The following is a 57,350-nucleotide window of genomic DNA, read 5'->3' as shown; positions in this document are numbered from 1 at the left end:
ACTCCGCGAACGCCATCAAGAAGCACGGCGTCGGCGTCAAGTGCGCGACGATCACGCCGGACGAGGCGCGCGTCGAGGAGTTCGGCCTGAAGCGGATGTACCGCTCGCCCAACGGGACGATCCGCAACATCCTCGGCGGCGTCATCTTCCGCGAGCCGATCATCATGGAGAACGTGCCGCGGCTGGTGCCGGGCTGGACCAAGCCGATCGTCGTCGGCCGTCACGCGTTCGGCGACCAGTACCGCGCCACCGACTTCAAGTTCCCCGGCGAGGGCACGCTGACGATCAGCTTCCAGCCGGCCGACGGCTCCGCGCCGATCGAGCACGAGGTCTTCCAGTCGCCCGGCGGCGGCGTCGCGATGGCGATGTACAACCTCGACGACTCGATCCGCGACTTCGCGCGGGCCTCGATGAACTACGGCCTGCAGCGCGGCTACCCGGTCTACCTCTCGACCAAGAACACGATCCTCAAGGCCTACGACGGCCGGTTCAAGGACCTGTTCGAGGAGGTCTTCCAGGCCGAGTTCAAGGACAAGTTCGACGCCGCCGGCATCACCTACGAGCACCGGCTGATCGACGACATGGTCGCCGCGTCCCTCAAGTGGGAGGGCGGCTACGTCTGGGCCTGCAAGAACTACGACGGCGACGTGCAGTCCGACACCGTGGCCCAGGGCTTCGGCTCGCTCGGCCTCATGACCTCGGTGCTCATGAGCCCCGACGGCCGCACCGTCGAGGCCGAGGCCGCCCACGGCACGGTGACCCGGCACTTCCGCCAGCACCAGCAGGGCAAGGAGACGTCGACCAACCCGATCGCGTCGATCTTCGCCTGGACCCGGGGCCTGGCCCACCGCGGCAAGCTCGACGGCACGCCCGAGGTGACCCGCTTCGCGGAGACCCTGGAGAAGGTCTGCATCGACACCGTCGAGGGCGGTCAGATGACCAAGGACCTCGCGCTGCTGATCAGCAAGGACCAGCCGTGGCTGACCACCCAGGACTTCCTGGCGGCCATCGACACCAACCTCAAGAAGGCCATGGCCTGAGGTACGCCTGACGCACGCGGCCCCCGCACCCGCTCCGGGTGCGGGGGCCGCCGCGCGTCCAGGGCCGGCTCCCGATGCCCGACTTCCTGGAATTCGGGCTCTGACGGCGCCTTCGGGGCCCGACTTCTCCGTAGTCGGGGCCTGTGGACGACGGCGGCGCGATCGTGCCGACCTTCGGCAGGCTGCTCCGGTGCCCGCTCCCCGTCGTCCCGAGGCCCTCCGTGGGCGGGTCTTCCGCAAGCGCGATGCCCTCGCCGCCGGCCACGTGACCGCCGCCGCGCTGCGGAGCTCGGCCTGGCGGCGCCTGTTCCAGGGCGTCTACGCCGATGCCGAGCTCCCCGACTCGCTCGATGTGCGCATCGCCGGCGCAGCCCTGCTGGTGCCGCGGGTCGCGGCCTTCAGCGGGCGGACCGCGGCGCACCTGCACGGCGCCACCCAGCTGACCGGGCCGGCGGACCCGGTCGAGGTCACCGTGCCCACGGGGGTCCGCTTCGGCGGTGCGGCCGGGCTGCGAGTGCGGCAGGCCCGGCTGGAGCCGTCGGAGGTCGCCGTCGTCCGGGGGCGTCGGTGCACGACGGGCGCGGACGGCGCTGGACATCGCCCGGTGCGAGCCGCTCCTCGATGCCGTGGCCGCGCTGGACGTCCTGCTGGCGAGCGCGGTGGTCGGGCTGGGGGAGCTGCAGCAGGCTGCGACCGCGCGACGCGGCGCACGCGGGAGCCGGCGTGCCGAGCAGGCCGTCGCGCTGGTGTGCCCGCTGGCGGAGTCTCAGCCGGAGAGCAAGGTGCGGGTGATCCTGGCCCTCGCCGGCCTGGTGGCCGTCCCGCAGTTCTCGGTGCGCGACCGGGACGGGGCGTTCATCGGCAGGGTCGATCTGGCGTTCCCCCGGCACCGGGTGGCGATCGAGTACGACGGCGCGTGGCACGCGGAGCCCGGCCAGTTCGCCAAGGACCGGCGCAGGCTCAACCGGCTGACCGCCGCGGGGTGGACCGTCATCCACCTGACCGCTGCCGACCTGCGCGATCCGCAGGCGGTCGTGGCCCGCGTGCGGGAGGCGCTGGTCCGCGCAACGTCGGGGAAGTAGGGCTCCGGAGGGGCGATCGAAGGCCGAGTTCCCGGAAGTCGGTGTGCCGGCCCGGGTGGGGTGCGGGTTCAGCCGAACAACTGGGTCCACCACGGCCCGCCGGAGCCGGTCGCCACACCGACTCCCAACCGGGTCAGCCCGCAGTTCAGGATGTTGGCCCGGTGGCCGGGGCTGGTCATCCACGAGGCCATGACGGCGGCCGGGTCGGACTGCCCGCGGGCGATGTTCTCCGCGCGGGCGGAGACACCTGCCCGGGCCGCCCGGTCGAACGGGTCCAGACCGTCCGGGTCGACGTGGTCGAAGAAGCCGCGGTCGCGCATGCCCGTGCTGTGCGCCCGGGCGACCGCGGCGAGCCCGCTGTCGGGCGCGACCGGACCGCACCCCGCCTGGGCGCGCTGGGCGTTCACCAGCGCCAGGACCTCTGCTTCGACCGAGGGAGCCGCCGGCGTAACCGGGGGTGCGGGAGGCGGTGCCGCGGCGGCAGCGGGGGCCGGGGCGCGGCTCGTCGACCCGGGCGCGGCCACGGTCGCGGACGGGAATGCGGACGGCGGCGGGGGTGACGGGGTCTCCCCGGAGCCGGGGACCTCGGCGGGAGCCGGCGCCGGCTCGGGCTCGGCCACTACGGGCCCGGCGCTGGCGTCCGGGGCGTCGAGGGCGTCGAGGGCGTCGGGGGCGTCGGGGGCGTCGCCCGGTGCCACGGGCGCCGCCGGCGCGGTGCCGGGGAACACCGAGGTGGACGAGCCGGGAGCAGATCCGGTGGAGGACGACGCGTCGATCGGGCCCTGGGTCACCTCCGACCCGGCGACCACCGGGGCGGTGAGCACGACGGCGGTGGTCGCGAACGTCAGCGCGACGGCGAGGCCCACTCTCGGGGAGCGGCGGCGCGGCGAGCCCGACCGGTCGTGCCGGGCGGCGGTGCGGCGTGCGCCGGGGGGACCGGACGGCCGGTGGTGCATGCGGGTCCTCAGAGTGATCACGATCCGTTATCAGAGCGAGACTATCCGTGCTCGCGACCCCGGGGAAGACCGACGGCGTGTCCACCCTCACGCCACCCCGCAGGGGTCCCCGAGCGTGCGCGAGCCACCGGCGGGCAGCATGGACCCGGCACCATGGAACGGTCCGCCCCACCCCGAACCTCTGAGGAGCACGCCGCCGGTGAGCGACGTATGGCTCAACATCGTCATGGTCGTTGCCTTCATCCTGGTCGGCGGCGCGTTCGCCGGCGCGGAGATCGCGCTGGTCTCGCTCCGGGAATCCCAGGTGCGGGCCATGGCGGAGCAGGGTGGCCGCCGCGGTCAGGCGGTGCAGAAGCTTCTCGGCGACCCGAACCAGTTCCTCGCCGCCGTGCAGGTCGGCGTCACCCTGGCCGGGTTCTTCTCCGCCGCGTTCGGTGCGAGCACCCTGTCGGCACCGCTGGCCGACTGGCTGCAGACGCAGGGCGTGGGGGAGGGGCTGGCCGGCACGCTGGCGCTGGTCCTGGTCACCGTCGCGATCAGCTACGTGTCCCTCGTCGTCGGCGAGCTCACCCCCAAGCGGCTGGCCCTGCAGCGCGCCGAGGGCTTCTCCCTGATGGTCGCCGCCCCGCTGAACGCCATCGCCAAGCTGTCCCGGCCGATCATCTGGCTGCTGTCGAAGTCGACCAACGGCCTCGTCCGGCTGGTCGGGGGAGACCCCAAGGCCAGCGGTGAGTCGATCAGCCAGGAGGAGCTGCGCGACCTGGTGGCCGCGCACGAGTCGCTCAGCAGCGACGAGCGCCGGCTCATCGACGAGGTGTTCCGCGCCGGCGAGCGCGAGGTGCGCGAGGTGATGACGCCGCGCACCGAGGTGCAGTTCCTCGAGGCGTCGATGACCGCCAGCCGCGCCGCCAAGCTGGTGGCGGAGTCGAACTGGTCGCGGTTCCCCGTCGTCGGCAAGGACGAGGACGACGTCGTCGGCTTCGTGCACGTGCGCGACCTGTTCCTGCCCAACCACCCGGCGGGGCGGGCGGCGACCGTGGGGGACCTGGCCCGCGAGGTCACCAGGCTGCCCGGCACCGCCGCGGTCCTGACGGTGCTCAGCGAGATGCGCCGCGAGAACCAGCACCTGGCGATCGTCGTCGACGAGTACGGCGGCACCGACGGCATCGTCACGCTGGAGGACCTCATCGAGGAGGTAATCGGCGAGATCTACGACGAGTACGACGAGGAGGTCGAACCCGAGGCCCGGCAGTCGCCCGATGCGCCGCGTGAGGTCGACGGCCTGCTCAACCTCGACGACTTCGCCGAGGCCACCGGGCTGCGGCTGCCCGAGGGGCCGTACGAGACGGCCGCCGGCTACGTCCTGGCCGAGCTCGGCCGGCTGCCCCGGGTCGGGGACACCGCCGAGGTCGAGGGGCGCCGCATCGAGGTGCTGGAGCTCGACGGCCGACGGATCGCCCGCCTGCGCGTCGGCCCGCCTCCGGCCCCCGACGTCCCCGAGGACGACGACCGCAGCGAGGCGCCGACCGCCTAGCGACCGCTGCGGAGGGGCCTCAGCGGGACCGGGCGACGGTCCAGGCGTCGCGCACGATCCCCACCAGGTCGGTGTGCTTCGGCGCCCAGCCGAGGTCGGCACGGATGCGGTCGCTGGAGGCCACCAGCTGCGCCGGGTCGCCGGCCCGCCGGTCGCCGATCGTGACCGGGATGGGGTGGCCGGTGACCGTGCGGGCGGCCTCGACGACCTCCTGCACCGAGAAGCCGGTGCCGTTGCCCAGGTTGTAGACGCGGTGCTCGCCGGCCGCCGGCGCGGGCAGGGCGAGCAGGTGGGCGTCCGACAGGTCCTCGACGTGCACGTAGTCGCGGATGCAGGTGCCGTCGGGGGTCGGGTAGTCCTGGCCGTAGACGGTCAACGAGTCACGCTGCCCCGCCGCCACCTGGAGGGCGATGGGGATGAGGTGGGTCTCGGTGGCGTGCCGCTCGCCCAGCCCGTAGGCGGCGCCGGCGACGTTGAAGTACCGCAGGCTCACCGCGGCGAACCCGTGGGCGACGGCGTACGAGGTGAGCATGTGGTCGACGGCGAGCTTGGAGGCGCCGTAGGTGTTGGTCGGCCGGGTGGGCGCGTCCTCGCGGATGGGCACCTGGTCCGGCTCGCCGTAGGTCGCGGCGGTCGAGGAGAAGACGATCCGCCGGCAGTCCGCCGCCCGCATCGCCTCCAGCAGCGCGAAGGAGCCGCCGACGTTGGTGTGCCAGTAGTCCTCCGGCTGCTGCTGCGAGATCCCCACCAGCGACTTGGCCGCGAAGTGCAGCACCGCCTCGGGGCGCACCTGCGCCAGCACCGGCGCGGAGTCGTGCAGCGACACCTCGGCCAGCGTCGCGCCCTCGGGCACCGCGTCGGCGTGCCCGGTCGAGAGGTCGTCGAGCACGGTGACCTCGTGACCTCGGGCGAGGAGGGCCGCGGTCACTACGCTGCCGATGTAGCCGGCGCCGCCGGCGACGAGTACGCGCATGGGCACACCCTAGAAGGGTGGCTCGCGGGAAGCGGAGGACGTGGTGGTCAGTGCCCGACCGGCGGTGCAGTCGCTGCCCGCGTACCGGCCCGGCCGCAACCCGGCGGACCTGGCCCGCGAGATCGGCGTCGAGCGCGCGGTGAAGCTCGCCAGCAACGAGGTCGCGTTCCCGCCGCTGCCCGCCGTCGTCGAGGCGGTCACCGCCGCGGTCGGCGAGACCAACCGGTACCCGGACAACGGCGCCGTCGTCCTCACCGGCGCGCTGGCCGAGCGCTACGGGGTGGATCCCGCCCAGGTCGCCACCGGCTGCGGGGCCGTGGCCATCTGCCAGGAGCTCGCCCAGGCCTACAACGACCCCGGGACGAGCATCGCCTTCGCCTGGCGGTCGTTCGAGATGTACCCGCTGCTCGCCCGGGTCGCCGGCGCCCGCGCGCTCCAGGTGCCGCTGGTCCCGGGCCGGCCGGGCGGGTCCCCCGACACCCACGACCTCGAGGCGCTGGCCGCCGCACTGGACGACGCCACGCGGCTGGTCTTCGTCTGCAACCCGAACAACCCCACCGGGACGGCGGTGCACCGGGCGGAGCTGGAGCGCTTCCTCGACGCGGTGCCCGCGGGGACCCTGGTGGTCCTCGACGAGGCCTACCGCGAGTTCGTCACCGACCCCCGGGTGCCCGACGGCCTCGAGCTGATGCGCGGCCGGCCCAACGTGGCCGTGCTGCGCACCTTCTCCAAGGCCTGGGGCCTGGCCGGTCTGCGCGTCGGCTACCTGCTGGCCGAGGACCCGGCGGTCGCCGAGGCGGTGCGCAAGACCCATCTGCCGTTCAGCGTCGGCATGGTGGCGCAGGCGGCGGCGGTCGCGGCGCTGGCCAGCGAGGACGAGGTGCGGGCGCGGTGCGCCGCCGTCGTCACCGAGCGCGAGCGGCTCACCGCGGAGCTGCGCGACCGGGGGCTGGAGGTCGCCGACAGCCAGGCCAACTTCGTGTGGCTGCCGACGGGGGATCGCACGACCGAGCTCGCGGCCGCCCTGGAGGCCCGGGCGGTGATCACCCGGCCGTTCACGGGGGAGGGCATCCGGGTCACCGTGGGCACGCCGGACGAGGACGACGTCTTCCTCGCCGCGCTCGACGACGCGCTCCCCGGCACGCTCCGCTGACCTGCGCCGACCCCGCCCCTTCGGCGGCCGGTGCCCCGGCGGTGCGGGGGAGCGCGGAACGGACCGCGGCCCCGGCTGGTTTGATGGCCGACGTGGCTCTTCCCCGAGTGCTGTCCGGCATCCAGCCGACGGCGGACTCCTTCCACCTCGGCAACTACGTCGGCGCCCTCCGGCAGTGGGTGAGCATGCAGGAGGACCACGACGCCTTCTACTGCGTCGTCGACCTGCACGCGATCACCCTCGAGCAGCCGGAGCCGGCCGTGCTGCGCCGGCGGACCCTGGTGTCGGCGGCGCAGCTGCTCGCCCTGGGCGTGGACCCGGCCCGCAGCACCCTGTTCGTGCAGAGCCAGGTGCCCGAGCACGCCCAGCTGGCCTGGGTGCTGCAGTGCCTCACCGGCTTCGGGGAAGCCGGCCGGATGACCCAGTTCAAGGACAAGAGCTCTCGCGAGGGGGTCGGCCCCACGTCGGTCGGGTTGTTCACCTACCCCGTGCTGCAGGCCGCGGACATCCTGCTGTACCAGGCGCACCGGGTGCCGGTGGGGGAGGACCAGCGGCAGCACCTGGAGCTCACCCGCGACCTGGCCGGCCGGTTCAACGGGCGGTACGGCGAGACCTTCACGATGCCCGAGGCCTACATCCCGGCGGGCGCGGCCAAGGTGCTGGACCTGCAGACGCCCGAGAAGAAGATGAGCAAGAGCCTTCCCCCGGCCGGCTGCATCAACCTGCTGGACGAGCCGAAGGTGACGGCGAAGAAGATCCGCTCCGCGGTCACCGACACCGGGCGGGAGATCGTCGCCGACCCCGAGAACAAGCCGGGCGTGACGAACCTCCTCACCATCCACTCCGCCTTCTCCGGGCGGAGCACCGCGGAGCTGGAGGAGCACTTCGCCGGCCGCGGCTACGGCGACCTGAAGAAGGAGCTCGCCGAGGTCGTCACCGACGCCCTCGCCCCGGTGCAGCAGCGCACGGCGGAGCTGATGGCCGACCCCGCCGAGCTCGAGCGCCTGCTCGCCGCGGGGGCGGCGCGCGCCCGCGAGGTGGCCGCCCGCACGCTGGCCAGGGTCTACGAGCGGGTCGGCTTCCTGCCACCGGCGGGGCCGGTGGCATGAACGACGACACCTTCGTCGGCCGGCTGGGGACCCCGCCGGAGACGGCGGTGCTCGGGGTGATCGTGCCGATCCCCGAGCCCTGGGCCGCCCTGCTGGTCGACTGGCGGGCCAAGGTCGGCGACCCGCAGGCGACGCTGGTCCCGCCGCACGTGACCCTGCTCCCGCCGACGGAGGTGCCGGTCGCCGACCGCGCCACCATCACCGAGCACCTCGCGGACGTCGCCGCCGCGCACCCGCCGTTCGACATGCACCTGGCCGGCACCGGCACGTTCACGCCGGTCTCCGACGTCGTGTTCGTGGCCGTGGCGCGGGGGATCGGCAACTGCGAGCTGCTGGCCAACGACGTCCGACGGGGTCCGCTCGCCCGTCCGCTCTCCTTCCCGTACCACCCGCACGTCACCGTCGCCCACGACGTGCCGGCCGACATGCTCGAGCTGGCCTACTGCGGGCTGCAGGACATCTCCGCCGAGTTCCGGGTGGAGCACTTCACCGAGTTCGAGCAGACGGCGGCCGGTGCCTGGGAGATTGCCCGCGAGTACCCCCTGACCGGTTCGGGACGCTGAGGGCGCGCACCCCGCGGTCAGCCGCCAGACTCGGGCGGTGAGCTCCGCCCCTCCCCGCGACGCCCCCGCCCGGAAGGGGTGGCCGGCGCGGACGTGGGACCGCGTCGAGGGCACGGTCGACGCCGCCCGGCGGCGGTCCCCCTGGTTCGACCACCTGGCCCGCGCCGGTGGGCGGTACCGGCGGACGCAGGGTGACCTCATGGCCGCGGGCGTCACCTACTTCGTCTTCCTCGGGCTGTTCCCGGTGCTGCTGCTGGTCGCCTCGGCGATCGGGCTGGTGCTGGCCGGGAACGAGCTGCTGCAGCGTGAGCTCTACGAGGCCATCCGGGAGGCGTTCCCCGGGAACACCGGGCGGGACATCGTCGCGGACCTGCGCGGTGCGGTCGGCTCGGCCGAGGTGTTCGGCGTGATCGGCCTGGTGGGGTTCGTCTACGCCGGCCTGCGGGCGATGGACAAGCTGCGCATCGGCATGGAGCGCATCTGGAGGGGGCGCGCCGACGAGCCGGAGTTCCTCCGCGACAACGTCCAGGACCTCCTGGCGCTGGTCCTGCTGGGGGCGGTCGGGCTGCTCAGCCTCGGGCTGACCGGTGTCGCCACCTGGGCCACCGGCTGGGCGCTCGGGATGCTGGGGCTGGAGGACGCCGCGGGTCTGTCGGTCCTCACGACCGTGCTCAGCCTCGCCCTCGCCTTCCTGGGCGACACGGTCGTCTTCCTGTGGCTGCTGAAGGTCGTCCCCTCGACGCCGCACCCCGTGCGGCGGCTGCTGCCCGGGGCGCTCTTCGGCGCCGCGGGCTTCGAGGCGATGAAGCTGATCGGCAACCTCTACCTCTCGCTCATCTCCGGGAGCGTGACCGCCTCGGCCTTCGGCGGCGCCGTCGGCATCCTGGTCTGGATCAACATCGTCTTCCGGTTCGCCTTCTTCACCGCAGCCTGGACCGCCACCCTGCCCGCGGTGGAGGGCGCCGGCCGGCAGCCGGAGGAGCGGGCGCCCGTCGCCGCCGGCGAGCCGTCGCGCTGACCGCGCCCAGCGCGCCGAGCCCCAGCCCGGCGAGAGCGGCGACGGCCCAGGGCGACGCGGCAGCGTGCGGGGCCGGGGCGGCGAGCATCGTCCGCCGCGTCGCCGGGGAAGCCGGGGCGGTGGCGGCCGCCGGGGTGGGTGGTGCCGCCGGGGTGGCGGGGACCAGGTCGCCGGGGCGGACCAGCCGCCCCACCCCCGGGACGGTGGCGGGGACGGCGAACCCCCAGTCGAGCAGCAGCGCCGCCTGGTCGGCCGCCCGCAGCGGTCGGTTCTCCGTGTCCAGGACGCTGACCACCAGCCGGCGGCCGTCGCGCTCGGCGGCGGTGACGAACGTGTGCCGGGCGGCGTCGGTGAACCCGGTCTTCCCGCCGAGGTTGCCGGGGTAGCTGGTCAGCAGCGGGTTCTGGTTCTGGATCTGGAAGCCCGGGAACCGGTCCTCGACCGCCGGCATGTCCGCCGTCGGCGTGCGCAGCACCGCCGCGGTGACCGGGTCCTCGACGAGCGCGCGGAAGATCAGCGCCAGGTCGTACGGGGAGGACGACTGGCCGGCGACGTCGAGCCCGGACGGGGTGCCGGCGACCGTGTCGTAGGCGCCCAGTTCCGCGGCCGTCCGGTTCATCGCGGCGACTGTGGCCGCCTCGCCGCCGGCCGCCCGGGCCAGCGCCGACGCGACGTCGTTCCCCGACTGCAGCATCAGCGCCGTGAAGAGCAGCGGGACGGGGTAGCGCCCCCCGGCCACGAGCCCGACGCGGCTGCCCTCGATCTGCTCGTCCTCGACCGTGCCCACCACCACCTCGGCGGGGTCGAGCCGGTGCGCCAGCGTCAGGAGGGTCAGGGTCTTGAGGGTGCTCGCCGGGTAGTACCGCCCGTGCGGATCGCGGGCGCCCAGCACCGCCCCCGTGCCGGCGTCGGCGACCAGCCACCCGGACGCGGACACGCCGTCGGGTAGCGGGGGAGCGCCGTCGGCGACGACGACGCCGCGGGTGCGCAACCGCTCGCCGCCCACCGTGCCGCCGTCCGGGGCGGTGCCCCGTGGGGGCAGGCCCGTGCGGGGGGCGGTCGGCGTCGGCGCGGCGAGGTCGACCGTGGGGCGCGGCGGGGCCGCGGTCGGCGGCGGGGCCGCTCCGGCCGGGGCGGCCGGACCGGCCGCGAGAGCGAGGGTCACGACGCCCGCCAGCCAGGCCGCACGTCGTCGTCCCATGCCCCGGAGGCTATGCGGAGGTGAGCTGGAGCACGGCATCCGGCGAGCAGACGGCCCGATCGGATGAGCGTTCGCAACGATCGGGTTTCAGTCCGCCGCAGAGCTTGGAGGGTGCGCGGTCCGCGCGGTTAGCGTCCTGGGTCGTGGCCCACGACGGCCCGCTGCGCGCGGGCCCGCGAGCCACTGCAGTCCACACCCCGGGAGATCCCGCCACGCGTGGGTCCTCCCCCCAGAGAGGAGATCGTCTTGCGCCGAGCGCGGATGACGAAGGCCGCGGCGCTGCTGCTGGCCGGCAGCCTGGCCCTGGCGGCCTGTGCCAGTGACGAGGAGCCCACGGCCGGCGGCGACAGCGGCGGCGGCAGCGGTTCGGACGACCTCCAGGTCGGCCTCGCCTACGACGTCGGCGGCCGCGGCGACCAGTCGTTCAACGACTCGGCGTACGCCGGCGTCGAGGCGGCCATCGCGGCGCTGGACGGCGAGGTCCAGGAGTTCAGCCCCAACGACGACGGCTCCGACCGCGTCGAGGGCCTGGCCAACCTGGCGGAGGCCGGCTACGACCCGGTCATCGCCGTCGGGTTCGCCTACGGCGACACGATCGCCGAGGTCGCCGAGGACTTCCCCGACACCACGTTCGCGATCGTCGACTCCTCGGTCGCCGAGATCGGTGCCGACAACCTCACCGGCCTGCTGTTCGCCGAGGAGGAGGGCAGCTTCCTCGCCGGCGTCGCGGCGGCGCTGAAGAGCGAGACCGGGCACGTCGGCTTCGTCGGCGGCGTCGAGATGCCGCTGATCCAGAAGTTCGAGGCCGGGTACGTGGCCGGCGCCGAGGCCGTGAACCCGGACATCCAGGTCGACGTCGAGTACATCTCGCCGGCCGGTGACTTCTCCGGGTTCGGGGACCCGGCCCGCGGCCAGATCCTGGCCCGGAGCATGTACGACGCCGGCGCGGACATCGTGTTCCACGCGGCGGGCGGCTCGGGCACCGGCGTCTTCCAGGCGGCGGCCCAGACCGGCAACCGGGCGATCGGTGTCGACTCCGACCAGTACCAGACGGTCGACGACCCGGCGCTGCAGGCGGTGATCATGACCTCGATGCTCAAGCGGGTCGACAACGCCGTGGAGAGCTTCATCACCGACTACGCCGAGGGCAACGTCCAGGGCGGCGTCGACCTCGTCTACGACCTGGAGAGCGACGGCGTGGGCCTGGCCACCTCGGGTGGGCAGATCGACGACATCCAGAGCCAGATCGAGGAGTGGCGCCAGCGGATCGTCTCCGGCGAGATCGAGGTCCCCACGACCCCGTGAGGCCGGGTGCGCCGGCCGGACGCCTCCGGCCGGCGCACCGAACGACCCTCCGACGGCGGGTCCGGGCGTCCTGCCCGGGCCCGCCGTCGTGGTGAGCGCCCCCCGGCGCGGGGGGCGCGGTCCCGGCCGCCCGGGGGGTGCGACATCATGCGCAGGGCGGGTGCCCGCACCCCGGTCACCCCGCCCGGCCACCGGCCTCCCGGGGGACGACGACCCGACCGGCGTCGTCCCCGGTGCGCCGGATAGAGACCAGCGCCGCCCGCGCGGCGCACCGTGAGAGAGAGGCCCACCCATGGCCCAGGCTCCAGCAGCCGGCGCCACGTCCGGCGACGAGGCGGCCCGATCGCCGTACGCGGTCCAGCTGCACGGCATCACCAAGCGCTTTCCCGGCGTCGTCGCGAACAAGGACATCGAGCTGGCGGTCCGCCGCGGCGAGGTGCACGCCATCGTCGGGGAGAACGGGGCCGGCAAGTCCACGCTGATGAAGACGCTGTACGGCGAGCACCGGCCGGACGAGGGCACGATCCTCGTCGACGGCCGCCCCGTGCAGTTCCGCAGCCCGGCCGACGCGATCGCGGCGGGGATCGGCATGGTCCACCAGCACTTCATGCTGGCCGACAACTTCACGGTCCTGGAGAACGTGGTCCTGGGCAGCGAGCCCACGAAGGGCGGCCGGCTGGACCGCGAGGCCGCCCGCCGCCGGATCGAGGAGATCTCCGACCGCTACGGCCTCGGGCTGCGCCCCGACGACCTGGTGGAGGAGCTCGGCGTCGGTGACCGGCAGCGGGTCGAGATCGCGAAGGTGCTCTACCGCAACGCCCGCACGCTGATCCTGGACGAGCCGACCGCCGTCCTGGTGCCCCAGGAGGTCGACGAGCTCTTCGGCAACCTCGCCGAGCTCAAGCGCGAGGGCCTCACCGTCATCTTCATCTCCCACAAGCTCGACGAGGTCCGCAAGGTCGCCGACGCGATCACCGTGATCCGCCGGGGCACCACCGTCGGGGAGGCCGATCCCCGGACGACCACGGCCAAGCAGCTCGCCGAGATGATGGTCGGCGCCGAGCTCCCCACGCCGGAGGTCCGCAGCTCCACCGTGCGCGAGGTCCCGGTCCTCCGCCTGTCGGGTGTCACCGTGGCCTCGGACACGGGGCGGCCGCTGGTCGACGCCGTCGACCTGACCGTCCGCGAGGGCGAGGTCGTGGGCATCGCCGGGGTCGAGGGAAACGGCCAGGCCGAGCTCGTCGACGCGATCATGGGCCTGCGCCCGCTCGCCGCCGGCACCGTCCGGCTCGGCGAGGACGACGTCACCGGGTGGAGCACCCGGTCCCGCCGCGAGGCCGGCGTCGGGTTCATCCCCGAGGACCGCCACCGGCAGGGGATGCTGCTCGACGCCCCGCTCTGGGAGAACCGGATCCTGGGCCACCAGACCCGGCCGCCGGCGGCCCGGGGCCCGTTCATCGACCGGAAGGGCGCCCGCGCCGACACCGAGCGGATCATGCGCGAGTACGACGTCCGGGCGCCCGGCCCCGAGACGCTGGCCGCCGCGCTCTCCGGCGGCAACCAGCAGAAGCTCATCGTCGGCCGCGAGATGAGCGCCGGCCCCCGGCTGCTGATCGCCGCCCACCCCACCCGAGGGGTCGACGTCGGCGCGCAGTCGGTCATCTGGGAACTGCTCAAGGACGCCCGCGGCGAGGGGATGGGCATCGTGCTGGTCTCCGCCGACCTCGACGAGCTGATCGGGCTCTCCGACACCCTCCACGTGATGTTCCGCGGTCGCCTCGTGGCCACCGTGGACCCCCGCCAGGTCACCCCCGAGGAGCTCGGCGGGTACATGACCGGCGCCCGGAACGCGGCGGGTGCCGCATGAGCGAGCGTGCGAGCTCCAGCGAGGAGACCTCATGAACCGCCTGCGCCGCACCGGCCTGACCCTCCTGGGCCCGGTGCTCGCCGTCCTCGTGGCGCTGGTGATCTCCGCCCTCGTCATCGCCCTCATCGGGGAGAACCCGCTGCGGGCGCTGCAGGTCATGGTCGACCTCGGCGACGCGCCGTCCCAGCAGGTCCAGTCGATCGTGGTGATCCTCAACCGCGCCGTCCCGCTGTTCCTGGCCGGGCTCGCCGTCTCCATCGCCTTCCGCATGGGGCTGTTCAACATCGGCGTCGAGGGCCAGTACCGGCTGGCCACCGTCGTCGCCGCCGCCGCCGGTGCGGCCGTGGCGCTGCCCGGCCCGCTGCACGTCCTGCTGGTCATCGTCGTCGCCATGGTGGTCGGCGCCTGCTGGGCCGGCATCGTGGGCGTGCTCAAGGTGACCCGCGGCGTCAGCGAGGTCATCAGCTCGATCATGCTGAACTTCATCGCGCTCGGGCTGGCGTCCTTCCTGCTCACCGGCCCGTTCCGGGGCAGCCCGGAGGGCGCGTCGATCATCACCACGACGCCGCTGCCGGAGTCGGCGTGGTTCCCGGGGCTCAACGGGCTGCTCGGCGCCTTCGGGCTGGCCGAGCCGCGCACGGAGCTGTTCGGCTTCCTGATCGTGGCCGTCGTGGTGGGGATCGTGATCGCGGTGCTCATCCAGCGCACCCGGTTCGGCTTCGACCTGCGGGCCACCGGCATCTCCGCGTCCGCCGCCACCGCCAGCGGTGTCGACGCCCGCCGCATGGTCGTCACGACGATGCTGCTCTCCGGCGCCGTCGCGGGGCTCATCGGGTTGCCCGACCTGCTCGGCGACACGCGCGCCTTCGGCACCGAGTTCACCGCCGGTCTGGGCTTCCTGGGCATCGCCGTGGCCCTGCTCGGGCGGAACAACGTCCTCGGCATCGCCCTGGCGGCGCTGCTGTTCGCGTTCCTCGACCGGGCGGCGCTGCCGCTGCAGTTCGCCGACATCCCCGCGTCGGTGGTGACGATCATCCAGGGGACGATCGTGCTCGCCGTCGTGATCGCCAACGAGGTCGCCCGCCGGCTGGCGCTGCGCTCCGCCGAGCGCTCCGCCGCCGAGGCGACCGGCGCGCCGCCGGACCCGGGTGGCGGTGCGGGCCCCGGTGGTTCCGGCCCCGGCACCGGTCCGGACGGCGGGCACCGGGTCCGCACCGGAGTTCCGGGCTCTTCCGAGGAGGCGCGCGCATGACCGCCACGACCCCGGCCGGCGGCAGCACCGCCACGCGGCCCAGCCGTGGCCCGCTCACCGACCGGCTCACCGGCGGTGGCCGCGGCCGACGGATCCTGTGGCTGGTCGTCGGCCTGCTGTTCGTCTTCTCCGTCACCCGGGCGATCTCCGGCGAGGAGGCGCTGACCTCGTCCTCGACGATGCGGGCGGCGCTGCTGCTCGCCGTGCCGATCGGGCTCGCCGCGCTGGGTGGCCTCTACTCGGAGCGCGCCGGCGTGGTCAACATCGGCCTCGAGGGCATGCTGATCCTCGGCACCTGGGGCGCCGGCTGGGCCGGCTGGCAGTGGGGCTGGGTCGGCGCGATCATCGGCGGCACCGTGCTCGGCGCCATCGGCGGCCTGCTGCACGCCGTCGCGACGGTGACCTTCGGCGTCGACCACGTCATCTCCGGGGTGGCGATCAACATCCTCGCCGCCGGTGTCGTCCGCTTCCTGTCGGAGCTGGTCTACGTCGAGGGCACCGGGGGCGGTCCGACGCAGTCGCCCTCCGTCGGCGGGGACCCGCCGAGCTTCTCGGTCCCGGTGCTCTCCTCCGGGCCCGATCTGCTGGGCGGCCTGGAGGACACCGGCTGGTTCCTGCTGAGCGACCTCGCCGGGGTGCTCCGCGGGCTGACCAGCGGGCTCGGTGTGGTCACCCTCCTGGCGGTCCTGCTCATCCCGATCTCCTACGTGATCCTCTGGCGGACGGCGTTCGGGCTGCGGCTGCGGTCGTGCGGCGAGAACCCGGCGGCGGCGGACTCGCTCGGCGTCCCGGTCTACCGGATGAAGTACATCGCGGTGATCATCTCCGGCGCGCTGGCCGGGCTCGGCGGCGTCTTCCTCGTGTTCGTGGCCGGCATCTACCGCGAGGGGCAGACCGGTGGCCGCGGCTTCATCGGCCTGGCCGCGCTGATCTTCGGCAACTGGCGGCCGGGTGGCCTGGCCGCCGGCGCCGGGCTGTTCGGTTTCTCCGACGCCCTGCAGCTGCGCAGCCGGACGGCGGTCGTCGCGCTGCTGCTCCTGGTGGCCCTGCTGCTGGTCGGCGTGGCCGTGTACCAGGCGCTGCGCCGCCGGTGGGTGCCGGCCGGCCTCTCCGGCGTCGTCGCCGCCCTCTCGCTGGTCGGCTTCCTCACCATCGACGAACTGCCCGACGGCATCGTCTTCTTCACCCCGCACCTGACCACGCTGCTGGTGCTCTCGCTGGCCTCCCAACGGCTGCGGATGCCCAAGGCCGACGGTCTCGTGTACCGACGAGGGGACCACTAGTGCCCGACCTGCCCGAGCCGGACTGGGCCGCGCTGCGAGCCGCGGCCCGTGTGGCGATGACCCACGCCTACGCCCCCTACTCGAGGTTCCCGGTGGGCGTCGCCGGGCTCGTGGACGACGGCCGCGTGGTCACCGGGTGCAACGTGGAGAACGCCTCGTACGGGCTCGGGCTGTGCGCCGAGTGCGGCATGGTCAGCGACCTGGCCCGCACCGGGGGCGGCCGGCTGGTCGCCGTGGCCTGCGTCGGCGGGGACGGTCAGCCGCTCATGCCGTGCGGCCGCTGCCGGCAGCTGCTGTGGGAGCACGGCGGCGCCGACATGCTGATCGAGACGGTGTCGCTGGGCATCGTGCCGATGCGCGAGGTGCTGCCCGACGCGTTCGGCCCGGACGACCTCACGGCCGCCGCGGAGCGGGGGCAGGGCTGATGGCCGGCCACGACGCGATCGACGTCATCCGCGCCAAGCGGGACGGCGTGCCGCTCACCGCGGAGCAGATCCGCTGGGTGATCGGTGCCTACACCGCAGGCGAGGTCCCCGACGAGCAGATGAGCGCGCTGCTCATGGCGGTCTTCTTCCGCGGGATGACCGCCGACGAGCTCGCCGTCTGGACCCAGGCGATGATCGACTCCGGCGAGCGCAAGGACCTCTCCTCGCTGGGCCGCTCCACCGCCGACAAGCACTCGACCGGCGGGGTCGGCGACAAGATCACCCTCCCGCTGGCGCCGCTCGTGGCCGCCTGCGGGGTCGCCGTGCCGCAGCTCTCCGGCCGAGGCCTCGGCCACACCGGCGGCACGCTGGACAAGCTCGAGGCGATCCCCGGCTGGCGCGCCGACGTGCACGAGGAGGCGTACCTGGCCCAGCTCCGCGACGTGGGCGCGGTCATCTGCGCGGCCGGCCACGACCTCGCGCCGGCTGACAAGCTGCTGTACGCGCTGCGCGACGTCACGGGCACCGTCGAGTCGATCCCGCTGATCGCCAGCTCGATCATGAGCAAGAAGATCGCCGAGGGCGCCGACGCGCTGGTCCTCGACGTCAAGACGGGCTCCGGCGCGTTCATGAAGGACCCCGCCGCCTCGCGCGAGCTGGCCCGCACCATGGTCGGGCTGGGCGAGGCGGCCGGGGTGCGCACCGTCGCCCTGGTGACCGCGATGGACCGGCCGCTGGGCCGCGCCGCGGGCAACGCCGTGGAGGTCGCGGAGTCGGTGGAGGTGCTCGCCGGTGGCGGCCCGGCCGACGTCGTGGAGCTGACCCTCGCCCTCGCCCGGGAGATGCTCGCCGGTGCCGGGCGCGACGACGTCGACCCCGCCGACGCGCTGGCCGACGGGCGGGCCATGGACGTCTGGCGGCGGATGATCGCCGCGCAGGGCGGCGACCCCGACGCCCCGCTGCCGCGCCCGGCCGAGACGCACGTGGTGACCGCGCCGGCCACCGGCACGCTGACCCGCCTGGACGCCTACGCGCTCGGCGTCGCCGCCTGGCGGCTGGGCGCCGGCCGGGCCCGCAAGGAGGACCCGGTGTCGGCCGCCGCGGGGATCACCTGGACGGCGGGCGTGGGGGAGCGGGTGACCGCCGGCCGGCCGCTGCTGGAGCTGCACACCGACGACGCGGCGCGCATCCCGCGGGCGCTCGAGGCGCTCGAGGGAGCCATCGGCGTCGACACCGGCGACCAGCCGCTCCCGCTGGTCCTCGACCGCATCACCGCAGGGTCGTAGGGGACACTGGTCTCTCGTGACCCGAACGACGGTGACCGCGGCGCCCCCGCAGCAGCTCACCTCCCCGCTCGACCCCGACGCCGCGATCTCCATCCGCGGCCTGGTCAAGCGGTACGGCGACCGCGCGGCCGTCGACGGCCTGGACCTCGACATCCACCGCGGGGAGATCTTCGCCCTGCTGGGTCCCAACGGCGCGGGGAAGACCACGACCGTCGAGATCTGCGAGGGCTACCGCGGTCGCGACGGTGGTGAGGTCCGCGTGCTCGGGGTCGACCCGGCGCGGGGTGGGCGCCGCTGGAAGGCCGAGCTCGGCATCGTGCTCCAGTCCGGTGCGGGGGACAGCCAGCTCTCGGTCCGCGAGCTGCTGTCGGCGCAGGCGTCCTACTACGCGGATCCCCGCGACCCCGACGAGGTGCTCGAGCTCGTCGGCCTCACGGAGAAGGCGGACGCCCGCGGCCGCACGCTCTCGGGTGGGCAGCGGCGCCGGCTGGACGTCGCGCTGGGCATCGTGGGCCGGCCCCGGCTGCTGTTCCTGGACGAGCCCACCACCGGGTTCGACCCCGAGGCCCGCCGCCAGTTCTGGGCGCTGATCCGGTCGCTGCGCGAGCTGGGCACCACCATGCTGCTGACCACCCACTACCTCGACGAGGCCGAGGAGCTGGCCGACCGGGTCGGCGTCATCGCCCACGGGCAGCTGGCCGAGGTCGCCGTCCCCACCGCGCTCGGCGGCCGCGGCACCGCGCCGGCCGTCGTCAGCTGGACCGAGGCCGGCGCCCGGCGCACCGCCGAAACCACCACGCCCACCGCCTTCGTCTCCGAGCTCGCCGCGCGCTTCCCCGGCGAGGTGCCCGACCTCGCCGTCAGCCGGCCGACGCTCGAGGACGTGTACCTGAAGATGATCGGGGACCGCTCGTGACCACCACCGCCCCAGGGCGCGCCGCGCTGCCCTCGGTCGCCCGGGTCTCCCGCACCCGGGCGGGGGTCGAGCTCAAGGAGTTCTTCCGCCAGCGCGAGTCGGTGGTCTTCACGCTGCTGTTCCCGGTCATCCTGCTGCTGGGGCTCGGCGCGGTGCTGGACTACGACCTCGGCTCCGGCGTGGACTTCCCGCAGTACTTCATGGCGGGCGTGATCGCCGCGGGGATCGTCGGCGCGAGCCTGCAGAACATGGCGATCCACATCGCCGGCGAGCGCTCCGACGGCACGCTCAAGGCGCTGGCCGGCAGCCCCATGCCGAAGACCGCCTACTTCGTCGGCAAGGTCGCGCAGGTCGTCGCCGTGACCATCGCGACGATCGTCGCGCTGCTGGTCGTCGGCGTGCTCGTGTTCGGCATCGACCTGCCCACCGGGGCGGACTGGCTGACCTTCACCTGGGTGACCGTCCTGGGCGCGGCGGCCTGCACGCTGCTCGGCATCGCGGTGTCCTCCCTGGCCCGCAACGCGCGGTCGGCCTCGGCGACGGTCACCCCGATCGCGCTGGTGCTCGAGTTCGTCTCCGGCGTCTTCATGCCGTTCGACCAGGTGCCCGGCTGGCTGCAGGACGTCGCCGCGGTCTTCCCGGTGAAGTGGCTGGCCCAGGGCCTGCGCTCGGTGTTCCTGCCCGACTCGCTCGCCGCCCGGGAGCCGGCGGGCTCCTGGGAGCTCGGCACCGTCGCCGTCGTGCTCGCCGTCTGGTGCGTGCTCGGCCTGCTGCTCTGCGTCCGCACCTTCCGCTGGCAGGACCGCGGCGCCGGCTGACCCCGCCGGCGCACCGATCAGTCCCGACCGGTGAGCCGGTAGTACTTGTGCGGGTTGCGGCGGCGGATGACCGCTCCCACGCCGGGCGGCATCGCCAGTCGCGCGGGGACCCGCTGGACGGGGATGCCCAGCATCTCCCTGTAGCGGCAGAGGCCCTCGTCCTCCCGGGCGTGCAGACCGTCGACGACCTCGTGCACGGTGCCGGCCCTGCGGCAGGCGGCGAAGAACTCGTGCATCAGGCCGGCGCTGATGCTCGTCGGCAGTGCCCAGCCGGCGATGACCATGTCGCGCGCGTAGGCGGTCCCGTCCACGGCGTGGCCGGAGGTGTACCCGCCCAGGCGCCCGTCGACCAGTCCCGCGAGCACGATGCAGTGGGCCGCCGAACCCATGCGGCCGAGGTCGGCCAGGTAGCGCTCCTCGTCGGCAGCCGGCCCGCACCGGTGCGCTCGTGCGCCGACCTCAGCACCTCGTACCCCTGCTCGCGCAGCAGGTGGGGGCCGGTCAGCTCGACGAACCGGACCTGCTCACGGGCCTTGCGCAGGCTGCGGCGCCGGCTCTTCGACAGCCGTCCCTCGTCCATCGTCCCGAGGTCGGAGACCAGGTGCGTGGGGATCCAGGAGTCGGCGCCCGCGGCATCGCGGTCGGAGAGGCAGGCCTGGAACCCCCAGCAGGCCCGTGCCGGTCGGCTGATCTCGGCGGCGGAGAACCGGGCGAGCAGGTGGACGGGCCGGTAGAAGCCGGGCATCGCCCGCGTCCAGAACCTGCCCCTGTGCTCGACGACGTGGGCTCCGTGGTCGCGGAGGTGCGCGGCCATCTCGGCCTCGGTGACCACCGGCATCCGGGCCTGGTCCACGTCACGGACCTGCTCAAGGTGGTCCACTCGCCCGTCCCGTCACCCTCGGAGTCCGTCGTGATCGGGAGGCACGATGCCACGGAATGATCTCCAGCAGCAGATCCATCGCCACGGACACCACGCGCTGGGCGCACCGACGCCTTCGGTAGCGTCGCCGGGTGCCCCTCGCGCTCACCCCCGACTCGATCCGCCGCGCTCCCAAGGTCCTGCTGCACGACCACCTCGACGGCGGGCTGCGGCCGCAGACGGTGCTCGACCTGGCCGACGAGCTCGGCTACCGCGACCTCCCGGCGTCGGACGCCGAGACGCTCAGCCGGTGGTTCCGCGAGGCGGCGGACTCCGGCTCCCTCGTGCAGTACCTGGAGACCTTCGCGCACACCGTCGCCGTGATGCAGACGCCGGACGCCGTGGCGCGGGTGGCCCGGGAGTGCGCGCTGGACCTCGCCGCGGACGGCGTGGTGTACGCCGAGGTCCGCATGGCGCCCGAGCTGCTCACCGCGGGGATGCCGATGGAGGCGGCCGTCGAGGCCATGCTCGACGGGTACGCGCAGGGCAGCCGGGAGGCCGCCGCGGCGGGCACGCCGATCCGGGTCGGCACGCTGCTGTGCGGGATGCGGCAGAACGACCGCTGGGAGGAGGTCGCCGACCTCGTCGTCCGCTACCGCGACGCCGGCGTCGTCGGCTTCGACCTCGCCGGCCCCGAGGACGGGTTCCCGCCGGACCGCATCCCCGCCGCCATCGCCCTGCTGGACCGCGCGGGGGCGCACCGGACGGTGCACGCGGGTGAGGCCGCCGGCATCGCCAGCATCGTGGCCGCGCTGGACGGTGCCGGGGCCGAACGGCTCGGCCACGGCGTGCGGATCGCCGACGAGGTCGCCGGGGACGGCGCCCTCGGCCCCGTGGCCCAGCGGGTGCGGGACGCGCAGGTGGCGCTGGAGGTGGCGCCGTCGTCGAACGTGCAGACCGGCGCCTACCCCTCGCTGGCCGAGCACCCCGTGGACCGGCTGCACCGGCTCGGCTTCGCCGTCACGCTCAACACCGACAACCGGCTGATGAGCGGGGTCTCGGTCACCAGCGAGATCGCGGGGGTGGCGACGACGTTCGGCTGGACCTGGGGCGACGTGCAGACGGTGACCGAGCGCGCGCTGGCCGGCGCCTTCCTGCCCGCGGGGGAGCGGCAGCGGCTGCTCGACGACGTGGTCCGCCCGGGCTACGCCGCGCTGCGGGGCTGACGTCGTGGACGTCCTGCTCGCCGAGGCGACCGGGCAGTCCTGGGACCGGTTGGGCGACCTGGGGGTGGCCTTCCTCCTCTCGGCGCTGATCGGGTTCGAGCGGGAGCTGCGGCAGAAGGCGGCCGGGCTGCGGACGCTGACCATCGTCGGGTTCGCCGCGGCGCTGTTCATGGTGATCAGCCGGGCCGAGTTCGGCGACTCCCGGATCGCCGCGCAGGTGGTCTCCGGCCTGGGGTTCATCGGCGGTGGTCTGATCTTCGTCCGGCGCGACGCCGTGCGCGGGCTCACCACCGCGGCCGTCGTCTGGCTGACCGCGGCCGTCGGCATGGCCGCCGGCGCGGGGCTGTGGCTGTACGCCGTCGTCGCGACCGCCGGCCACCTCCTGGTGGCCTACGCCTTCACCCCGCTGGCCCGTCGCCTCTCGGGGCGGGCGGCGCACTCCTACTCCCTGGTGCTGACCTACCGGGACGGCCAGGGCGTGCTGCGCCGGGCCCTGGCCGAGTGCACGCAGCAGGGCTTCACGGTGCGCCACCTCGACACGGCGGTCGAGGCCGAGCAGCGGGGCGGCGCCGGCCCCCAGGCCACGGTGCGGCTGACGATGGAGGGGACCGGGCCGGTCACCCCGCTGGCCGCCCGGCTGGCCGATCTCGAGGGGGTGCTGGCGGTGTCGGCCGGGCACCAGGACGAGGACCGCGACTGACCGCCGGCGCGCACGGGCCGGCCGCGGGTGGGGGGCGTCACGTCCGTCCGCGGGAATCGCGTCGTGATCTCCGCTGCTACGGTAAGTGCACCGGCACAAGGCCGGTCATCCTCCCGGACGGTTTGTCCGGGCACGAGCGCATCCGTGCAGATCCCGCGTTCCATCCCTGGGCGCAGACGATCGCCAAGTGAGGACGCCGGTACGTCACGGTGCTCCTCCTCTTTCACGGGACGCGCTCCGAGCAGTATCGGAGCCCCACCCCGCATGACTTTGGTCCACCCTGCCGCGTTCGAGTCGTCCACGACCGGGAACGCTGTCGAGAACACCACTGAGAACACCATCGAGAACACCACCGGGAACACGGTCGAGGTCACCGCGGCGGACACCGTCGCCGAGGCGCCGGCCGGCCCCACCTTCGGCCAGCTGGGCCTGCCCCAGCAGCTGGTGACCGCGCTCGAGCGGCGCGGCATCCACCGCCCCTTCGCCATCCAGACCTCCGCCCTGCCCGACGCCCTCGCCGGGCGCGACGTGCTGGGCAAGGCGGCCACCGGCTCGGGCAAGACGCTGGCCTTCGGGCTGCCGCTGCTGGCCCGCATCGGCGCCGAGGTCAAGAACGGCCGCCGGGCCCCGCGCGGGCTGGTCCTCGTGCCCACCCGCGAGCTCGCCCAGCAGGTGCACGACAACCTGGCCCCCCTCGGCCAGGCGACCGGCGTGCAGCTGGCCACCGTCTACGGCGGCGCGCCCATGTACCGCCAGATCCAGCAGCTGCGCCGCGGCGTCGACGTCGTCATCGCCACCCCCGGCCGGCTGCAGGACCTGATCAGCCAGGGCGAGTGCACCCTCGCCGACGTCGTCATCACCGTGCTGGACGAGGCCGACTTCATGGCCGACCTGGGCTTCCTCCCGGTCGTCAAGGAGCTGCTCGACCAGACCGATCGCAACGCCCAGCGCCTGCTGTTCTCGGCCACGCTGGACGGCGAGGTCGACTCCCTGGTCCGCCGCTACCTCAAGGACCCGGCCCGCCACGAGGTCAAGCGGGCCGGCGACGACGCCCCGCCGGCCGAGCACCTGGCCTTCACCCTCGCCTTCCGCGACAAGCTGCAGGTGGCCACGGAGCTGGCCGCTCGCCCCGGCCGCACGATCATCTTCGCCCGCACCCAGCTGGGCGTGGACCGGCTGGCGGAGAACCTGAAGGCCGCCGGGATCAAGGCCGAGGCCATCCACGGCGGGCTGCCGCAGTCGGCGCGCAAGCGTGCGCTGGAGGAGTTCACCGACGCCCGGTCGCCGGTCCTGGTGGCCACGGACGTCGCCGCGCGCGGCATCCACGTCGACGACGTCTCGCTGGTCCTGCACTACGACCCGCCGACGGACGCCAAGACCTACCTGCACCGCTCGGGCCGGACGGCCCGCGCCGGCGCCGCCGGTGTGGTCGTCTCGCTGCTCCTCCCGGACCAGGTGGGGCAGGCCAAGCGCCGGTTCCGCACGGCGAAGGTGGACCCGCCCCTGGACCGCACCCGGCCCGGTGACCGGCCGATCCTCGAGCTGGTCGCCTCCGGCGTCCCCGTGGAGCCCAAGGAGCGCACCCAGCGCGACATGCGCCGCGGTGGCGGTGGCCCCGGCGGCCGTCCGCGCCGCGAGGGTGACCGCCCCGGCGGTTCCCGTGGTGGCCCCCGTCGCTCGTACGGCGACCGGAACCGCTCCGGTGGCGACCGCCGGTTCGGCGGCGAGCGCTCGGGTCGTCCCCCGCGCCAGGGCTGAGAAAGGACCCCGTCCCCCTCACCACTCGCACGCTCGTGGTGAGCCTCCGGACGGGGCCGACGACGGCGGCCCGTCCCGGTTTCCCGGGGCGGGCCGCCGTCGTCTCAGTCGCGGAAGACCAGGGCGCCGCTCACGGCGGTGACGACCTCGTCCCAGGCAGGGCGCAGCCGCGCGGCCTCGGCCGCGTCCAGGGGCTCGTCGGGCTGCCGGTCGGCCCGGGCCACCGCCCGGCCCAGCGGGGAGGTGGGGGCGAGCAGCTCGTCGACCCGGGTGAGCCCGGCGTACTCGGCGAGGTCGCGCACCCCTTCCGCGGGCTGCACGAACGCCCGGTGGGGGGCCAGACCGGCGGCGCCGTCGGCGACCTCGGCCAGCACCTCCGAGAGCTCGGTGAGGTCGTAGCGGTCCTGGTCGGCCGGCAGCGGCAGCGTGTCGGTGTCGGCGACCTCGGGCCACGTGGCGATCTCGACGAGGTCGTGCTGCTCGTTGCCGGCGCAGAAGCGCGCCAGGTCGGCCGGGGTGTCGAAGACGAAGACCTCCCCGTCGCGGCCGAGGAAGCGGGCGACGTCCTCGACGTAGCAGCGGAGGGTCACCCCGGCGCCCTCGGGGACGACGATCTCGACCGGGAGGATGCCGACCGCCTCCCAGAACTCGGCGGCGGCGGCGACCGCGGCGGGGGAGGCGGTGACCCGGCTCCCGCGCGCGATGGTGCTCACCCCCGGCCGGCCGGCCACCGAGGTGGCGGTCGCACCGGCGGGCTCGCCCGAGGCCATCTCCGCCTGCTCGGGCAGGTCCTCGTCGACGAGGGCGCCGGGCCCGTCCGCGGACTCGGCGGCCGAGGGGTACTCCTCCACCGTGGCGGTGCCCCCGCCGGTCCAGTCGAAGTGATCGGAGAGCTCCTCGACGACGTCCTCCCACAGCTCGTCGAAGACCGTGCCGACGCCGATCCACGCATCCTCGCCGGAGCGCCCCGCGAACGCCTCGACGCCGAGCCCGAGGGAGCCGATCTCCGGCTTGGCGGCGAACTCGGCGACGGCCTCGAACTGCTCCTCGTCGTCGTCCTCGTCGGTGGTGTCCAGGCACTCGGCCAGCCGGCTGACGATGTCGACGGTCGCGGCGAGCTCCTCCACCGCCCAGCGGTCGGGGTTCTCGGCGGCGACGTCGTACACCCCGTCGAGGTCGTACCGGTGGTCCTCGTCCGGGGTCAGGTCCGGGGCGCCCAGCCCGGCGACGACCGGCCACACCGGGTGGTCCGCGAGGTCGTGGTCGGTGCGCCTGCGGCAGAAGGCGGCGAGCTTCTCCGGCGAGGGGAACAGGTGCACCGTGGCCCGCCCGCCCGGGCCGTCACCCTCGGTCGTGCCGAGGAACGCCTGCCACTCCTCGCCGTCCTCCTCCCACGGCGGAGCCCACAAGGTGTATCCGGTGCGGTCGTCGAGGGTCAGTGCGATGGGGACGATGCTGGGCCTGGCCACCGCACCATCCTGCCCTGTCGGCCCGGGGTTGCACCTCCGGGCCGCGCGGTGGCGGCGACGCCCTGCCTCAGACCCCCATCGGGTGCCACACCGTCTTGGTCTCGAGGAACGGGGTCATGCGGGACAGCCCGGGATCGGCGGTCCAGTCCGGCTCGGTGGCCGGCGGGCGGACGACGCGCTTGATGGTGCCGGCGGCCTCGCGCTCGAGCTCCATCGCCCGGCCGGCCGGGGCGCCGGTGAGGTCGATGGCGTCGACGTCGGCGTGCTCGGCCAGCCACGGGCCCAGCTCCCCGGCGTCGCCGGTGAGCAGGTTGACCACCCCACCGGGCACGTCGCTGGTGGCCAGCACCTCGCCCAGGGTGACGGCCGGGATCGGCCGCTCCTTCGAGGTGACGACGACGGCGGTGCTGCCGGTCGCGAGCACCGGGGCGAGCACGCTGACCAGGCCGAGCAGGCTCGACTGCTGCGGGGCCAGGACGGCGACCACACCGGTGGGCTCGGGCAGGCTGAAGTCGAAGTACGGCCCGGCGACGGGGTTCGCACCGCCGAGGACGGCGGCCAGCTTGTCGGTCCAGCCGGCGTACCAGACCCAGCGGTCGATGGCGGCGTCGACGGCGGCCCGCGCCTTGGACGCCGACAGGCCCTCGGCCGCGCCGACCTCCTCGCAGAACTGGACGTGCCGGCCCTCCATCACCTCCGCCACCCGGTAGAGCACCTGGCCGCGGTTGTAGGCGGTCGCGCCCGACCACTTCGCGAAGGCGCCGCGGGCGGCGACGACGGCGTCACGGGCGTCCTTGCGGCTCGCCCACGCGACGTTGGCGAGGAAGTGGCCGCGTGCGTCGGTGACCTCGTACGTGCGGCCGGACTCCGAGCGCGGGAAGGCGCCGTTCACGTACAGCTTGTAGGTCTTGCGGACGGCGAGCCGGTCGTTCCCGATCACTGGTCTGCACCCTTCAGGTACGCGGCCAGACCGTGCCGGCCGCCCTCGCGCCCGTAGCCGGACTGCTTGTAGCCGCCGAAGGGCGACGTCGGGTCGAACTTGTTGAACGTGTTGGCCCACACCACGCCGGCGCGGAGCTGGTTCGCGATCTTCAGGATCCGCGAGCCCTTCTCGCTCCAGATGCCGGCCGAGAGGCCGTAGGTGGTGTTGTTCGCCTTGGCGACCGCCTCGTCGGGCGTGCGGAAGGTGAGCACCGACAGCACCGGGCCGAAGACCTCGTCGCGGGCGATCCGGTGGGCGGGGGAGACGTCGGTGAAGACCGTCGGGGGGAACCAGTAGCCGCGGTCGGGCAGGTCGCAGGCCGGCTGCCAGCGCTGCGCGCCCTCGGCCTCGCCGATGTCGGAGAGCTCGCGGATGCGGGCGAGTTGCTCGGCGCTGTTGATCGCCCCGATGTCGGTGTTCTTGTCCAGCGGGTCGCCGACGCGCAGGGTGCCGATGCGGCGCTGCAGCGAGGCGATGACCTCGTCGTGGATCGACTCCTGCACCAGCAGCCGGCTGCCCGCGCAGCAGACGTGGCCCTGGTTGAAGAAGATGCCCTGCACGATGCCCTCGACGGCCTGGTCGATCGGGGCGTCGTCGAAGACGATGTTGGCCGCCTTGCCGCCGAGCTCCAGGGTCAGCTTCTTCCGGGTGCCGGCCACCGCGCGGGCGATGGAGCGGCCGACGTCGGTGGAGCCGGTGAACGCCACCTTGTCGACGTCGTCGTGCTCGACGACCGCGCGGCCGGTGTCACCGGCGCCGGTCACGATGTTCACCACGCCCGGCGGCAGGTCGGCCTGGCGGCAGACCTCCGCGAAGAGCAGGGCGGTCAGCGGGGTGGTCTCGGCCGGCTTGAGGACGACGGTGTTGCCGGTGGCCAGCGCGGGGGCGACCTTCCACGCGAGCATGAGCAGCGGGAAGTTCCACGGGATGACCTGGCCGGCCACGCCCAGCGGCTTGGGTCCCGGCCCGAGGCCCGCCCAGTCCAGCTTGTCGGCCCAGCCGGCGTGGTAGAAGAAGTGCGCAGCGGCCAGCGGGACGTCGACGTCGCGGGACTCCCGGATCGGCTTGCCGTTGTCCAGCGACTCGAGGACGGCGAACTCGCGGGCGCGCTCCTGCAGCAGCCGCGCGATGCGGAACAGGTACTTGCCGCGGTCGGCGGGGCGCATGGGCCCCCAGGTCTTCTCGAACGCCTTCCGGGCCGCGCGCACCGCGCGGTCGACGTCGGCGGCGGTGCCGGTGGCGACCTCGGTGAGCACCTCCTCGGTGGCCGGGTTCACCGTCTTCATCGGCTCACCGGAGCCGTCGACGAACTCGCCGTCGACGAAGAGCCCGTAGGACGGCGCGATGTCGACGATGGACCGCGACTCGGGAGCGGGGGCGTACTCGAAAACGCTGGTCATCGCTGTCAGTCCACCGTGACGTAGTCGGGGCCGGAGTAGTGGCCGGTGCGCAGCTTCTGCCGCTGCAGGAGGAGGTCGTTGAGCAGGCTGGAGGCGCCGAAGCGGAACCAGTCGGGGTCCAGCCAGTCGGGGCCGACCGTCTCGTTGATCAGCACGAGGTGCTTGATCGCGTCCTTCGTCGTCCGGATGCCGCCGGCGGGCTTGAAGCCGACCTGCCGGCCGGTGGCGATGCGGAAGTCGCGGACCGCTTCCAGCATCACCAGGGCGACCGGCAGCGTGGCGGCAGGGCTCACCTTGCCGGTGGAGGTCTTGATGAAGTCGCCGCCGGCGAGCATGGCGATCCAGCTGGCGCGGCGGACGTTGTCCAGCGTCATGAGCTCGCCGGTCTCGAGGATGACCTTGAGGTGGGCCTCCCCGCAGGCTTCCTTCACCGCCACGATCTCCTCGTAGACGTCGAGGTAGCGGCCGGCCAGGAACGCGCCGCGGTCGATGACCATGTCGATCTCGTCCGCGCCGTTGCCCACGGCGTCCCGGACGTCGGCCAGCTTCACCGCACGGCTCGCGCGGCCGCTGGGGAAGGCGGTGGCGACGGCGGCCACGTGGATCCCGGTGCCGGCCAGCGCCTCCCGCGCGACGCCGGCGAGGTCGCCGTAGACGCAGACGGCGGCGACCTGCGGCGTCGTCGGGTCGGACGGGTCGGGCTGCTTGGCCTTGGCGGCCAGGCTCCGCACCTTGCCGGGCGTGTCGGCGCCCTCGAGCGTGGTCAGGTCGACCATCGAGATGGCGGTGTCGATCGCCCACGCCTTCGAGGTGGTCTTGATCGACCGGGTGCCCAGCTGCGCGACGCGCGCCTCGGCGCCCACCTGGTCGACGCCGGGCAGGCCGTGCAGGAAGGCGCGGAAGGCCGAGTCCGAGCGGGTCACGTCGTCGTACGGCGGCGACGGCGCGTGCACCGCGGGGGTCGCCCCGGGCAGCGCGTCGGGGTCGAGCACGTGGGTCATGCCGGCCATTCTCCCCTGCCGGGGGACCGGTTCCCGAACGCGCTCACCCGCAGGGGCGGTCCGGTCGGAATCCGCGCTCGTGGCGTTCCCGCGGGAACGTGCGTGCCAGGCCGGAGATGTCACCCCCCGCCCTTACGCTTCGATCACACGTTCGAAGGAGGCGTCGTGGTGGAGAAGTCCTTGCCGGAGCTGGCACGCGAGCTCACGTCCGGCGCGGTGCGGCTGGCCGCCGCCACCGCCGCATGGCTGCGGCTCGTGGCCGAGTTCGACCGGCGGGAGGGCTGGCACGCGGTCGGCATCCTGTCGTGAGCCCACTGGCTGGCCTGGCAGTGCGGCATGGCCCCGGGCACGGCTCGGGAGCACGTCCGGGTCGCCCGCGCTCTCGACGCGCTGCCGCTGATCTCCGCCGCCTTCGCCGGGGGGCGGTTGTCCTACTCCAAGGTCCGGGCGTTGACCCGCATCGCGGAGCCCGACTCCGAGCGGGAGCTCCTGGAGACGGCGCTCGAGGCCACGGCCTCGCAGGTCGAACGCCTGGTCCGATCGTGGCGGCGGGCGGACCGCGTCGACGAGCAGACCATCGCGCTGAAGCGGCAGTTCCAGCACTGGTGGGACGACGACGGCATGCTCGTCGTGCGGATGCGCCTGGCGCCCGAGGAGGGCGCGGACTTCCTCGCGGCGGTCGACTCGCTGGCCGAGCGCGAAGCCCGTCGGGACCGCGCCGCGGCGAAGCGGGCAGCGGCGGAGCGGGCGGGTGCGGAGCGGGAGGCGGGCGCGGCCGAAGGCCCGGCGCGGGACGAGGACGTGGAGCGGGAGGAGATCGCGTACGCCCGGGAGCGGACCGCGGCTCGGCGATGCACGGCGGTCGCCCGGCTCGCCGGAGCCGCCCACCACGCGGACCGGCGGCGGGGTGACCCACCCCGGCGCGAGGTCGTGGTGCACGTCGACGCCGCCGTCCTCGCCGACGACGCGGCCGCCGGGCAGGCCTACCTCGAGGGCGGCCCGGCGCTGCACGCGACCGAGGTCCGGCGGATGCTCTGCGCGGCGACCGTCGTGACCATGCTGGAGTGCGGGCGGGAGGTCCTCGGCGTGGGGCGGAAGCGCCGGCTGGCCACCCGCGCGCAGCGGCGTGCGCTGCTGCGCCGGGACGGGGGCTGCGCCCGGCCGGGGTGCACCGAGACGCGGATCGAACGGCTGCACGCCCACCACATGCGGCACTGGCTGTTCGGTGGCGGGACCGACCTGGACAACATGGCCAATCGCTAGACCATCCCCTGCAGTACTCCCCAGCGTGCGTCTGATGAGGGCGCTTGTCGTCCGTCCTCTTCCGACGGTGACACCACCCTTCGCCAGTACACTCGCTCGGGATGGCCCGTAAGGCCGAGTGCAACTTTCGCGGAGGCGTACTTGCCTGAGCACGAGCACCACGATGTCGATGGCAACGAATGCATCCACTGCGCTCTGGACCTTGACTTCGATCTGCCTGCCGAGATTGTTGAAGCGGCCCATAATAGGAACCTCGTCGTCTTCGCCGGGGCGGGCATCAGCACCGAGGTGTCGCTGGTGTTCCCGAGCACGGTGCTCGAACTTGCCGCTCATCGACTCGGTATCGAGAAGCCGGATTCGTTCCCGGAAACAATGCAAGCTTTCCAGGATCGCTTCAGCCGACAAGAACTCGTGCGCATGATCAAGACGAAGTTCGATTACATCGATTCCTTTCCTAGCCTGCGGATAAAGGCGCGCGACTTCCATCATGAGCTGGCGACGATGCCGTATATCCGCGACGTCGTCACCACCAATTGGGACACATACTTCGAAGAAGTGTGCCTTGCTACGCCGTTCGTAACAGGTGAGGATGTCGCGCTCTACAACATGCCTGGGCGACGGGTGCTTAAGGTCCACGGGACAATCACGAATCTGTCGAGCCTGGTTGCAACGGAGACGGACTACACTCGCAATCTGGAGGCGCTCGGCGGGAACGTAATGGGCGGTCTTCTCCGACAACTCTTAGCCACCAAGACCGTCGTCTTCGTCGGGTACTCGCTCTCGGATTGGAACTTCCGACGCCTCTATGAGGCGCTTCGGAAGGATATGAAGGACTACGCGCCACGGGCGTACGCCGTGTCTCCGTTCGATAGTCCCGGTGCGGCAGACCTCGGGCTCACGCTCCTCCGGACCAGCGGCGTCGAATTCTTGCGGCGCTTGAAGCGGGCGATGCTCGGTCACTGCTTCATTGCGGACGAGCGTTACGACGATATCGAGCGCGTGGCGGATGCTCTCGATGAAGCAAATCGAGTTGCGAAATCGGTGTCACATAAGGAGTTTCCGGCTGTCATCTTCTGCTGGGCGTATCACGACGGTTTCAGGGATGCCTGCTTCCGCATCACCATGCGCCGCGGCTCGGGGGAATACTCGGACCTGCATCGGGTGACCTGGCAGGCTCAACAGTACGAGGCGGCCTACGAGAGAGCATTTGACGCGGGACGATTTGCGGATGCCGCTTACATCGATGGGTACTGCAACGGGCTAACCCTCATGCTGGGCGACGAGGACGACGACTTGGCCGGCACGGTCCCTCTGTATTTCGTCTTCGGTGCGGACTCGGCCATGCGCACGGAGCAAGAGTTTCGTGAAGCCCTCGTGCAAAGCCGGCGCCGGGCACCCAGGGCGCGGGCCAAGGCCAAAGAGCTTTCGGCTGGCCTGGCCGAGGGGATGGTGCTGACGCACGCCCCGTTCCTCCCGGACTTCCCCGAGGGCTCCAGCCTTTAGGCCCGCGCGACCGCTCGGCGGTGGGGGTCCGGGGGCGTTCTTCCCCCGGATCCGCAGCTGCCTGTTGCGGTCGTCCCACTTCGCTGGCCGCCGCCTGGGGGTGGCGGTCAAGGGGGCCGGAGGTCCCGCGTAGCGGCGCGGAGCGCCCTTGACGGCCGCCTGCCTAAGTCGGGGACGGGGTAGGCGCCGGAGGCGCCCTTGGTAAAGCCTGCGAATAGCTACCCCGCTCACGCAACTGTAGTTGCGCTATCGTCGTGTATGCGCAAGTCAGCGCGACGTAAGCCGAAGCCACCGACGCGGCGTCCGACGCAACCGGCGGCGCGCGAAGCGCGCCCGCCGTTGCATACCCCGTTGGAGCCCGCAGACGATGCTCTCGACGAGCCCGACTACGGCTCTGACCTGGGCGAAGAGGGGCCGGACGAGGAGGGGTCGGAGGGCGCGGCGAGGTCGTCGCGCGGTGTCGTGCGCACGGCCACTCGCGCGCGCGGACGCGTGCCGTACCTGCTCGACGACGTCATGCGGGCGCAGCTGGTCGTGACAAGGGCGGAGCGAGACCTCAGAAAGTCAGTCGACAGGGCCCGTGCGCACGGCGCTACGTGGGAGGACGTCGGCCTCGCGCTGGGGATGTCCCGTCAGGGGGCGACCAAGCGCTTCGGGTAACCCCGCTATGGTGCGGGCAGCACGGAAGCGCCGCCGGGTCACCCACTCGGGCCCGGCGGTGGGTAGGACCCCAATCCTCCGTGGCTTCGATCCAATCGAGTCGGTGGGCGGCAGGCTGCTGATGCCGGAGCAGTAACTGAGCCGAGGGCGTAGGCGCCGGGGTCGATCCCTTACTGGATCGATGCCTCGGAGCGCGTCGTGCACCGCAACTGTTCTGCCACGTCCCCGGCGGGGTCGACGTGGCCAAGCTGACCCCCGCGCAGGTGGCCGAGTGGCTGGCCGCCTCCTGTGCCGCCCAGGGCGTGCCGGTGCGGGTGACCGACCCGCAGGTGCTGGCGAATGTGGCGGCGCTGGTGCCGCCACCGGTGGCCGGTCCCGGAACCGCGCGAAGCGCGGGACGGGACGGCCCCGGTCGGCGTCATCCTCGCCAGACCGCCCGCACCCGCGAGGGGTCCAACGATCGGGAGCCGGACTGACCTGGCTCGATCACCGCATGGTCGAGCACCGCTGACACGATCGACGCCTGCCGCGACAGGCTGAGGCCGTCCCACTGCTCGCGCAGGTGACCGCCGGTGCCCGGTAGGCCGATCAGCGCGTCGGTGCGGGTGAGCGTTGCCAGCTGTCGCTGGCGGTCGGCCATGCGCCGCTCGATCGGCTCGCGGGCCGCGCGCCACTCCCGGGCGCTGATCTCCTGCTTGCCGAACATCACCGCCAGCTCGTCCAGCTGGGCCTGGTCGCCGGCCAGTCCGTCGGAGAGCTTCGCGGCCGCGGTGTCGTCGCGCCGGCCGGCCAGCACCTCGGCCAGCTCGGGACCGTCCAGGCGCTGCAGCACGGCCTCGACCAGGAGCGCCTCGAGCGGCTCGGCGACGACGGTGAGCCGCCCGCAGCCGCCGTGGTCGGGGCCGCGCAGGCAGACGTAGCGGCGGGAGTTCTCGCGCGGGGAGGCGTAGAGCTTGCCGCCGCACTTGCCGCAGCGCAGCAGCCCGGACAGCACATAGCGGCGGGGGGTGCGCCGTCCGCTGGCGACGCGCTCGGCCATGCGGGCCAGCACCCGGTCCCGGTCGGCGGGGTCGATGATCGCGGGCCACTGCGCGGGGCCGACGACTTCGCCCAGGTGCTCGCGCAGCCCCGCGATGCGCCCGGAGCGCAGCAGCCCGCGCAGGGTCGGGGATCGCCACTCCCGGCCGGTCACGGTGGACACGCCGGAGTCGGTGAGCCAGGTGCACAGCGACCGCAGGCTCTCCCCGGCCAGGTAGCGGGCGACCAGCGCCCGGATCACCTCGGCCTCGTCCGGTCGCACGGTCACCCGGTCGGCCTCGTAGCCGAACGGGCGGGTGCTGCCGCCGTGCGGCACCCCGGCGGCGGCGTTCTGCTCCCACTTGCGCCGCATGCGACGGCTCTTGGCCGCTGACTCGTTCGCTGCCACCGCCGCCATGATCCTTCCGATCAGCAGCCCGTCGCCGGTGCCCAGGTCCATGTCCCCGGACACGAACCGCACCTTGCGCACTCCGGCGGCGTCCACCGTGGCGACGAACTGCTCCAACTCCACCGGACGGCGGGTGAGCCGGTCAACGTGGTAGCAGATCACCGCGTCCCGCAGCCCGTCTGCCAGGTCGGTGAGCATCTGCTGATACGCCGGGCGGCGCTTGCCGGAGTAGGCCGACAGGTCGTTGTCCACGTATTCCTGCGCGATCGGCCAGCCCACCTGCTCGGCCAGGCGGCGGCAGTCCTCCAACTGGCGAGTGACGCCCAGGGCCTTGCCCTCGGTGTCGCTGCTGATCCGCGCGTAGACCGCCGCTGCTCTGACCTCTGGCATGGGGGCAGATTAACGAAGCGCCAGTAACCTGGTGCTGCTCTGCGACGTCGACCACGGGTCGGTGCACGAGCTGGACCTGGTGCTGACGCGGCGCGACGGCCGGCTGGTCGCTCTCACCCCCGACGGGCGGCGGGTGTGGGGTGCCGCCGACGCGGCCTTCGCCCACGGCCTGGCGGGTCCGGGCGAGAGCCCCGAGGCCACCGCCCCGGCTGCCTTCGTCGGCGTGCAGCCGATCGATGAGCTTGCCGCCCGCCGGCCGGGGGCTCCACCGGTTCCGCGCCCGGCGGCCGGTGCCCCCGGTGCGTCAGCGGACCCCTTGTTCCCGGAGGGGGCGCCCCCGCTGCCCGACGCGATGCGCGCGGGCGGTGAGCGCATGGACATGGCCTGGGCCGTGGGAGTCCTGATGGGGAACCGGGACCTGCGGCGCCGCCTGGCTGCGGAGGCCCGCGGCACCCCGCTGGTCGCCGCCTGAGCGCCCGGTCGGGGCGACCCGCAGTGACCGGGCGAACGCATCGCCGAGTGCCGATACGGTGTCCGGCGTGCAGCTGACCGTCGTCGACCACCCGCTCGCCCGTGCCCGCCTCTCCCGGATGCGGGACGAGCGCACGGACAACTCCATGTTCCGCGCCGCCCTGCGCGAGCTCACGCAGATGCTGGTCTACGAGGCCACCCGCGACCTCGCGGTGGCCGAGGAGCCGATCACCACCCCGGTCACCACGACGACCGGCTACCGGCTGGCCGCCCCGCCGCTCATCGTGCCCGTGCTGCGGGCGGGCCTGGGCATGGCCGACACCGCGCACGGGATGCTGCCGGAGTCGCAGATGGGCTTCGTCGGGCTCGCGCGCAACGAGGAGACCTTCCAGCCCGAGGCCTACATGGCCTCGCTGCCGGAGTCGCTGGTCGGCCGCGACGTCTTCGTCCTCGACCCGATGCTCGCCACCGGCGGATCGCTCGTGCACTGCTGCCAGCTGCTCACCGCGCGCGGCACCACCTCGATCACGGTGCTGTGCGCGCTCGCCGCTCCCGACGGCATCCGCCGGCTCGAGCAGAGCGGGCTGCCGCTGCGCGTCTTCACCGCGAGCGTCGACGAGGGGCTCAACGACAAGGCCTACATCGTCCCGGGCCTCGGCGACGCCGGCGACCGCCAGTTCGGCTCGGTCTGACCGTGCGGTTCGGGGTCCTCGGCACCGGTCACTGGGCGCGTGCGGTGCACGCGACCGCCCTCGCCGACCACCCGTCGGCCGAGCTGGCCGGGGTGTGGGGGCGCGACGCCGAACGGGCCGAGGCGCTGGGGGCGGAGTTCGAGGTCCCCTTCTACGCCGACCTCGACGCGCTGCTGGCCGACGTCGACGCCGTCGCCATCGCGCTGCCCCCGCACGTCCAGGCACCGCTCGCCGTGCGGGCGGCGGAGGCGGGCAAGCACCTCCTGCTCGAGAAGCCCATCGCCCTCGACGTGGCCGCGGCCGACCGGGTGGTCGACGCGGTGCGCGCCGCCAGGGTCGCCTCCGTCGTCTTCTTCACCTTCCGCTTCCAGGCGGCGACCTCCACCTGGCTCACCCAGGCCGCCCGGACCCGCCTGGCCGGCGGCGCGGGCTCCTGGCTCTCCTCGCTGGCGGGCACGCCCTTCGCCACCTCGCCCTGGCGCCAGGAGCACGGGGCGCTCTGGGACATCGGCCCGCACGCGCTGTCGGTGCTGGTGCCGGCGCTGGGGCCGGTCGTCGCCGTGCAGGCCGGCGCGGGGCTCCGGGACACCGTGCACCTGGTGCTCACGCACGAGTCGGGCACGGCGTCGACCGTGACGCTCTCGCACACGGTGGCGCCCATGTCGACCGGGATCGAGTTCTTCGTGCACGGGGACGCCGGCCGGCTCGTCCTCCTGCCCGACGTCGAGGCCCCGGTGGAGGCGTTCTCCGTCGCCGTCGACGAGCTGACCTCCGCCGCGATCGCCGGCGGCACCCACCCCTGCGACGTGGGGTTCGGCCGGGACGTCGTCGCCGTGCTGGCGACGGCCGCCCGGGCGCTGGACTCCGGCTGCCGCGAACCCGTCCGCGGATGACCAGCGCCGCTCCGGAGCAGCGGCCGTGGACACCGGTGGACTGGTACCTGCCCACCGGGCGGATCCGGCGGCGGGACTGGTGGCTGCGGTACGTGCTGGTGTTCGCCGTGCTCGGGGTGGTCGCCACCTCGATCGACGCGACGTGGTTCCCCGACAGCTACCCCCGCATCAGCCGCGACGAGGGGTTCGACCTGCTCTGGCCGTTCCCGGACCAGGGCGGACCGGTGACGGCGATCTCGGCGCTGGTCCTGCTCGTGCCGAACGTCGCCGCGATGGTCACCCGGCTGCACGACCGGGACCACTCCGCCTGGTGGCTGCTGTGGCACCTGCTGCCCGGCATCGGCTGGCTGGTCCTGCTGGTGACCATCGGCTTCCTCGGCACCCAGCCGCGCCCCAACCGGTACGGCCCGCCACCGCGCTGAACCCCGGCCGGCAGCCGCCTCAGCGGCCTGCCACCCCGTAGCAGAGCATGACGACCCCGTTGCCGAACCGTCGGGTCTCCAGCAGCTCCAGGCCGGTGGAGGAGCCGGCGTCCCGGAAGAGGCGCCGGCCGCGGCCGATCAGGACGGGCATCACGAACAACCGGTACTCGTCGACGAGGTCCAGCCGGCGGAAGGTCGCGGTGAGGTCCGGCCCGCCGAGCACCATGTCACCGCCGGGGCGCTGCTGGAGCGCCCGGATCTCCTCCGGGTCGACCTCGCGCCGGAGCTCGGTGGCCCACGGGACCTCGTCCCGGGTGCGGGAGAACACGATCTTCGGCATGGCCCGCCAGATGCCGGCGAACTCCTTCTCCGGTGCGGACGCGGCCGGGTCCTCGTCGGCCGCCGGCCAGTACGCGGCCATCAGTTCCTGGGTGACCCGTCCCTCGAGGAAGGCGCTCGCCGTCGCCAGCTGCGCGTTGATGCAGCCGTGCAGCTCCTCGTCCATCACGTGCCAGCTGATGTCGTGGTCGGGGCCCTCGAAGAACCCGTCGAGGGACACCCCCAGGTGGACGACGATCTTCCGCATGCTGCCTCCGCTCCGCTCCTGGCGCTCGTCGTGGTGGAGACGGCTCGGGCGGGCGGAACTGATCGGTGTCAGACGCCGAGCGCCGCCGACATCTCCGCGCGCAGCTGGTCCAGCTCGTCGGCACCGCGGCCGCGGGCGGCGATCAGGCCGGCGTCGTCGTGCACCGGGACGACCGTCTCCAGGTAGGCCTTCAGCTTCGGCTCGGTGCCGCTGGGCCGCACGATGACCCGCACGCCCTCGCCGAGCAGCCGGACGGCGTCCACCGGCGGCGACCCCTCGGCGAGATCGGCGAACTCCACCGGCCGGCCCAGCAGGGTGGCCGGCGGCGCCGAGCGCACCCGCGCCATCGCCCCGGCGATGACCGAGAGGTCCTCGACCCGCACCGACAGCTGCCCGGTGACGAACAGGCCGTGCTCGGTGGCCAGCTCGTCCAGCCGGTCCAGGACCGTCCGCCCGTCGGCCTTCAGCTCCGCCGCGAGCAGCGCGACGGCGAGCGCCGCGGAGATGCCGTCCTTGTCCCGCACCACCGACGGCGCCACCGAGTAGCCCAGCGCCTCCTCGTACCCGTACACCAGCGGCGCCGCCTCGGACCCGGCCCGCATGATCCACTTGAACCCGGTCGGCGTCTCCTCCGACGGGGCCCCGTGCGCCTCGGCGACGACGTGCATCAGCGAGCCGCTCACCAGCGACGACGCGTAGGTGCCGCGCACGCCGCGGCGCAGCAGCCAGTCCGCGAGCAGCGCGCCCACCTCGTCGCCGGTGAGCTGCCGCCCGCCGCACACCACCGAGCAGCGGTCGGCGTCGGGGTCCTCGGCGATCGCCACGTCGGCGCCCACCCGGTCGGCCAGGGCCAGCAGCAGGTCCACCGCCCCGGGCTCCTCCGGGTTCGGGAAGGCCACGGTCGGGAAGGCGGGGTCGGGGGCGTCCTGCTCCGGCACGCTCACCGGCGCGGGCAGGCCCGCGGCGGCGAAGACCGCGCGCGTCGTCCCGGCGCCCACGCCGTGCATCGCGGTGTAGGCGACGGTCAGCGCCGAGCGGGCGTCGGCGGGCACCCGGCCGGGGTCGACCGCCCGCACGACGGCGTCGACATAGTCGGTCTCGATGCCGTCCCCGAGGGTCAGCCAGTCGTCGGACCGCGGCACGTCGCGCGCGCTGCCCACCGCGGCGATCGCGGCCTCGATCTCCCGGTCGGCCGGCGGCACCAGTTGCGCGCCGTCGCCGAGGTAGACCTTGTAGCCGTTGTCGTCGGGCGGGTTGTGGCTGGCGGTCACCATGATCCCGGCCGCGCACCCCAGGTGGCGGACGGCGAAGGCGAGCACCGGCGTCGGCAGCGGGCGGGGCATGACCTGCACGGCGAAGCCCGCCCCGGCCAGCACCTCGGCGGAGATGCGGGCGAACTCGTCGGACCGGCGGCGTGCGTCGAACCCGATCACCACGCCGCCGCCCGCGTGCCCGGCCGCCGTCAGCCAGGAGGCCAGTCCCGCGGCCGCACGGGTGACGACGGCGGCGTTCATCCCGGCCGGCCCGGCGCGCAGCGGTCCGCGCAGCCCCGCCGTCCCGAAGGTCAGCGGACCGGCGAACCGGCGCTCGAGCTCCGCGGTGTCCCCGGCGTCGACCAGCGCCGTGATCTCGGCGCGGTCGCCCTCGTGCGGGTCCGCGTCGGCCCAGGCGCGGGCGGTGTCGAGCAGCTCCTGGGTCATGCCGGGAAGTTCTCCGCGTCGAAGTCGGCGGTCGTGTACTCGCCCCCGACCCGATGGTGCACCGGATCGGAGAGGTCGGGCTCGCCGTGGGTGCCGATCAGCGCCCCGGCGTACCCCTCGGCGTCGTCGGTGGACCGGTAGCCCAGGGCCTCCGCGGCGGAGAGGTCCCACCAGCGGCGGGTGTTGTCGGACACCCCCCACACCACGCGGAAGCCCGGCGACGGCGCGGTGAGCGCGGCATCGACCAGCGCGACGGTGTCGGCGGGGGAGAGCCAGGTGGAGAGCTGGCGGGTCGTGGTCGGCTCGGCGAAGGCGCTGCCGATCCGCAGGCAGACGACGTCGAGGCCGTAGCGGTCCACGTACAGCGAGCCCAGCGCCTCCATCGCGACCTTCGAGACGCCGTAGTAGGTGTCCGGCCGCGGCGGGGCGTCGGCCTCGCGCAGCAGCCCGTCCGCGGGGCGCTCGGTGTACCCGGACGCGTGGTTGCTGCTGGCCAGGACCACGCGCCGGACGCCGGCCTGCCGGGCCGCCTCGAGCGCGCAGTAGGTGCCCTGGATGTTGGCGTGCGAGATCGCCGCCCACGTCGACTCACCGGAGATGCCCGCGAGGTGGACCACGGCCGACGCGCCGCGGGCGGCGTCGGTCATGGCCGCCAGGTCGGTGACGTCGGCGACGAGGTGCTCCTCGCCCGGACGGGGTCCGGTCACCGGCACGACGTCGAGGCTGCGCACCGCCCAGCCGCGCTCCGGCAGGCCGCCGCGCAGGACCGTGCCGATCCGGCCGGCGGCGCCGGTGACGAGGACGGGGCCGGTCACGGGAGCCGCTCGATGAGCTGCACCAGGAACTGCCCCAGCCGCCCGGCGGCGGCCTTGCCCGCGGCGAGGACCTCCTCGTGGTCCAGCGCCGCACCGGTGATGCCGGCCGCGGCGTTGGTGACCATCGACAGACCGAACACCTCGACCCCCGCGGCGCGGGCCGCGATGGCCTCCAGCGCGGTGGACATGCCGACCAGGTCGGCGCCGAGCGTGCGCAGCATGCGGATCTCGGCCGGCGTCTCGAAGTGCGGGCCGGGCAGCTGGGCGTAGACGCCCTCGAGCAGTGACGGGTCCAGCTCCCGGGCCAGGGCGCGGAGCCGGCCGGAGTAGAGGTCGGTGAGGTCGACGAAGTTCGCGCCGACCAGCGGTGACCGCGCGGTCAGGTTGAGGTGGTCGGAGATGACCACCGCCTGGCCCACCCGGTGCTCGGGGGCCAGCCCGCCGGCGGCGTTGGTCAGGACGATCGTCCGCACGCCCGCGGCCGCGGCGGTGCGCACGCCGTGCACGACCGGCTCGACGCCGCGCCCCTCGTAGTAGTGGGTGCGGCCCAGGAACAGCAGCACCCTGCGCTCGCCCACCCGGACCGAGCGGATCTCGCCGCCGTGCCCGACGACGGTCGGGGCCGCGAAACCGGGCAGGTCGCCGATCGCCACCGATCCGGCGGTCTCGCCGAACGCGTCGGCCGCCGGCGCCCAGCCCGAGCCCATGACGACGGCGACGTCGTGCGGACCGCCGAGCGCGGTGGTCAGGGCGTCGGCCGCCTGCGCGGCCAGTGCGGTGGGATCGGTTCCGGGGTGCTCGCTCACGCAGGGACGCTAACGCAACCGGGCAGGTGACGAGATGGAACGGCCTGCCTGCAGGGCCCCGCACCGAGCGGAGCGAGGGACGGGGGGCAGGCAGGTCCTTCTAGACTCCCGGAGGTGGAGATCCCTTTCCGTAGCTCGGAACGCGCCAGCCTCGGGGTGGAGTGGGAGCTGCAGCTCGTCGACCGGGAGACCCGCGAGCTCTCCTCCGGCGCCAACGAGGTCCTGGAGGCGCTGCGTCCCGACGGGGCCGACGAGCACCCCAAGGCCAAGCACGAGCTGCTGCAGTCGACGGTCGAGATCATCACCGGCGTCTGCACCACGGTGGGCGAGGCGAAGGCCGACCTCGCCGGCACCCTCGCCGAGGTGGTCGCCCAGGCCGACCGGCGGGGGCTGGGGGTGCTGTGCGCCGGCACCCATCCCTTCACCGACTGGCAGTCCCAGGAGATCTCGCCCAAGGAGCGCTACCAGCAGCTGGTCGAGCGCATGCAGTGGCTGGCCCGCCGCATGCAGATCTTCGGCGTCCACGTGCACGTCGGTGTCCGGGCACCGGAGAAGGTCATCCCGATCGTCAACGCGCTGTGCGCGTACGTCCCGCACTTCCTCGCCCTGTCGTCGTCCTCGCCGTTCTGGGTCGGCTGCGACACCGGCCTCGCCTCGGCCCGGACCAAGGTCTTCGAGGGCATGCCCACCGCGGGCCTGCCCTTCCAGCTCGCCGACTGGGGCGAGTTCGAGGAGTACATGGAGACGCTGATCTCCACGAAGAGCATCGAGAGCGTCCGCGAGGTGTGGTGGGACATCCGCCCGCACCCGGACTTCGGCACCGTGGAGCTGCGCATCTGCGACGGCCTCCCGACCCTCGACGAGGTCGGCGCGGTCGCCGCGCTCGCGCAGTGCCTGGTCGAGCAGTTCGACACCCAGCTCGACCGCGGCTACACCCTGCCCCGGCCCGAGGAGTGGGTCGTCCGCGAGAACAAGTGGCGGGCCTCCCGGTACGGCCTGGACGCCGAGATCGTGGTCGACGAGCACTACGCGGTCCGGCCGGTGCGCGACGCCATCGCCGAGCTGGTGGCCGAGCTGATGCCGACCGCGCGGAGGCTGGAGTGCGAGGCCGAGCTGGCCGACGTCCTGCGCATCCTGGAGGTCGGCGCCTCCTACCAGCGGCAGCGGGCCGTGGCCCTGGAGCACGACGGCGAGCTGGTCCCCGTCGTCGACAGCCTGCTCGCCGAGCTGCGCGACGGCCTGCCGGCGCGCGGTCCCTCCGGGCGCCCCGACGGACCGGTGCCCGGGCCGGCCGAGTGCGCGGGGGGGCACGCAGCGTGACCCCGGTCGTGGAGAAGCTGGGTGCCGCGGTCGACGAGTGGGCCACCGCCAACGCGTCCGCGCTGTCGGCCACCCGGCGGCACCTGCACGCCCACCCCGAACTCGGCTACGCGGAGTTCGAGACCACCTCGTTCCTCGAGGAGCGGCTGCGCCACCACGGGCTCACGCCGCGCCGGCTGCCCACCGGCACGGGGCTCACCGTCGACGTCGGGACGGGCGGGGGACCGGTCGTCGTGCTGCGCGCCGACATCGACGCGCTGCCCCTGAAGGACCTCAAGGACGTCCCGTACGCCTCCACCCGCGAGGGACTGGCCCACGCCTGCGGGCACGACGTGCACACCACGGTGGTCCTCGGCGTGGCCGTCGCGCTCGCGTCGCTGGACGGCCTCCCCGGCACCGTCCGGTGCGTCTTCCAGCCCGCCGAGGAGACCGTGCCCGGCGGCGCCACGGAGGTCGTCGCCTCCGGCGTCCTCGACGGGGCGTCCCGCGCCTTCGCCCTGCACTGCGACCCGTCGATCCCGGCCGGGAGGATCGGCCTGCGCACCGGCCCGATCACCGCCGCCTGCGACCGGATGGACGTGACGCTCACCGGACCCGGCGGGCACACCGCCCGCCCGCAGCTCACCGTCGACCTGGTCGACGCCCTCGGCCGGCTGATCACCGACCTGCCCTCGCTGCTCTCCCGGCAGGTCGATCCCCGGGCGGGGATGTCGCTGGTCTGGGGCGCGGTGAACGCCGGGGTCGCGGCCAACGCCATCCCGCAGCGCGGCACGCTCCGCGGCACGGTCCGGGTGCTCGACCGGGAGGCCTGGAAGGGCGCGGAGGACCTGCTGCGCTCCCTGGTCGAGCGGGTCGTCGCCACCACCGGCGCCCAGGTCGACGTGGACTACATCCGCGGGGTGCCGCCGGTGGTGAACGACCCGCGGGCGGTCGCCCTGCTGCGCACGGCGGCGCTGGGCACCGTGGGCGCCGACAACCTGGTCCTGTCGCCGCAGAGCATGGGCGGGGAGGACTTCGGCTGGTTCGCCGACGTCATGCCGATCGCGCTGGCCCGGCTGGGCACCCACGGCGGCGGCGCCCCGCTCGACCTGCACCGGGGCACCTTCGACGTCGACGAGCGGGCCATCGGCGTCGGCGTGCGGCTGCTCTCCCGCACCGCGCTGCTGGCGCTGGAGGCCGACGCCGAGCACGCGGCGACCGGCGTCCAGGCACCCCCTCGCACGCGCCGACCCGCGCCCGGAGACACTTCTGCCCGACGAGCCCTGGACGAGAGGCGGGAACCCGAGGATGAGTTCCACCGACCAGCGGACCAGCAGCGGTCCGGGAAGCGCACCGGCTGACGCCGACGTGCCGGCCGAGCACGCGGTCCCCGACGACCTCGTGCTCGCGGGTGAGTTCGACGCGGTGACCCGCGAGCAGTGGCGCGAACTGGTCAGCGGCGTGCTGCGCAAGGCCGGCCGGGAGGACCTCCCCGACCCGGTCGAGGACGCGCTGCGCCGTCCGGTGGCCCCGGGTGTGACGGTGGCGCCGCTCTACACCGCCGAGGACGCCGGCGACCTCCCCGCGGGCGTCGGGGTGCCCGGCCTGCCGCCGTTCGTGCGCGGGGCCCGTCCCGCCGGCGGGCCGGCCGGGTCGACCGAGGTCGCCGCGTCCGGTGGCGCCGAGGGCGGCGCGTCCGGCGGGTGGGACATCCGGCAGCGGCACGCGCACCCCGATGTCGCCGTCACCCGGGAGGCGATCGCCGCCGACCTGGAGAACGGCGTCACCTCGCTGTGGCTGGTCCTCGGCGAGGGCGCCATCCCCGTCGACTCCCTCGGCGACGTGCTCTCCGACGTCTACCTCGACCTGGCGCCGGTGAGCGTGCAGGGCGGGCCGGGGGTGGGCGAGGCGCAGGCGGCGGCCGAGGCGTTCCTCGACCTGGTGGCGGGCCGTACCGACCTCGCACCCGGTGGCTCGCTGGGGCTCGACCCGCTCGGCGTCCAGGCCGCCTCGGGGGAGGAGCAGGACCTCACCGGGCTGGCCGACGTCGCCCGCCGGGCCGCCGCCCACGCCGGTCTGCGCACCGTCGTCGTCGACGGCACCGTCTTCCACGACGCCGGGGCGTCGGTGGTCGAGGAGCTCGGCTGTTCGCTGGCCGCGGGCGTCGCCTACCTCCGGGCGCTGACCGGCGGCGGGCTGACCGTCGACGAGGCGGTCGCGCAGCTCGAGTTCCGCTACGCCGCCTCGGCCGACCAGTTCACGACCATCGCCGCGCTGCGTGCGGCGCGCCGGCTGTGGGACCGGGTCGGCGAGGTCAGCGGCGCCTCGCCCGAGGTTCGCGCCCAGCACCAGCACGCCGTCACCTCGTCGGTGATGACGACGAAGCGCGACCCGTGGGTCAACATGCTGCGCACCACCGTGGCCTGCTTCGCCGCCGGCGTCGGCGGCGCGGACGCCGTCACGGTGCAGCCGTTCGACGCCGCGCTCGGGCTGCCCGACTCCTTCTCCCGCCGGATCGCGCGCAACACGCAGAACCTGCTCGTGGAGGAGGGGCACCTCGGCCGGGTGCTCGACCCGGCCGGTGGATCCTGGTACGTGGAGTCGCTCACCGACGAGTTTGCCCGGGCGGCCTGGGCCTGGTTCACCGAGATCGAGCGGGCCGGCGGGTTGGCGGCGGCCCTCTCCTCGGGCCTCGTCCGCGACCGGGTCGCGCGGGCGTGGGACGCGCGCGCGAAGCGGCTGGCCACGCGGGCGGACGCGATCACCGGCGTCAGCGAGTTCCCCAACCTCACCGAGAAGCTGCCCGAGCGCCGGCCGGCCGCCGAGGTGCTGCCGGCCACCGGCGGGCTGCCGCGGGTGCGGGCCGCGCAGGAGTTCGAGGAGCTGCGCGACGCCGCCGACGCGGCGACGTCGTCGGGCGGGGAGCGGCCGAGCGTCTACCTGGCCACCCTCGGGCCGATCGCGCGGCACACCGCGCGGGCGACCTTCGCGGCCAACCTGTTCCAGGCCGGTGGGCTGGCCACCCCGGCCGGGGACGGCGCCGGCGGCCTCGCGGACGCCGGCACGACCGTCGCCTGCATCTGCGGCACCGACAAGGACTACGCCGAGTCCGCCGCGGCGCTGGCGGCGGAGCTGAAGGCGGCCGGCGCCACGCAGGTGTGGCTGGCCGGCAAGCCCGACCTCGCCGTCGACGGCGTCGACGGCTACGTGCACGCCGGGTGCGACGCGCTCTCGGCGCTGCGGACGGTCCACGAGCAGCTGGGTCTCGAAGGAGTGCAGGCATGAGCGCGATCCCCGACTTCGGCGACGTCGAGCTGGGCCGCCCGTCGGCCGGCACCTCGGCGGAGGACTGGGCCAAGGCCTTCGAGGAGGCCACCGGCCGTGGCGTGGCGGAGGCGACCTGGGAGACCCCGGAGGGCATCGCCGTCCCGCCGCTGTACACCCCCGCCGACCTCGAGGGCCTGGACTTCCTCGACACCCTGCCCGGGCTGCCGCCGTTCCTGCGGGGCCCCTACCCGACGATGTACACGACGCAGCCGTGGACGGTCCGCCAGTACGCGGGCTTCTCCACCGCCGCGGAGTCCAACGCCTTCTACCGGCGCAACCTCGCCGCCGGCCAGAAGGGTCTGTCGATCGCGTTCGACCTGCCCACGCACCGCGGCTACGACTCCGACCACCCGCGGGTGCCCGGCGACGTCGGCATGGCGGGCGTGGCGATCGACTCGATCCTGGACATGCGGCAGCTGTTCGACGGCATCCCGCTGGACAAGATGTCGGTGTCCATGACGATGAACGGCGCCGTGCTGCCCGTGCTCGCGCTCTACATCGTCGCGGCCGAGGAGCAGGGGGTGGCCCCGGAGCAGCTCACCGGGACCATCCAGAACGACATCCTCAAAGAGTTCATGGTGCGGAACACCTACATCTATCCGCCCAAGCCCTCGATGCAGATCATCAGCGACATCTTCAGCTTCACCTCGAAGCAGATGCCGAAGTTCAACTCGATCTCGATCTCCGGGTACCACATCCAGGAGGCCGGGGCCACGGCCGACCTGGAGCTGGCCTACACGCTGGCCGACGGCGTCGAGTACCTGAAGGCCGGTCAGGCCGCGGGGATGGACGTCGACGCGTTCGCGCCGCGGCTGAGCTTCTTCTGGGCCATCGGCATGAACTTCTTCATGGAGGTGGCGAAGCTGCGGGCCGGGCGCCTGCTGTGGGCGAAGCTGGTGAAGGAGGCCGGGGCGCAGAACCCCAAGTCGCTGTCGCTGCGCACCCACTCGCAGACCTCGGGCTGGTCGCTGACCGCGCAGGACGTCTACAACAACGTCGTCCGCACCTGCCTGGAGGCGATGGCGGCGACCCAGGGGCACACCCAGTCGCTGCACACCAACGCCCTCGACGAGGCGCTCGCGCTGCCCACCGACTTCTCCGCCCGCATCGCGCGCAACACCCAGCTGATGCTCCAGCAGGAGTCGGGGACCACCCGCGTCGTCGACCCGTGGGGCGGCTCGGCCTACGTCGAGAAGCTCACCTACGACCTGGCCCGCCGCGCCTGGGCGCACATCCAGGAGGTCGCCGAGCACGGCGGCATGGCGCAGGCCATCGACGACGGCATCCCGAAGCTGCGCATCGAGGAGGCCGCCGCCCGCACCCAGGCGCGGATCGACTCCGGCCGCCAGCCGGTCATCGGCGTGAACAAGTACCGGGTGGACGCCGACGAGGCGATCGAGGTCCTGAAGGTCGACAACGCCGACGTGCTGGCCCAGCAGAAGGCCAAGCTCGAGCAGCTGCGCGCCGACCGGGACGGCCGCGCCGTCACCGAGGCGCTGGGCCGGCTCACCGACGCCGCCCGCGCCGCCGCCGACGGCCGCCGCGGCAACGACCTGGACACCAACCTGCTGAAGCTCGCCGTCGACGCCGCGCGGGCCAAGGCGACCGTCGGCGAGATCTCCGACGCCCTCGAAGCCGTCTACGGCCGGCACGCCGGCCAGGTCCGCACCATCTCCGGCGTCTACCGCGACGAGGCAGGAGCATCCGGGCCGATGGAGGAGACGCGCCGCCTGGCCGAGGAGTTCGCCGAGGCCGAGGGCCGCCGGCCGCGCATCCTGGTGGCCAAGATGGGCCAGGACGGGCACGACCGCGGGCAGAAGGTCATCGCCACCGCCTTCGCCGACCTCGGCTTCGACGTCGACGTCGGCCCGCTGTTCCAGACGCCCGACGAGGTCGCCCGGCAGGCGGTCGAGGCCGACGTGCACGTCGTCGGCGTCTCCTCGCTGGCCGCCGGCCACCTCACCCTGGTGCCGGCGCTGCGCGACGCGCTCGCCGGGCTCGGCGCCGACGACGTGCTGATCGTGGTCGGCGGGGTCATCCCGCCCGACGACGTGCCGACGCTGAAGGAGATGGGCGCCGCGGCGGTCTTCCCGCCCGGCACCGTCATCGCCGAGGCGGCGCAGGAGCTGCTGCGGACCCTGTCCTCTCGTCTCGGCCACTGATGGCGAGAGAGGTCGACGTACCGGCGCTCGTCGAGGGTGTGCTCGCGAGGGACCGCCGGGTGATGGCGCGCGCCATCACGCTGGTGGAGTCCCGGCGGGCCGACCACCGGGAGAAGGCGCAGGAGCTGCTGGTCGAGCTGCTGCCGCACGCCGGGGGAGCGCGCCGCATCGGGATCAGCGGCGTCCCCGGCGTCGGGAAGTCGACCTTCATCGACCAGCTCGGGGTGGACCTGACGGGTGCGGGTCACCGCGTCGCCGTGCTCGCCGTCGACCCGTCGTCGGCCCGGTCCGGCGGCTCGATCCTGGGCGACAAGACCCGCATGGCCCGGCTGGCGGTCGACCCGGACGCCTTCATCCGGCCGTCGCCCACCTCGGGCACGCTCGGCGGCGTCGCCCAGGCGACGCGGGAGTCGATGGTCGTGGTGGAGGCGGCCGGGTACGACGTCGTCCTGGTCGAGACCGTCGGCGTCGGCCAGTCGGAGATCACCGTCGCGGAGATGGTGGACTCGTTCCTGTTCCTGACCATCGCCCGCACCGGTGACCAGCTGCAGGGCATCAAGCGCGGCATCCTCGAGATCGCCGACGTCATCGCCGTGAACAAGGCCGACGGCCCGGCGGCCGCCGACGCCCGCAAGGCGGCGCGGGAGCTGTCCTCGGCGATCCGGATGCTCCGCGGCCGGGGCGAGCCGTGGGACGTGCCGGTGCTCACCTGCGCCGGGCTGACCGGCGAGGGCATGGACCAGGTGTGGGCCAAGCTCGTCGAGCACCAGGAGCGGGCGAAGGCGTCCGGGGCCTTCGACGAGCGGCGCCGCACCCAGCAGGTGCGCTGGACCTGGCAGCTGGTGCGCGACGGGCTGGAGCACTCGCTGCGCGCGCACCCCGGGGTGCGGGCCGCCGTCCCCGAGCTGGAGAAGGCGGTGCTGGCGGGGGAGCTGACCCCGGCGCTGGCCGCGCAGCAGATCCTGGGCGCGTTCCTCGGCCGGCCGGACGACGTCCCCGGCTGATCCCACCCGCCCCACGCGCACGTCACGGGCGCACCGCCCCCGCGGGTCCCGTGTCGGACACATCCGTCACGGTGCGTGTGCGCCCGGCCACTACCGTTCCCCCGAGCCGATCGAGGGGGAGGCGTGGTCGCACACCGCGAGCAGGGACCGACGGACCAGGGGCGCCTGCGCGTCGTGGACAGCCTGCGCTTCGTCGCGGCGCTGGCCGTGGTGCTCTTCCACTACACCGGCCGGGACAGCGTGGCGTGGGGCGAGAGCGTGCGCGACGTCTTCCCGTTCCTCAGCCGCTTCACCATCTACGGCGGCTTCGGTCCCTACCTGTTCTTCATGATCAGCGGGTTCGTGATCCTGATGAGCACGTGGGGCAGGTCCGTGCCGTCGTTCGTCGGCTCCCGCGTCGGCCGGTTGTACCCCGCGTACTGGTTCGCCGTCGTGCTGACCGCCGTGGTCCTGGTGACCAACCGGTCGATCCTGGCCGACTGGGACGCGGTGGGCCTGCCGGGTGCCGTCCTCAACCTCACGATGTTCCAGAGCGCGTTCGGCGTCCCGAACCTCGACGGGGCCTTCTGGACGCTCTGGGTCGAGCTGAAGTTCTACCTGCTCCTGCTGGGGATGGCCCTGATCGGCATCACCCGGGAGCGGATGCTCGCCCTGTGCCTCGTCTGGCCGGTCCTCGGGGCGCTGGCGCAGCGCTGGGACTCGCCGCTGCTGACGGAGCTCCTCGCCCCGACCTACGCGCCGTTCTTCTGCATCGGCATCCTGATCTACCTGGTGCACCGCGAGGGGTGGAGCGCCGGCATCGGGCTGCTGCTGGCGATGAACTACTGCTTCGCCCTCTGGGTGTGCGCCGCCTACTACATCCCCTGGTCGGTCCGGGTGGCCGGCGCCCCGGTGTCCTTCCGTGCGCTGGCCGTCCTGCTGACGCTGTGCATCGCGGCGCTGGCGGTGGCCACGCTCACGCGGGTCAGCCGGGTGGACTGGCGCTGGCTGACCTTCCTCGGCGCCCTGACGTACCCGCTCTACGTCATCCACCAGGTGAGCGGCTGGGTGCTGCTCAACCGCCTGGGCCCCGTGTTGCCCGCCTACGCCGCGCTGGCCGTCGTCGTGGCGCTGATGCTGGTGCTCGCCTACCTCGTGCACCGGTTCGTCGAGCGGCCCTTCGGGAGCCGGCTGCGGCGGGCGGTGGAGCGGGATCTCTCCTCCGTCGCGGCGCGCCGACCGTCCGCCGACCGCCACGACGGCACGTCGCACCCCACCGGCGGTGGCCGGTCGCGTCCGCTGCCCCCGCTGCCCTCCTCACGGGTGCCGGTGGAGCAGGCCGGTGAGCTGCTGGACGCCGCCTCCCCGGGTGCCGGGCGGCGCTGACGCGGCCCGGCACCGGTCACTGGCGGACGACCAGGTTGGTGCTGTCGACGAACCGGCCGACGTCCGTGCTCAGCATCTCGATCACCTGGGCCACGTGCTCCGGCTGCATGATCGTCGACGGGTCCTCGTCGGGCGCCAGCGTGCGGCGCAGGTCCGTCGCGGTCCGGCCGGGGGAGATGCACACGACCCGGGTGCCGTAGATGGCGAGCTCCTCGCGCATGACCTCGCTCATGTTGATGACCGCGGCCTTCGACGCCGAGTAGGTCAGCCACCCCGAGCGGCCCTGGATGCCCGCCGTCGAGGCGACGTTGACGACCACCTCGAACCTGTTCCCCAGGTGCAGCAGCTCCTGGACGATCGTGAACGGGGCGTACAGGTTGACCGCCATGGTCCGCTCGAACTCCTCGAAGCGGATCTGGTGGATCGGCTGCGGGTTGGTGTAGCCGGCGTTGTTGACCAGCACGTCGACGTTGCCGTGGGCCGAATGCACGTCCCGCACGAGGTCGAGGATGCCGGGCCGGTCGGCCAGGTCGAAGGCGTGCGCGGTGACCTCGACGGCCGGGTTCAGCGCGGAGACCCTCGAGACGGCGTCGTCGAACGCCGGGGAGCTGCGGGCCACCAGCACCAGCTGCGCGACGTCGTCCCGCGCCGCGAAGCGCTCGGCGGTCCGGAGCCCGATCCCCTTCGACGCCCCGGTGACCAGGACGGTGCGGCCCTCAGACATCCTCGGTCTCCCCGTGCAGCAGGGACACCGCGAGGTGGATGTCGGTCGGGGTGGTCACCTTGATGTTCGTGTCCTGGCCGTCGATGTAGTGCACCGGGATGCCGGCGGCGGCGAGCATCGAGGCGTCCTCGGTGAAGCCGTGGCCCTGCGTCGCGGCGAACTCGTGCGCCTCGGCGAGGTCGGCGAGGGCGAACTTCTGCGGCAACTGGACGTTGCGCAGCCGGTCCCGGTCCAGGTAACCGGTGACCGCGCGCGTCTCCGGGTCCACCGGGGCCACGGTGAACGGGATCGGGATCATGTAGCTCACGTTCCGCTCGGGCGAGCTGATGAGCCGGCTGAAGTCGGCGGAGCGCACGAGCGGCCGGGCCGCTTCGTGCAGGACGACGTCGCCGTTCCGGCAGAGCTTCAGAGCGGCGGCCACCGACTCCTGCCGGGTGGCGCCGGCCGCGACGTAGTCCACCGGGGTCCGGATGGCGTAGTCGCGGACGATGCCCTCGACCTCCTCGCGCCAGCCCTCGGGGTAGTTGAGGACGATCTGATCGAGCTCCGGCACCGCGTCGGCGGCGACGAGCGAGTACACGAGGATCGGGATGCCGTTGACGGTCAGGAACTGCTTCGGCCGGTCGGCGCGCATCCGCGTGCCGCTGCCACCGTTGAGCAGAACGAGTGAGTACACGTTGATCCGTCCTCGTCCGGGTGGGGCCGGGGAGGTCCGGGGACCACCCGAGCCGTCCGGCGGAGTCCGGCCCATCCTCGCAGACCGGTCGGGCGGCTGATCGCCGCCGCAGGCAGGGTGGTTCAGAACGCGCTGCGGCACTCCCGGGAGCGCAGCTCGCGCGTGTAGTCGTCGGGGGCCCCGGCGGCCTCCGCGGCGTCGGCCATCGCGCCCAGGTGCCGGGCCGAGGGCAGGCCCCCCTCGAAGGCGTCCAGCACGTAGACGTAGGCGACGACGTCGCCGCCCAGGGTGTGCACCCGCAGGTGCACCCGGCGGTAGAGGCCCGAGTCCGCGCCTTCCCAGGCGTCGAGCGCTCGCTCGTCGGCCTCGGTCAGGTCGTAGAGGGCGACGAACACGCCGGCCGTCTCCCCGCCCGATCCCTCGTCCGCGGGGACCAGGGTGGCCAGGGCACCCTCCCAGCCCAGCTCCTCGCCGCCGAACGTCAGCCGCCAGCCGCGGATCCAGCCGGTGCCGGCGTGCGGGGACGACGGGCACCGGCGCAGCATCTGAGCCGGGTCCATGTTCGACCCGTAGGCGGCGTAGAGGCCCATCCCGGCGAGCCTAACCAGGCGGCACCGCCCGCGGGGAACGGGCGGTGGCGCCGATCCGGGGCGCACCGGGGACAATGGCGGGCGACGGACCGCCCGGCAACGGAAGATGGAGCCATGACCCGCATCGTCATCATCGGTGGTGGCCCGGCCGGCTACGAGGCCGCGCTGGTCGCCGCGCAGCTCGGTGCGCAGGTCACCGTCATCGAGCGCGACGGCATCGGCGGCGCCAGCGTGCTCACCGACTGCGTCCCCTCCAAGGCCCTGATCGCGGCGGCCGGCGCCATGACGTCGGTACGCGACTCCGCCGTCCTCGGCGTGCACGGTGCGGAGCTCGCGACCGTGAGCCTGGACCTGCCCGCCGCGAACCAGCGGGTGAAGAACCTGTCGATGGCGCAGTCGGCCGACATCCACGCCCGGCTGGACGCCGAGGGCGTGCGGATCGTCGCCGGGCGGGGGCGGCTGGCCGACGACGAGCCCGGCCTGGCCGCGCACGCGGTGGAGATCCTCGACGAGGACGGCACCGTCACCGAGGAGGTCGAGGGCGACGTCGTCCTCATCGCCACCGGCGCCGACCCGCGCGTGCTGCCCGGGGCCGAGCCCGACGGCGAGCGGATCCTCGACTGGCGCGACGTCTACGACCTGCAGGAGCCGCCGGAGCACCTGGTGGTCGTGGGCTCGGGCGTCACCGGCGCGGAGTTCGCCTCCGGCTACCTGGAGGCGGGCGTCCCGGTCACCCTCGTCTCCTCCCGCGACCGCGTGCTGCCCGGCGAGGACTCCGACGCCGCCGAGGTGCTCGAGCAGGTCTTCCAGTCCCGCGGCGGCCGGCTGGAGCGCGGCCGCGCCGCGGGGGTGAAGCGCACCGAGAAGGGCATCGCCGTCGAGCTCACCGACGGGCGCTGCGTCGAGGGCTCGCACGCCCTCATGACGGTCGGCACGGTGCCCAACACCGCCGGGCTGGGCCTCGAGCGGGCCGGCGTGCAGGTGACCGAGTCCGGCCACGTCGTCGTCGACCGGGTCTCCCGCACCTCGGTGCCGGGCGTCTACGCCGCCGGCGACGTCACCGGTGTCTTCCAGCTGGCCTCCGTGGCTGCGATGCAGGGCCGGATCGCCATGTGGCACGCCCTGGGCGAGGCGGTCGCCCCGATCAAGCTCAAGACGGTCGCGGCGAACGTCTTCACCCACCCCGAGATCGCCACCGTCGGCGTCCAGGAGAAGTCGCTCGCGGAGAACGCCGACGTCGAGGCGGTGCGGCTTCCGCTGGCGACCAACGCCCGCGCCAAGATGAGCGACCTGCACGACGGGTTCGTGAAGCTCTTCGCGCGGCGGTCCACCGGCGTCATCGTCGGCGGCGTCGTCGTCTCCCCGGGGGCCTCGGAGCTCGTGCTGCCGATCGCGCTCGCCGTCACCAAGGGGCTGACGGTCGACGACCTCGCGCAGACCTTCGCCATCTACCCGTCGCTGTCGGGGTCGATCACCGAGGCGGGGCGCCGCCTCATGGGGGCCGACGACCTGGCCTGACGACAGCCGAGCGAGCATCGCGGCGAGGGGCGAGCGAGGAGCGGACCCAGGCGCAGGACGGGGTGCCGGCGTAGCGCACGGCTGGGGGCCTCGGGGCGCCTGCGGCGGGTGTGACGGGAGTTCGGCTCAACATCGCCGATCCGGTGCCGATGCCGCCCCGGTCCGCCGAGTCAGGAGTCGATGTCTCCTGACCGCGACCTCCGTCGTCCCCGCGGCCTCCGTCGTCCGTCCCGCGCGCTCGGGCTGGCCGGCGCGATCCTCGCCGCCGGCCTCGGCGTCGTCGCGGTGCCCGCCGTGGCCGCCGCGGACAGCGGGGCGACGGCCACGGTCCGGGGCGAGCTGGTGCACGTCTGGGCGGAGGGCTCCGAGGGGCACCGCGCCGAGGGGACCGACGACGCCACCCGGTTGAGCTGGGTCGCCACCGCAGACGGCGCGGTGCGCGTCCCGGCCGAGCAGGTGGCCGACGTCCCGGCCGGTGCCACGGTCGAGCTGACCGTCGGGCGGGCCGTCGAGGACGAGGCGAGCGCCGACGGCCACGACCCGGCCCGCACGGTGCTGGAGAGCGACGTCCTGGCCCCGCCGCCGGTTCCCACGCCGGAGCCGCTGCCCGCACCGCGGGGCGGCCTGACCAACGAGGTCACCGTCGTCCTGGTGGCACCGGCGGGGACGAAGCCGGACGGCACGCGGCTCCGCGACGTCGTCGCGACGGTCGACGGCACGGTCTCCCGGTTCTGGTCCGAGCAGACCGGCGGCGCGATCACCCTCGGCGTCACCGCCCGGCACGACTGGCTGAGCACGACGGCCGGCTGCGCGGACCCGCAGGCGCTGTGGGACGAGGTCGCCGCGGAGGTCGGGTTCGCCGCCGGCCCCGGCAAGCACCTGATGCTCCGGCTGAGCGGCGAGGCCGCCGGCCAGCCGGCCTGCTCGTACGCCCTGGCGCAGGTCGGTGCCTCGCCCGCGTCGGGCGGCCGCCTCTACGTCCGCGACGGCGGCGCCTCGGTGATCGCCCACGAGCTCGGGCACAACTTCGGTCTCGGCCACTCCTCGGGGGAGCAGTGCGACGGCGCGGTGGAGGGCGGCTCCTGCCGCACCGCCGGCTACCGCGACTACTACGACGTGATGGGCGCCTCCTGGGCGCAGCTCGGTTCCCTCAACGCCGTCCAGGCCGCCGCGCTCGGCGTCCTGCCCGGCGATGCGCAGCGGATCGTCTCGGTGGGGGAGGACGCCGCGAGCGTGACCCTGGCGCCGCTCGCCGGCGGCACGGGGCTGCGGGCGCTCCGGCTGGTGGACGCCGAGGGCGTGGCCTACTGGCTCGAGTTCCGCGCCGCCACCGGGCGCGACGCGTGGCTCGGCACCCGCGACAACGTCTACCGCCTCGACGCGGGGGTGCTGCTGCGCCGGGCGGGGCAGTTCCCCGACACCTCGCTGCTGCTGGACGGGACGCCCGGCCCGGCCGACCGCTGGGAGGCCGACCTCCAGTTCGCGCTGCCGGCCGGGGGTGTCGTGACCCTCTCCGGGGGCGACTTCACGGTCACCGTGCGCAGCGTCGACGGCAGCGGGGCGGTGCTGGAGGTGGTCCCGGCGGCCCGGCCCGCGACGGCCGCCGCGGCCGCGGTCGAGACCCGGTCCGGCGAGGGGAGCGCCCCCGGGCGCGGCGCGCCGGCCGCGGCGGCCGGGGACGCGCAGCCGGCTGCGGGCACCGCGCCCGGGGCGACGGAGGAGGTGCCGCCGGCGACGGCCCCCGTGGTCCACCTCGCGGTGCCCCGGCCCGGCCTGTCCCTGGAACCGGTCGCCGACAGCTCCAGCTCCTCCGGCCGTCTCCTGGGGCCGGCCGCCGGGGCCGTGGCCGGCGGCTCGATCCTGCTGCTGGTCCAGACGGCGCGACGGCGTCGCCTGCGTCAGCGCTGACACCGCGGCCGCCGCGTCAGCGGCCGTCGCCGGCCCCGACTCGATTTCAGTTGCGCCCCGCACGTGCCGATGCACGCAGAGTCCCTTCGTCCTGGAGTCCTGCCGTGCGCACTGCCCTTGGGGCCTGGTCCATGCGACCGCTCGTCGTCGTCACCGTCGGTACCGTGCTGCTGAGCGCGGCAGGAGCCCCGTCGGCGCGGTCGGAGGAGCCGACGGCTGCCGGCGACGTCGTGGTCGGGGAGCTCGTCCAGGCCTGGGCGGACCCGGAGCACGTCGACCACGCCGAGGAGGACCACGCCGAGCACCCCGACGAGGGGCTGCTGAGCTGGATCGACGTCGCCGACGGTGCCCCGGTCCGCGTCCCCACCGACGACGTCGAGGGCATCGAGGTGGGCGCGACCGTCGAGGTGACCGTCGGCGCCGAGATCCAGGACGAGGCCACGGTGGAGCAGGGCCTGGAGCCCGCTCGGGAGGTCGTCGCCGCCGAGGTGGTCGCCCCGGCGGAGCTCGCCGCCACCACGGCTCCGCACACCAACGCCGTGACCGTGGTGATGGTCCAGCCCGGCGGAGCGGCGCGCGACGGCAGGCAGCGGGCCGACGTGGTCGCCGCGGTCGACGGCGCCGTCCGGACGTTCTGGCAGGAGCAGAGCAACGGTGCCATCACCGTGGCGGTCACCGGAAGCCACGACTGGATCACCACGACGTCCGGCTGCAGCACCCCGTTCCAGCTGTGGGACGAGGTCGCCACCGCTGTCGGCTGGACCAGTGGACCAGGGCGGCACCTGCTGCTCTACGTGCCCTACGGGACCCCCGGCTGCTCGTACGGTCTGGGGACGGTCGGCTCGGGCGCCGGCAGCGGCGGTCTGGCCTACGCGCAGGACACGGCCACGACGGTGCTCGCCCACGAGCTGGGCCACAACTTCGGCCTGGGGCACTCGTCGGCGCTGCGGTGCGACGGCAGCACGGAGGGCTTCACCACGTCCTGCCAGACGGCGGCGTACGAGGACATGTACGACGTCATGGGCGTCTCGTGGGGCCCGGTGGGCACGCTCAACCCTCCGCACGCTGGCCGGCTGGGCCTCCTGCCCGCCGGTCAGGTCACGACGTTCACCGCCACCGGCGAGCCGATGACCACCCGGATCACGCTCGCACCCACCGGGGGGCGGACCGGGATGCGGGCGCTGAAGCTCGTCGTGCCGACCGGGCGGAGCGCATCCCTGCCGCAGGGCGCCGTGTACTGGCTGGAGTACCGGACGGCGGTGGGGCAGGACGCGTGGCTGGGCACGTCCGCGAACTGGCCGGGCCTGCAGCAGGGCGTCCTGGTTCGCCGGGAGAGCAGCGGGCAGGACACCTCGCTGCTGCTCGACGGCTCGACCCGGCCCGGGCAGACGGACCTCTCCGGGAAGGACGCACTGCCGGTCGACGCGACGATCTGGCTGGGGGAGAGCTTCCAGGTCACCCTGGAGAGCGCCGACTCCTCCGGTGCGACGCTGCGGCTGAGCAGCCATGTGAACAAGCCCGTCGGCCACTGGGACTGGCTGTCGGCGTCGGGGGACAGGCTCTCGGTGGTCGGGTGGGCCTTCGACCCCGACTGGCGGTCCGCGGCGGCGGTGCCGGTGCACGTCTACGTCGACGGCCGGCTCACCGCGATCACCGCGGAGGCGTCGCGGCCGGACGTGGGTGCGGCGTTCCCCGGGGTCGGGGACAACCGCGGGTTCAGCTGGTCGGGGACGGTGGCGCCGGGTGCGCACACCGTGTGCGTGTACGCGATCGACGTCGATGTGAGCTCGCGGAACACCCCGTTGGGCTGCCGGTCGATCACCACGCAGCAGGCGTTGCCGACGGCGCACTGGGACTGGCTGTCGGCGTCGGGGGACAGGCTCTCGGTGGTCGGGTGGGCCTTCGACCCCGACTGGCGGTCCGCGGCGGCGGTGCCGGTGCACGTCTACGTCGACGGCCGGCTCACCGCGATCA

Annotated in this window: 51 protein-coding genes (1 of these 51 running past the window's edge); 35 read left to right on the top strand and 16 right to left on the bottom strand. The window is 74.0% G+C overall.

What is annotated here, in order from left to right; genetic code table 11:
• Together ACI79S_RS13290 and ACI79S_RS13285 are read left to right on the top strand one after the other, a co-directional pair.
• On the top strand, positions 1-1,040 hold the 3' portion of the coding sequence (locus tag ACI79S_RS13290; RefSeq protein WP_456593913.1) for an NADP-dependent isocitrate dehydrogenase. Its footprint begins 175 nt before the window's first position; the window shows 1,040 of its 1,215 coding nt (coding positions 176-1,215); the start codon falls outside the window, past its left edge; it ends in the stop codon at positions 1,038-1,040.
• 626 nt (positions 1,041-1,666) lie between these two features.
• A complete protein-coding gene (locus tag ACI79S_RS13285) occupies positions 1,667-2,122 on the top strand; it encodes an endonuclease domain-containing protein (RefSeq protein ID WP_456593912.1) in 456 nt (151 codons plus the stop codon).
• A gap of 68 nt (positions 2,123-2,190) precedes the next feature.
• On the opposite strand, the gene ACI79S_RS13280 is transcribed toward ACI79S_RS13285, so the two are convergent.
• On the bottom strand, positions 2,191-3,099 hold the full coding sequence (locus ACI79S_RS13280; RefSeq protein ID WP_456593911.1) for a CAP domain-containing protein: 909 nt from the start codon (positions 3,097-3,099) through the stop codon (positions 2,191-2,193).
• A gap of 178 nt (positions 3,100-3,277) precedes the next feature.
• Between ACI79S_RS13280 and ACI79S_RS13275 the strand changes: the two genes are divergently transcribed.
• A complete protein-coding gene (locus tag ACI79S_RS13275) occupies positions 3,278-4,612 on the top strand; it encodes a hemolysin family protein (RefSeq protein ID WP_456593910.1) in 1,335 nt (444 codons plus the stop codon).
• Between the two features lie 19 nt (positions 4,613-4,631).
• Here ACI79S_RS13275 and galE read toward each other — a convergent pair whose 3' ends face one another.
• Positions 4,632-5,585, bottom strand: a complete 954-nt coding sequence (gene galE / locus ACI79S_RS13270; protein ID WP_456593909.1) for a UDP-glucose 4-epimerase GalE — start codon at positions 5,583-5,585, stop codon at positions 4,632-4,634.
• A 43-nt stretch (positions 5,586-5,628) separates the two neighbouring features.
• Here galE and hisC point away from each other — a divergent pair, with 43 nt between their 5' ends.
• The 4 genes from hisC (at position 5,629) to ACI79S_RS13250 (ending at position 9,428) form a co-directional block, all read left to right on the top strand.
• Complete coding sequence (gene hisC / locus ACI79S_RS13265) at positions 5,629-6,738, top strand: histidinol-phosphate transaminase (protein WP_456593908.1); 1,110 nt, start codon at positions 5,629-5,631, stop codon at positions 6,736-6,738.
• An 83-nt stretch (positions 6,739-6,821) separates the two neighbouring features.
• Positions 6,822-7,847 carry a tryptophan--tRNA ligase gene (trpS, locus tag ACI79S_RS13260; protein ID WP_456593907.1) on the top strand — a complete coding sequence of 342 codons (1,026 nt, stop codon included), beginning with the start codon at positions 6,822-6,824 and terminating at the stop codon, positions 7,845-7,847.
• Positions 7,844-8,410 carry a 2'-5' RNA ligase family protein gene (locus ACI79S_RS13255; RefSeq protein WP_456593906.1) on the top strand — a complete coding sequence of 189 codons (567 nt, stop codon included), beginning with the start codon at positions 7,844-7,846 and terminating at the stop codon, positions 8,408-8,410. Before trpS ends, ACI79S_RS13255 begins: the two co-directional genes overlap by 4 nt.
• 37 nt (positions 8,411-8,447) lie before the next feature.
• The gene (locus ACI79S_RS13250; protein WP_456593905.1) at positions 8,448-9,428 is read left to right on the top strand and encodes a YihY/virulence factor BrkB family protein; all 981 of its coding nucleotides are present in this window, start codon (positions 8,448-8,450) and stop codon (positions 9,426-9,428) included.
• On the opposite strand, the gene ACI79S_RS13245 is transcribed toward ACI79S_RS13250, so the two are convergent.
• Positions 9,331-10,629 carry a D-alanyl-D-alanine carboxypeptidase family protein gene (locus ACI79S_RS13245; protein WP_456593904.1) on the bottom strand — a complete coding sequence of 433 codons (1,299 nt, stop codon included), beginning with the start codon at positions 10,627-10,629 and terminating at the stop codon, positions 9,331-9,333. The two genes, ACI79S_RS13250 and ACI79S_RS13245, sit on opposite strands and share 98 nt — an antisense overlap.
• A gap of 246 nt (positions 10,630-10,875) precedes the next feature.
• Between ACI79S_RS13245 and ACI79S_RS13240 the strand changes: the two genes are divergently transcribed.
• The 8 genes from ACI79S_RS13240 (at position 10,876) to ACI79S_RS13205 (ending at position 19,781) form a co-directional block, all read left to right on the top strand.
• Positions 10,876-11,934 (top strand): BMP family lipoprotein, encoded by a 1,059-nt coding sequence (locus tag ACI79S_RS13240; RefSeq protein WP_456593903.1) that lies wholly within the window; start codon positions 10,876-10,878, stop codon positions 11,932-11,934.
• Between the two features lie 292 nt (positions 11,935-12,226).
• Positions 12,227-13,801: an ABC transporter ATP-binding protein gene (locus tag ACI79S_RS13235; RefSeq protein WP_456593902.1), complete on the top strand. Its 1,575-nt coding sequence runs from the start codon at positions 12,227-12,229 to the stop codon at positions 13,799-13,801.
• A 31-nt stretch (positions 13,802-13,832) separates the two neighbouring features.
• The gene (locus tag ACI79S_RS13230; RefSeq protein WP_456593901.1) at positions 13,833-15,053 is read left to right on the top strand and encodes an ABC transporter permease; all 1,221 of its coding nucleotides are present in this window, start codon (positions 13,833-13,835) and stop codon (positions 15,051-15,053) included.
• Positions 15,050-16,336, top strand: coding sequence for an ABC transporter permease (locus ACI79S_RS13225; protein ID WP_456593900.1), 1,287 nt, complete (start codon positions 15,050-15,052; stop codon positions 16,334-16,336). The genes ACI79S_RS13230 and ACI79S_RS13225 overlap by 4 nt, the downstream gene beginning before the upstream one ends.
• Positions 16,336-16,761 carry a cytidine deaminase gene (locus tag ACI79S_RS13220; protein WP_456593899.1) on the top strand — a complete coding sequence of 142 codons (426 nt, stop codon included), beginning with the start codon at positions 16,336-16,338 and terminating at the stop codon, positions 16,759-16,761. The genes ACI79S_RS13225 and ACI79S_RS13220 overlap by 1 nt, the downstream gene beginning before the upstream one ends.
• Complete coding sequence (locus tag ACI79S_RS13215; protein WP_456593898.1) at positions 16,761-18,047, top strand: thymidine phosphorylase; 1,287 nt, start codon at positions 16,761-16,763, stop codon at positions 18,045-18,047. Before ACI79S_RS13220 ends, ACI79S_RS13215 begins: the two co-directional genes overlap by 1 nt.
• Before the next feature lie 16 nt (positions 18,048-18,063).
• Positions 18,064-18,963, top strand: coding sequence for an ABC transporter ATP-binding protein (locus ACI79S_RS13210; RefSeq protein WP_456593897.1), 900 nt, complete (start codon positions 18,064-18,066; stop codon positions 18,961-18,963).
• The gene (locus ACI79S_RS13205; protein WP_456593896.1) at positions 18,960-19,781 is read left to right on the top strand and encodes an ABC transporter permease; all 822 of its coding nucleotides are present in this window, start codon (positions 18,960-18,962) and stop codon (positions 19,779-19,781) included. Before ACI79S_RS13210 ends, ACI79S_RS13205 begins: the two co-directional genes overlap by 4 nt.
• A gap of 17 nt (positions 19,782-19,798) precedes the next feature.
• Here the strand turns inward: ACI79S_RS13205 and ACI79S_RS13200 are convergent, their stop codons facing one another.
• The gene (locus ACI79S_RS13200) at positions 19,799-20,170 is read right to left on the bottom strand and encodes a hypothetical protein (protein ID WP_456593895.1); all 372 of its coding nucleotides are present in this window, start codon (positions 20,168-20,170) and stop codon (positions 19,799-19,801) included.
• A 380-nt stretch (positions 20,171-20,550) separates the two neighbouring features.
• On the opposite strand from ACI79S_RS13200, the gene ACI79S_RS13195 reads away from it, so the two are divergent.
• The 4 genes from ACI79S_RS13195 (at position 20,551) to ACI79S_RS13180 (ending at position 24,324) form a co-directional block, all read left to right on the top strand.
• The gene (locus ACI79S_RS13195; protein WP_456593894.1) at positions 20,551-20,721 is read left to right on the top strand and encodes a hypothetical protein; all 171 of its coding nucleotides are present in this window, start codon (positions 20,551-20,553) and stop codon (positions 20,719-20,721) included.
• 71 nt (positions 20,722-20,792) lie between these two features.
• Positions 20,793-21,866 carry an adenosine deaminase gene (locus tag ACI79S_RS13190; RefSeq protein ID WP_456593893.1) on the top strand — a complete coding sequence of 358 codons (1,074 nt, stop codon included), beginning with the start codon at positions 20,793-20,795 and terminating at the stop codon, positions 21,864-21,866.
• A gap of 4 nt (positions 21,867-21,870) precedes the next feature.
• Positions 21,871-22,566 (top strand): MgtC/SapB family protein, encoded by a 696-nt coding sequence (locus ACI79S_RS13185; protein ID WP_456593892.1) that lies wholly within the window; start codon positions 21,871-21,873, stop codon positions 22,564-22,566.
• A 264-nt stretch (positions 22,567-22,830) separates the two neighbouring features.
• The gene (locus tag ACI79S_RS13180; RefSeq protein WP_456593891.1) at positions 22,831-24,324 is read left to right on the top strand and encodes a DEAD/DEAH box helicase; all 1,494 of its coding nucleotides are present in this window, start codon (positions 22,831-22,833) and stop codon (positions 24,322-24,324) included.
• A 104-nt stretch (positions 24,325-24,428) separates the two neighbouring features.
• On the opposite strand, the gene ACI79S_RS13175 is transcribed toward ACI79S_RS13180, so the two are convergent.
• From ACI79S_RS13175 to deoC, 4 genes are all read right to left on the bottom strand, one after another.
• Entirely contained in the window at positions 24,429-25,793 is a 1,365-nt protein-coding gene (locus ACI79S_RS13175; RefSeq protein WP_456593890.1) for a hypothetical protein, read from the bottom strand.
• A gap of 67 nt (positions 25,794-25,860) precedes the next feature.
• The gene (locus ACI79S_RS13170) at positions 25,861-26,733 is read right to left on the bottom strand and encodes an aldehyde dehydrogenase family protein (RefSeq protein WP_456593889.1); all 873 of its coding nucleotides are present in this window, start codon (positions 26,731-26,733) and stop codon (positions 25,861-25,863) included.
• On the bottom strand, positions 26,730-28,175 hold the full coding sequence (locus ACI79S_RS13165) for an aldehyde dehydrogenase family protein (protein WP_456593888.1): 1,446 nt from the start codon (positions 28,173-28,175) through the stop codon (positions 26,730-26,732). The genes ACI79S_RS13170 and ACI79S_RS13165 overlap by 4 nt, the downstream gene beginning before the upstream one ends.
• Positions 28,176-28,180: 5 nt before the next feature.
• Positions 28,181-29,176: a deoxyribose-phosphate aldolase gene (gene deoC, locus ACI79S_RS13160; RefSeq protein ID WP_456593887.1), complete on the bottom strand. Its 996-nt coding sequence runs from the start codon at positions 29,174-29,176 to the stop codon at positions 28,181-28,183.
• Between the two features lie 165 nt (positions 29,177-29,341).
• Here deoC and ACI79S_RS13155 point away from each other — a divergent pair, with 165 nt between their 5' ends.
• From ACI79S_RS13155 to ACI79S_RS13145, 3 genes are all read left to right on the top strand, one after another.
• The gene (locus ACI79S_RS13155; RefSeq protein WP_456593886.1) at positions 29,342-29,485 is read left to right on the top strand and encodes a hypothetical protein; all 144 of its coding nucleotides are present in this window, start codon (positions 29,342-29,344) and stop codon (positions 29,483-29,485) included.
• 9 nt (positions 29,486-29,494) lie between these two features.
• Entirely contained in the window at positions 29,495-30,439 is a 945-nt protein-coding gene (locus ACI79S_RS13150; RefSeq protein WP_456593967.1) for a DUF222 domain-containing protein, read from the top strand.
• A gap of 141 nt (positions 30,440-30,580) precedes the next feature.
• Positions 30,581-31,942, top strand: a complete 1,362-nt coding sequence (locus ACI79S_RS13145) for an SIR2 family protein (protein ID WP_456593885.1) — start codon at positions 30,581-30,583, stop codon at positions 31,940-31,942.
• Positions 31,943-33,020: 1,078 nt separating this feature from the next.
• Here ACI79S_RS13145 and ACI79S_RS13140 read toward each other — a convergent pair.
• A complete protein-coding gene (locus ACI79S_RS13140) occupies positions 33,021-34,418 on the bottom strand; it encodes a recombinase family protein (protein ID WP_456593884.1) in 1,398 nt (465 codons plus the stop codon).
• Between the two features lie 31 nt (positions 34,419-34,449).
• On the opposite strand from ACI79S_RS13140, the gene ACI79S_RS13135 reads away from it, so the two are divergent.
• From ACI79S_RS13135 to ACI79S_RS13120, 4 genes are all read left to right on the top strand, one after another.
• Positions 34,450-34,890 (top strand): hypothetical protein, encoded by a 441-nt coding sequence (locus ACI79S_RS13135; protein ID WP_456593883.1) that lies wholly within the window; start codon positions 34,450-34,452, stop codon positions 34,888-34,890.
• Positions 34,891-34,957: 67 nt separating this feature from the next.
• Entirely contained in the window at positions 34,958-35,581 is a 624-nt protein-coding gene (upp, locus tag ACI79S_RS13130) for a uracil phosphoribosyltransferase (protein ID WP_456593882.1), read from the top strand.
• Positions 35,582-35,583: 2 nt separating this feature from the next.
• Entirely contained in the window at positions 35,584-36,474 is an 891-nt protein-coding gene (locus ACI79S_RS13125) for a Gfo/Idh/MocA family protein (protein ID WP_456593881.1), read from the top strand.
• Positions 36,471-36,896 carry a DUF805 domain-containing protein gene (locus ACI79S_RS13120; RefSeq protein ID WP_456593880.1) on the top strand — a complete coding sequence of 142 codons (426 nt, stop codon included), beginning with the start codon at positions 36,471-36,473 and terminating at the stop codon, positions 36,894-36,896. Before ACI79S_RS13125 ends, ACI79S_RS13120 begins: the two co-directional genes overlap by 4 nt.
• A gap of 19 nt (positions 36,897-36,915) precedes the next feature.
• On the opposite strand, the gene ACI79S_RS13115 is transcribed toward ACI79S_RS13120, so the two are convergent.
• The 4 genes from ACI79S_RS13115 to ACI79S_RS13100 form a co-directional block, all read right to left on the bottom strand.
• Positions 36,916-37,482: a dihydrofolate reductase family protein gene (locus ACI79S_RS13115; protein WP_456593879.1), complete on the bottom strand. Its 567-nt coding sequence runs from the start codon at positions 37,480-37,482 to the stop codon at positions 36,916-36,918.
• Positions 37,483-37,550: 68 nt separating this feature from the next.
• Positions 37,551-39,182 carry a phospho-sugar mutase gene (locus ACI79S_RS13110; RefSeq protein WP_456593878.1) on the bottom strand — a complete coding sequence of 544 codons (1,632 nt, stop codon included), beginning with the start codon at positions 39,180-39,182 and terminating at the stop codon, positions 37,551-37,553.
• Positions 39,179-39,997: an NAD-dependent epimerase/dehydratase family protein gene (locus ACI79S_RS13105; RefSeq protein ID WP_456593877.1), complete on the bottom strand. Its 819-nt coding sequence runs from the start codon at positions 39,995-39,997 to the stop codon at positions 39,179-39,181. The genes ACI79S_RS13110 and ACI79S_RS13105 overlap by 4 nt, the downstream gene beginning before the upstream one ends.
• On the bottom strand, positions 39,994-40,803 hold the full coding sequence (locus tag ACI79S_RS13100) for a purine-nucleoside phosphorylase (RefSeq protein WP_456593876.1): 810 nt from the start codon (positions 40,801-40,803) through the stop codon (positions 39,994-39,996). The genes ACI79S_RS13105 and ACI79S_RS13100 overlap by 4 nt, the downstream gene beginning before the upstream one ends.
• Before the next feature lie 114 nt (positions 40,804-40,917).
• Here ACI79S_RS13100 and ACI79S_RS13095 point away from each other — a divergent pair, with 114 nt between their 5' ends.
• The 6 genes from ACI79S_RS13095 (at position 40,918) to ACI79S_RS13070 (ending at position 49,960) form a co-directional block, all read left to right on the top strand.
• Complete coding sequence (locus tag ACI79S_RS13095; RefSeq protein ID WP_456593875.1) at positions 40,918-42,123, top strand: glutamate--cysteine ligase; 1,206 nt, start codon at positions 40,918-40,920, stop codon at positions 42,121-42,123.
• Positions 42,120-43,463 carry an amidohydrolase gene (locus ACI79S_RS13090; RefSeq protein ID WP_456593874.1) on the top strand — a complete coding sequence of 448 codons (1,344 nt, stop codon included), beginning with the start codon at positions 42,120-42,122 and terminating at the stop codon, positions 43,461-43,463. The genes ACI79S_RS13095 and ACI79S_RS13090 overlap by 4 nt, the downstream gene beginning before the upstream one ends.
• Complete coding sequence (locus tag ACI79S_RS13085; protein ID WP_456593873.1) at positions 43,411-45,387, top strand: methylmalonyl-CoA mutase subunit beta; 1,977 nt, start codon at positions 43,411-43,413, stop codon at positions 45,385-45,387. Before ACI79S_RS13090 ends, ACI79S_RS13085 begins: the two co-directional genes overlap by 53 nt.
• The gene (gene scpA, locus ACI79S_RS13080) at positions 45,384-47,591 is read left to right on the top strand and encodes a methylmalonyl-CoA mutase (protein WP_456593872.1); all 2,208 of its coding nucleotides are present in this window, start codon (positions 45,384-45,386) and stop codon (positions 47,589-47,591) included. The genes ACI79S_RS13085 and scpA overlap by 4 nt, the downstream gene beginning before the upstream one ends.
• Positions 47,591-48,595 (top strand): methylmalonyl Co-A mutase-associated GTPase MeaB, encoded by a 1,005-nt coding sequence (gene meaB, locus ACI79S_RS13075; RefSeq protein WP_456593871.1) that lies wholly within the window; start codon positions 47,591-47,593, stop codon positions 48,593-48,595. The genes scpA and meaB overlap by 1 nt, the downstream gene beginning before the upstream one ends.
• Positions 48,596-48,718: 123 nt before the next feature.
• Positions 48,719-49,960 (top strand): acyltransferase family protein, encoded by a 1,242-nt coding sequence (locus ACI79S_RS13070; protein WP_456593870.1) that lies wholly within the window; start codon positions 48,719-48,721, stop codon positions 49,958-49,960.
• A 16-nt stretch (positions 49,961-49,976) separates the two neighbouring features.
• Here ACI79S_RS13070 and ACI79S_RS13065 read toward each other — a convergent pair whose 3' ends face one another.
• From ACI79S_RS13065 to ACI79S_RS13055, 3 genes are all read right to left on the bottom strand, one after another.
• Entirely contained in the window at positions 49,977-50,684 is a 708-nt protein-coding gene (locus tag ACI79S_RS13065) for an SDR family NAD(P)-dependent oxidoreductase (RefSeq protein ID WP_456593869.1), read from the bottom strand.
• The gene (locus ACI79S_RS13060) at positions 50,677-51,360 is read right to left on the bottom strand and encodes an IspD/TarI family cytidylyltransferase (RefSeq protein ID WP_456593868.1); all 684 of its coding nucleotides are present in this window, start codon (positions 51,358-51,360) and stop codon (positions 50,677-50,679) included. The genes ACI79S_RS13065 and ACI79S_RS13060 overlap by 8 nt, the downstream gene beginning before the upstream one ends.
• 122 nt (positions 51,361-51,482) lie before the next feature.
• Positions 51,483-51,950: a gamma-glutamylcyclotransferase family protein gene (locus tag ACI79S_RS13055; RefSeq protein WP_456593867.1), complete on the bottom strand. Its 468-nt coding sequence runs from the start codon at positions 51,948-51,950 to the stop codon at positions 51,483-51,485.
• Positions 51,951-52,064: 114 nt separating this feature from the next.
• Here ACI79S_RS13055 and ACI79S_RS13050 point away from each other — a divergent pair, with 114 nt between their 5' ends.
• From ACI79S_RS13050 to ACI79S_RS13040, 3 genes are all read left to right on the top strand, one after another.
• Complete coding sequence (locus ACI79S_RS13050; RefSeq protein ID WP_456593866.1) at positions 52,065-53,468, top strand: NAD(P)H-quinone dehydrogenase; 1,404 nt, start codon at positions 52,065-52,067, stop codon at positions 53,466-53,468.
• Between the two features lie 180 nt (positions 53,469-53,648).
• Positions 53,649-55,376 (top strand): reprolysin-like metallopeptidase, encoded by a 1,728-nt coding sequence (locus tag ACI79S_RS13045; protein ID WP_456593865.1) that lies wholly within the window; start codon positions 53,649-53,651, stop codon positions 55,374-55,376.
• 104 nt (positions 55,377-55,480) lie between these two features.
• Positions 55,481-57,350 (top strand): reprolysin-like metallopeptidase (locus tag ACI79S_RS13040; RefSeq protein ID WP_456593864.1); only part of this gene is annotated, 1,870 nt, incomplete at its 3' end.

Source organism: Blastococcus sp. SYSU DS1024 (assembly GCF_054050795.1).
Note: the sequence above shows the minus strand (reverse complement) of the source record. Positions and strands in the feature narration are given on the sequence as shown.

Bases quoted from the DNA above. Each gene is read 5' to 3' on its own strand.
- galE (WP_456593909.1), bottom strand. From the start codon at position 5,585: ATGCGCGTACTCGTCGCCGGCGGCGCCGGCTACATCGGCAGCGTAGTG.
- trpS (WP_456593907.1), top strand. From the start codon at position 6,822: ATGGCCGACGTGGCTCTTCCCCGAGTGCTGTCCGGCATCCAGCCGACG.
- ACI79S_RS13255 (WP_456593906.1), top strand. From the start codon at position 7,844: ATGAACGACGACACCTTCGTCGGCCGGCTGGGGACCCCGCCGGAGACG.
- ACI79S_RS13245 (WP_456593904.1), bottom strand. From the start codon at position 10,629: ATGGGACGACGACGTGCGGCCTGGCTGGCGGGCGTCGTGACCCTCGCT.
- ACI79S_RS13235 (WP_456593902.1), top strand. From the start codon at position 12,227: ATGGCCCAGGCTCCAGCAGCCGGCGCCACGTCCGGCGACGAGGCGGCC.
- ACI79S_RS13230 (WP_456593901.1), top strand. From the start codon at position 13,833: ATGAACCGCCTGCGCCGCACCGGCCTGACCCTCCTGGGCCCGGTGCTC.
- ACI79S_RS13225 (WP_456593900.1), top strand. From the start codon at position 15,050: ATGACCGCCACGACCCCGGCCGGCGGCAGCACCGCCACGCGGCCCAGC.
- ACI79S_RS13215 (WP_456593898.1), top strand. From the start codon at position 16,761: ATGGCCGGCCACGACGCGATCGACGTCATCCGCGCCAAGCGGGACGGC.
- ACI79S_RS13200 (WP_456593895.1), bottom strand. From the start codon at position 20,170: ATGGGTTCGGCGGCCCACTGCATCGTGCTCGCGGGACTGGTCGACGGG.
- ACI79S_RS13180 (WP_456593891.1), top strand. From the start codon at position 22,831: ATGACTTTGGTCCACCCTGCCGCGTTCGAGTCGTCCACGACCGGGAAC.
- ACI79S_RS13165 (WP_456593888.1), bottom strand. From the start codon at position 28,175: ATGACCAGCGTTTTCGAGTACGCCCCCGCTCCCGAGTCGCGGTCCATC.
- deoC (WP_456593887.1), bottom strand. From the start codon at position 29,176: ATGACCCACGTGCTCGACCCCGACGCGCTGCCCGGGGCGACCCCCGCG.
- ACI79S_RS13140 (WP_456593884.1), bottom strand. From the start codon at position 34,418: ATGCCAGAGGTCAGAGCAGCGGCGGTCTACGCGCGGATCAGCAGCGAC.
- ACI79S_RS13120 (WP_456593880.1), top strand. From the start codon at position 36,471: ATGACCAGCGCCGCTCCGGAGCAGCGGCCGTGGACACCGGTGGACTGG.
- ACI79S_RS13115 (WP_456593879.1), bottom strand. From the start codon at position 37,482: ATGCGGAAGATCGTCGTCCACCTGGGGGTGTCCCTCGACGGGTTCTTC.
- ACI79S_RS13110 (WP_456593878.1), bottom strand. From the start codon at position 39,182: ATGACCCAGGAGCTGCTCGACACCGCCCGCGCCTGGGCCGACGCGGAC.
- ACI79S_RS13085 (WP_456593873.1), top strand. From the start codon at position 43,411: ATGAGTTCCACCGACCAGCGGACCAGCAGCGGTCCGGGAAGCGCACCG.
- scpA (WP_456593872.1), top strand. From the start codon at position 45,384: ATGAGCGCGATCCCCGACTTCGGCGACGTCGAGCTGGGCCGCCCGTCG.
- meaB (WP_456593871.1), top strand. From the start codon at position 47,591: ATGGCGAGAGAGGTCGACGTACCGGCGCTCGTCGAGGGTGTGCTCGCG.
- ACI79S_RS13065 (WP_456593869.1), bottom strand. From the start codon at position 50,684: ATGTCTGAGGGCCGCACCGTCCTGGTCACCGGGGCGTCGAAGGGGATC.
- ACI79S_RS13055 (WP_456593867.1), bottom strand. From the start codon at position 51,950: ATGGGCCTCTACGCCGCCTACGGGTCGAACATGGACCCGGCTCAGATG.
- ACI79S_RS13050 (WP_456593866.1), top strand. From the start codon at position 52,065: ATGACCCGCATCGTCATCATCGGTGGTGGCCCGGCCGGCTACGAGGCC.
- ACI79S_RS13045 (WP_456593865.1), top strand. From the start codon at position 53,649: ATGTCTCCTGACCGCGACCTCCGTCGTCCCCGCGGCCTCCGTCGTCCG.